The sequence below is a fragment of the Streptomyces sp. NPDC127097 genome (assembly GCF_042724075.1).
Lineage (GTDB): Bacteria > Actinomycetota > Actinomycetes > Streptomycetales > Streptomycetaceae > Streptomyces.
This window is the reverse complement of record NZ_JBHXFI010000041.1, coordinates 1-56527: the sequence shown is the minus strand read 5'-3', so window position 1 is coordinate 56527 and position 56527 is coordinate 1. Positions and strand designations below refer to the sequence as shown.

General features: G+C 72.1%; 51 protein-coding genes. 30 read left to right on the top strand and 21 right to left on the bottom strand.

Annotation, left to right across the window (positions count from 1 at the left end; all coding sequences use genetic code 11):
• Nucleotides 1-15: 15 nt before the first annotated feature.
• The gene (locus tag ACFWJW_RS26695; RefSeq protein WP_387246156.1) at nt 16-438 is read right to left on the bottom strand and encodes a TlpA family protein disulfide reductase; all 423 of its coding nucleotides are present in this window, start codon (nt 436-438) and stop codon (nt 16-18) included.
• A 254-nt stretch (nt 439-692) separates the two neighbouring features.
• Between ACFWJW_RS26695 and ACFWJW_RS26690 the strand changes: the two genes are divergently transcribed.
• Nucleotides 693-1409 carry a lysophospholipid acyltransferase family protein gene (locus tag ACFWJW_RS26690; RefSeq protein WP_387246154.1) on the top strand — a complete coding sequence of 239 codons (717 nt, stop codon included), beginning with the start codon at nt 693-695 and terminating at the stop codon, nt 1407-1409.
• A 94-nt stretch (nt 1410-1503) separates the two neighbouring features.
• Here ACFWJW_RS26690 and ACFWJW_RS26685 read toward each other — a convergent pair whose 3' ends face one another.
• From ACFWJW_RS26685 to ACFWJW_RS26665, 5 genes are all read right to left on the bottom strand, one after another.
• Nucleotides 1504-2229, bottom strand: a complete 726-nt coding sequence (locus ACFWJW_RS26685) for a B3/4 domain-containing protein (RefSeq protein ID WP_387246152.1) — start codon at nt 2227-2229, stop codon at nt 1504-1506.
• Nucleotides 2230-2241: 12 nt separating this feature from the next.
• Nucleotides 2242-2859 carry a transglutaminase domain-containing protein gene (locus tag ACFWJW_RS26680; protein ID WP_387246150.1) on the bottom strand — a complete coding sequence of 206 codons (618 nt, stop codon included), beginning with the start codon at nt 2857-2859 and terminating at the stop codon, nt 2242-2244.
• A gap of 75 nt (nt 2860-2934) precedes the next feature.
• The gene (locus ACFWJW_RS26675; protein ID WP_387246148.1) at nt 2935-4023 is read right to left on the bottom strand and encodes a threonine aldolase family protein; all 1089 of its coding nucleotides are present in this window, start codon (nt 4021-4023) and stop codon (nt 2935-2937) included.
• The gene (locus ACFWJW_RS26670) at nt 4002-4763 is read right to left on the bottom strand and encodes an SDR family NAD(P)-dependent oxidoreductase (protein WP_387246186.1); all 762 of its coding nucleotides are present in this window, start codon (nt 4761-4763) and stop codon (nt 4002-4004) included. Before ACFWJW_RS26670 ends, ACFWJW_RS26675 begins: the two co-directional genes overlap by 22 nt.
• 59 nt (nt 4764-4822) lie before the next feature.
• Nucleotides 4823-6220, bottom strand: a complete 1398-nt coding sequence (locus tag ACFWJW_RS26665; protein ID WP_387246146.1) for a DUF6421 family protein — start codon at nt 6218-6220, stop codon at nt 4823-4825.
• 525 nt (nt 6221-6745) lie between these two features.
• On the opposite strand from ACFWJW_RS26665, the gene ACFWJW_RS26660 reads away from it, so the two are divergent.
• From ACFWJW_RS26660 to ACFWJW_RS26645, 4 genes are all read left to right on the top strand, one after another.
• Nucleotides 6746-7429 carry a glycerophosphodiester phosphodiesterase gene (locus tag ACFWJW_RS26660; RefSeq protein ID WP_387246144.1) on the top strand — a complete coding sequence of 228 codons (684 nt, stop codon included), beginning with the start codon at nt 6746-6748 and terminating at the stop codon, nt 7427-7429.
• 167 nt (nt 7430-7596) lie between these two features.
• The gene (locus ACFWJW_RS26655) at nt 7597-8478 is read left to right on the top strand and encodes an ABC transporter substrate-binding protein (RefSeq protein WP_387246184.1); all 882 of its coding nucleotides are present in this window, start codon (nt 7597-7599) and stop codon (nt 8476-8478) included.
• Nucleotides 8479-8492: 14 nt separating this feature from the next.
• Nucleotides 8493-9377 carry an amino acid ABC transporter permease gene (locus tag ACFWJW_RS26650; RefSeq protein WP_387246142.1) on the top strand — a complete coding sequence of 295 codons (885 nt, stop codon included), beginning with the start codon at nt 8493-8495 and terminating at the stop codon, nt 9375-9377.
• A complete protein-coding gene (locus tag ACFWJW_RS26645) occupies nt 9374-10186 on the top strand; it encodes an amino acid ABC transporter ATP-binding protein (protein WP_387246140.1) in 813 nt (270 codons plus the stop codon). Before ACFWJW_RS26650 ends, ACFWJW_RS26645 begins: the two co-directional genes overlap by 4 nt.
• Before the next feature lie 243 nt (nt 10187-10429).
• On the opposite strand, the gene ACFWJW_RS26640 is transcribed toward ACFWJW_RS26645, so the two are convergent.
• The gene (locus tag ACFWJW_RS26640; RefSeq protein ID WP_387246138.1) at nt 10430-11347 is read right to left on the bottom strand and encodes a LysR family transcriptional regulator; all 918 of its coding nucleotides are present in this window, start codon (nt 11345-11347) and stop codon (nt 10430-10432) included.
• Between the two features lie 121 nt (nt 11348-11468).
• Nucleotides 11469-12017, bottom strand: coding sequence for a GNAT family N-acetyltransferase (locus ACFWJW_RS26635; RefSeq protein ID WP_387246135.1), 549 nt, complete (start codon nt 12015-12017; stop codon nt 11469-11471).
• Between the two features lie 139 nt (nt 12018-12156).
• On the opposite strand from ACFWJW_RS26635, the gene ACFWJW_RS26630 reads away from it, so the two are divergent.
• The 5 genes from ACFWJW_RS26630 (at nt 12157) to ACFWJW_RS26610 (ending at nt 15939) form a co-directional block, all read left to right on the top strand.
• Nucleotides 12157-12543, top strand: coding sequence for a VOC family protein (locus ACFWJW_RS26630; protein ID WP_387246133.1), 387 nt, complete (start codon nt 12157-12159; stop codon nt 12541-12543).
• A gap of 125 nt (nt 12544-12668) precedes the next feature.
• Nucleotides 12669-13268, top strand: a complete 600-nt coding sequence (locus ACFWJW_RS26625; RefSeq protein WP_387246131.1) for a DUF5134 domain-containing protein — start codon at nt 12669-12671, stop codon at nt 13266-13268.
• 138 nt (nt 13269-13406) lie between these two features.
• Nucleotides 13407-14342, top strand: coding sequence for a M56 family metallopeptidase (locus tag ACFWJW_RS26620; RefSeq protein WP_387246129.1), 936 nt, complete (start codon nt 13407-13409; stop codon nt 14340-14342).
• Between the two features lie 158 nt (nt 14343-14500).
• Entirely contained in the window at nt 14501-15244 is a 744-nt protein-coding gene (locus ACFWJW_RS26615; protein ID WP_387246127.1) for a phosphatase PAP2 family protein, read from the top strand.
• On the top strand, nt 15241-15939 hold the full coding sequence (locus ACFWJW_RS26610; RefSeq protein WP_387246126.1) for an HAD family hydrolase: 699 nt from the start codon (nt 15241-15243) through the stop codon (nt 15937-15939). The genes ACFWJW_RS26615 and ACFWJW_RS26610 overlap by 4 nt, the downstream gene beginning before the upstream one ends.
• A 25-nt stretch (nt 15940-15964) precedes the next feature.
• Here the strand turns inward: ACFWJW_RS26610 and ACFWJW_RS26605 are convergent, their stop codons facing one another.
• From ACFWJW_RS26605 to ACFWJW_RS26585, 5 genes are all read right to left on the bottom strand, one after another.
• A complete protein-coding gene (locus ACFWJW_RS26605) occupies nt 15965-16363 on the bottom strand; it encodes a VOC family protein (RefSeq protein WP_387246125.1) in 399 nt (132 codons plus the stop codon).
• Between the two features lie 131 nt (nt 16364-16494).
• On the bottom strand, nt 16495-18714 hold the full coding sequence (locus ACFWJW_RS26600) for an NADP-dependent isocitrate dehydrogenase (protein ID WP_387246124.1): 2220 nt from the start codon (nt 18712-18714) through the stop codon (nt 16495-16497).
• Between the two features lie 162 nt (nt 18715-18876).
• A complete protein-coding gene (locus ACFWJW_RS26595; RefSeq protein WP_387246122.1) occupies nt 18877-19104 on the bottom strand; it encodes a hypothetical protein in 228 nt (75 codons plus the stop codon).
• Between the two features lie 125 nt (nt 19105-19229).
• Complete coding sequence (locus tag ACFWJW_RS26590; RefSeq protein ID WP_387246120.1) at nt 19230-20054, bottom strand: DUF3761 domain-containing protein; 825 nt, start codon at nt 20052-20054, stop codon at nt 19230-19232.
• Nucleotides 20055-20220: 166 nt separating this feature from the next.
• Entirely contained in the window at nt 20221-20811 is a 591-nt protein-coding gene (locus ACFWJW_RS26585; protein WP_387246118.1) for a hypothetical protein, read from the bottom strand.
• A gap of 731 nt (nt 20812-21542) precedes the next feature.
• Between ACFWJW_RS26585 and ACFWJW_RS26580 the strand changes: the two genes are divergently transcribed.
• The 5 genes from ACFWJW_RS26580 (at nt 21543) to ACFWJW_RS26560 (ending at nt 27835) form a co-directional block, all read left to right on the top strand.
• Entirely contained in the window at nt 21543-22484 is a 942-nt protein-coding gene (locus ACFWJW_RS26580; RefSeq protein ID WP_387246116.1) for a hypothetical protein, read from the top strand.
• A 56-nt stretch (nt 22485-22540) separates the two neighbouring features.
• The gene (locus ACFWJW_RS26575; protein WP_387246114.1) at nt 22541-24076 is read left to right on the top strand and encodes an amino acid permease; all 1536 of its coding nucleotides are present in this window, start codon (nt 22541-22543) and stop codon (nt 24074-24076) included.
• 219 nt (nt 24077-24295) lie between these two features.
• Nucleotides 24296-24997 (top strand): response regulator transcription factor, encoded by a 702-nt coding sequence (locus tag ACFWJW_RS26570; RefSeq protein WP_387246112.1) that lies wholly within the window; start codon nt 24296-24298, stop codon nt 24995-24997.
• A gap of 124 nt (nt 24998-25121) precedes the next feature.
• Nucleotides 25122-25778 carry a DUF4255 domain-containing protein gene (locus ACFWJW_RS26565; protein ID WP_387246110.1) on the top strand — a complete coding sequence of 219 codons (657 nt, stop codon included), beginning with the start codon at nt 25122-25124 and terminating at the stop codon, nt 25776-25778.
• Nucleotides 25775-27835, top strand: coding sequence for an ATP-binding protein (locus ACFWJW_RS26560; RefSeq protein WP_387246108.1), 2061 nt, complete (start codon nt 25775-25777; stop codon nt 27833-27835). The genes ACFWJW_RS26565 and ACFWJW_RS26560 overlap by 4 nt, the downstream gene beginning before the upstream one ends.
• A 52-nt stretch (nt 27836-27887) precedes the next feature.
• Here ACFWJW_RS26560 and ACFWJW_RS26555 read toward each other — a convergent pair whose 3' ends face one another.
• Both ACFWJW_RS26555 and ACFWJW_RS26550 read right to left on the bottom strand, forming a co-directional pair.
• Nucleotides 27888-29240 (bottom strand): hydrogenase expression protein, encoded by a 1353-nt coding sequence (locus tag ACFWJW_RS26555; RefSeq protein WP_387246106.1) that lies wholly within the window; start codon nt 29238-29240, stop codon nt 27888-27890.
• 81 nt (nt 29241-29321) lie between these two features.
• Nucleotides 29322-32360, bottom strand: coding sequence for a BTAD domain-containing putative transcriptional regulator (locus tag ACFWJW_RS26550; RefSeq protein WP_387246104.1), 3039 nt, complete (start codon nt 32358-32360; stop codon nt 29322-29324).
• Nucleotides 32361-32691: 331 nt separating this feature from the next.
• Between ACFWJW_RS26550 and ACFWJW_RS26545 the strand changes: the two genes are divergently transcribed.
• The 6 genes from ACFWJW_RS26545 to ACFWJW_RS26520 all read left to right on the top strand — a co-directional run bounded on the left by ACFWJW_RS26545 (nt 32692) and on the right by ACFWJW_RS26520 (nt 38530).
• Nucleotides 32692-33888, top strand: coding sequence for a hypothetical protein (locus ACFWJW_RS26545; RefSeq protein WP_387246102.1), 1197 nt, complete (start codon nt 32692-32694; stop codon nt 33886-33888).
• 135 nt (nt 33889-34023) lie between these two features.
• Nucleotides 34024-35748, top strand: coding sequence for a DUF4157 domain-containing protein (locus ACFWJW_RS26540; protein WP_387246100.1), 1725 nt, complete (start codon nt 34024-34026; stop codon nt 35746-35748).
• A 104-nt stretch (nt 35749-35852) separates the two neighbouring features.
• Entirely contained in the window at nt 35853-37430 is a 1578-nt protein-coding gene (locus tag ACFWJW_RS26535) for a phage tail sheath family protein (RefSeq protein WP_387246098.1), read from the top strand.
• Nucleotides 37431-37518: 88 nt separating this feature from the next.
• A complete protein-coding gene (locus ACFWJW_RS26530; RefSeq protein WP_018087540.1) occupies nt 37519-37962 on the top strand; it encodes a phage tail protein in 444 nt (147 codons plus the stop codon).
• Nucleotides 37962-38375 carry a hypothetical protein gene (locus ACFWJW_RS26525; RefSeq protein WP_362923096.1) on the top strand — a complete coding sequence of 138 codons (414 nt, stop codon included), beginning with the start codon at nt 37962-37964 and terminating at the stop codon, nt 38373-38375. Before ACFWJW_RS26530 ends, ACFWJW_RS26525 begins: the two co-directional genes overlap by 1 nt.
• Complete coding sequence (locus tag ACFWJW_RS26520; RefSeq protein ID WP_085927347.1) at nt 38372-38530, top strand: DUF6760 family protein; 159 nt, start codon at nt 38372-38374, stop codon at nt 38528-38530. Before ACFWJW_RS26525 ends, ACFWJW_RS26520 begins: the two co-directional genes overlap by 4 nt.
• 833 nt (nt 38531-39363) lie before the next feature.
• Here ACFWJW_RS26520 and ACFWJW_RS26515 read toward each other — a convergent pair.
• Nucleotides 39364-39570 (bottom strand): hypothetical protein, encoded by a 207-nt coding sequence (locus tag ACFWJW_RS26515; RefSeq protein WP_387246095.1) that lies wholly within the window; start codon nt 39568-39570, stop codon nt 39364-39366.
• Nucleotides 39571-42112: 2542 nt separating this feature from the next.
• Between ACFWJW_RS26515 and ACFWJW_RS26510 the strand changes: the two genes are divergently transcribed.
• The 7 genes from ACFWJW_RS26510 to ACFWJW_RS26480 are packed head-to-tail and all read left to right on the top strand — an operon-like array spanning nt 42113 to nt 49701.
• Nucleotides 42113-42550, top strand: coding sequence for a phage tail protein (locus ACFWJW_RS26510; protein WP_327227577.1), 438 nt, complete (start codon nt 42113-42115; stop codon nt 42548-42550).
• A gap of 1 nt (nt 42551) precedes the next feature.
• Complete coding sequence (locus tag ACFWJW_RS26505; protein ID WP_387246092.1) at nt 42552-43334, top strand: LysM peptidoglycan-binding domain-containing protein; 783 nt, start codon at nt 42552-42554, stop codon at nt 43332-43334.
• A gap of 16 nt (nt 43335-43350) precedes the next feature.
• Nucleotides 43351-45270: a VgrG-related protein gene (locus ACFWJW_RS26500; RefSeq protein WP_387246090.1), complete on the top strand. Its 1920-nt coding sequence runs from the start codon at nt 43351-43353 to the stop codon at nt 45268-45270.
• A gap of 57 nt (nt 45271-45327) precedes the next feature.
• The gene (locus ACFWJW_RS26495) at nt 45328-45750 is read left to right on the top strand and encodes a GPW/gp25 family protein (protein ID WP_387246088.1); all 423 of its coding nucleotides are present in this window, start codon (nt 45328-45330) and stop codon (nt 45748-45750) included.
• Nucleotides 45750-47759, top strand: a complete 2010-nt coding sequence (locus ACFWJW_RS26490) for a putative baseplate assembly protein (RefSeq protein ID WP_387246086.1) — start codon at nt 45750-45752, stop codon at nt 47757-47759. The genes ACFWJW_RS26495 and ACFWJW_RS26490 overlap by 1 nt, the downstream gene beginning before the upstream one ends.
• The gene (locus ACFWJW_RS26485) at nt 47756-48313 is read left to right on the top strand and encodes a phage tail protein (protein ID WP_387246084.1); all 558 of its coding nucleotides are present in this window, start codon (nt 47756-47758) and stop codon (nt 48311-48313) included. Before ACFWJW_RS26490 ends, ACFWJW_RS26485 begins: the two co-directional genes overlap by 4 nt.
• A gap of 2 nt (nt 48314-48315) precedes the next feature.
• Nucleotides 48316-49701, top strand: a complete 1386-nt coding sequence (locus ACFWJW_RS26480; RefSeq protein WP_387246082.1) for an NADase-type glycan-binding domain-containing protein — start codon at nt 48316-48318, stop codon at nt 49699-49701.
• Nucleotides 49702-49869: 168 nt separating this feature from the next.
• Here ACFWJW_RS26480 and ACFWJW_RS26475 read toward each other — a convergent pair whose 3' ends face one another.
• The 3 genes from ACFWJW_RS26475 to ACFWJW_RS26465 all read right to left on the bottom strand — a co-directional run bounded on the left by ACFWJW_RS26475 (nt 49870) and on the right by ACFWJW_RS26465 (nt 52903).
• Complete coding sequence (locus tag ACFWJW_RS26475; protein ID WP_387246080.1) at nt 49870-51063, bottom strand: acyltransferase family protein; 1194 nt, start codon at nt 51061-51063, stop codon at nt 49870-49872.
• A 221-nt stretch (nt 51064-51284) separates the two neighbouring features.
• Complete coding sequence (locus tag ACFWJW_RS26470; RefSeq protein WP_387246078.1) at nt 51285-52193, bottom strand: PDR/VanB family oxidoreductase; 909 nt, start codon at nt 52191-52193, stop codon at nt 51285-51287.
• An 80-nt stretch (nt 52194-52273) separates the two neighbouring features.
• Nucleotides 52274-52903, bottom strand: coding sequence for an MSMEG_1061 family FMN-dependent PPOX-type flavoprotein (locus tag ACFWJW_RS26465; protein ID WP_387246077.1), 630 nt, complete (start codon nt 52901-52903; stop codon nt 52274-52276).
• A gap of 146 nt (nt 52904-53049) precedes the next feature.
• On the opposite strand from ACFWJW_RS26465, the gene ACFWJW_RS26460 reads away from it, so the two are divergent.
• Nucleotides 53050-53697 carry a TetR/AcrR family transcriptional regulator gene (locus ACFWJW_RS26460; protein ID WP_387246075.1) on the top strand — a complete coding sequence of 216 codons (648 nt, stop codon included), beginning with the start codon at nt 53050-53052 and terminating at the stop codon, nt 53695-53697.
• Between the two features lie 120 nt (nt 53698-53817).
• On the opposite strand, the gene ACFWJW_RS26455 is transcribed toward ACFWJW_RS26460, so the two are convergent.
• Together ACFWJW_RS26455 and ACFWJW_RS26450 are read right to left on the bottom strand one after the other, a co-directional pair.
• Complete coding sequence (locus ACFWJW_RS26455) at nt 53818-54546, bottom strand: FG-GAP repeat domain-containing protein (RefSeq protein ID WP_387246073.1); 729 nt, start codon at nt 54544-54546, stop codon at nt 53818-53820.
• Between the two features lie 72 nt (nt 54547-54618).
• Nucleotides 54619-55485: a LysR family transcriptional regulator gene (locus ACFWJW_RS26450; RefSeq protein ID WP_387246071.1), complete on the bottom strand. Its 867-nt coding sequence runs from the start codon at nt 55483-55485 to the stop codon at nt 54619-54621.
• 102 nt (nt 55486-55587) lie between these two features.
• Here ACFWJW_RS26450 and ACFWJW_RS26445 point away from each other — a divergent pair, with 102 nt between their 5' ends.
• Nucleotides 55588-56313: an SDR family oxidoreductase gene (locus ACFWJW_RS26445; protein ID WP_387246069.1), complete on the top strand. Its 726-nt coding sequence runs from the start codon at nt 55588-55590 to the stop codon at nt 56311-56313.
• The last annotated feature ends 214 nt before the right edge of the window (nt 56314-56527 follow it).

The following is a 56527-nucleotide window of genomic DNA, read 5'->3' as shown; positions in this document are numbered from 1 at the left end:
CCGTCATCTGGGAGATCAATCACGGACGGCCGCGCCGAGGGCCGCGATCACATCCGCCTTCCGGGGCTGTCCGGAGGCGCGCCGCACGACCGCGCCGTCCGCGTCGAGCACCAGCACCGTCGGGGTGCGCAGCACATCGAGCCGCCGTACGAGCGCCAGATGGTCCTCCGCGTCGATCTCGACATGGGCCACGCCGTCGACCATGCCGGCGACCTCGGTGAGGGTGCGCCGGGTGGCCCGGCAGGGCTGGCAGAAGGCGCTGGAGAACTGAAGCAGGGTGGCCCGCTCCCCCAGCGCCGCCCCGATCTCGGCGGCGCCCAGCCGCGCCGTCCCGTCCCGTTCCCGCACCGTCAGCCTCCCCTTCGCGGCGTGGGTGCCACCCGCCGAAGACACTCGCCTGCCGCGAGCGCCGCGAGGGCACACCATGCGTCCCGTCATCGACGGATGCAGCATCCATGAGACCGCAAAGATTCCCGGCGGCGTACTCGGACCGGGGCGCGGGAGGTACCTTCTGCTGCGGAGAACGGCCGGCTGGACGGCCGCCACGTGACAAGAATCTCCCGGTCGGGACGGCCGGCGCGCTGGCCGCCACGGCCGACATCGGGCACGATCTCCCGAAAGCCGCAGTTACGACTGCGTAGGTTTCCGCCGGGAGAACCCTCCCCAGGCGTGGAAAAGGGGTCCTCCGGACAATGGCAGAGCTCGTCTATCCGCCGGTGATCGGCGCCGCCCGCACGCTCTTCAAGGCGCTCGATCTGAAATTCGACATCGCCGGGACGGATCACATTCCGCGCCGCGGCGGGGCGGTGCTGGTGAGCAATCACATCGGGTACCTGGACTTCGTCTTCGCCGGGCTGACGGCGCGGCCGGCCAAGCGGCTGGTGCGCTTCATGGCGAAGGAGTCGGTCTTCCGGCACAAGGTGTCGGGACCGCTGATGCGCGCGATGAAGCACATCCCCGTGGACCGCGGCCAGGGCATGCACGCCTACAAGCACGCGCTGACCGCACTGCGTTCGGGGGAAATCATCGGGGTCTTCCCCGAGGCGACGATCTCCGAGAGCTTCACCCTGAAGAACTTCAAGTCGGGTGCGGCGCGGCTGGCCCAGGAGGCCGGGGTGCCGCTGCTGCCGGTGGCGCTGTGGGGCACCCAGCGGCTGTGGACCAAGGGCCACAAGCGCGATCTGGGCCGTAACCACTTCCCGATAACGATCCGGGTGGGCGAGCCGATGGCGGCCGACCCGGGCGAGCAGGCCGAGAAGATCACCGACCGGCTGCGGACCCGGGTGCAGGATCTGCTGGAGGCGGCCCAGCGCGCCTACCCCGTGCGCCCCAAGGGCCCCGAGGACACCTGGTGGATCCCGGCCCATCTGGGCGGCACCGCCCCCGCGGCGCCCGGCAGCCTCGCGTAACGGCCCCGGCGGCCGGCCGCGACGTCACCTGACCGGCCACGCCGTCACCGGACCGGCCGCGGTCCCGTCCGCCGGCCGGTCCGCACGGCCCGGGTCACGGGGTCCAGATCTCACCGATCTCGATCCGGGCGTCCGGGCAGGCCCGGTGCAGCGCCTCGGCCAGCTCCGCGCCCGCGGCCGCCAGCTCGTCGAGCGTCATGGGAGCCATCCGCTCCAGCAGGAAGAGGGCGCTGACCGAGTCCTCGGTGAGACGGGTACGCACGCCCTGCCGCCAGTTCCAGCGGCGGCAGGTGACGCCCGCGTCATCGCACCAGACCACCTCGCCCGCATCGGGGTGCTCGATGACCTCGGCGCCCCCGGCTGCGGTCACGAACGGCTCGTCGCCGGTGGCCCGTACGAGCCGCATACCGCCCTGGATACGGTCCAGGTCCTCGCCGCCCACGGGGATGAGATGGGCGACGCTGATGGCGTTGTAGAGGTCGACGAGGCGGTTGATGCGCGGCAGGCCGCCGTCCGCGAGCGCGCGCTTGGCCAGTGCCTCGGCGGAGTTGCGGGTGCGGGAGGGCTTGCTGCCGAAGGCGGTGTACGCGGCGCGCCAGGCGGCGATGTGCGGATCGTCCTGCGGGGCACGCCCGTCGAGGCGCGCGGTCAGCCTGCGGGTGGCGTCGTCCAGGAGCGCCGCGCCGGCCTCGTCGCTGGGCCCGTTGGTCAGGCCGTGGGCTTCCACGGCGAGACAGCCGAAGCCGGGCGCCAGGGCGCGCACCTCGTCGGAGACATGCAGGGCGCGGGTGAGGTCGGAGACCTGCGGAGAGCTGGGCATCAGGGCCGTTCCTCAGAGATCGGTGGGGAGCGTCTGCCAGAGGTGAGGCCGGTCGACGGCCTCCCGGAGGCATTGGAGCACGGCCGGGTGCGGTTCAGCAAATAGCACCGGATAGTCCACTTCATTGAACTCCGGTCGTACGGTGAAGGCGAGCTGCTCGCGGTCGAGGCGGAACTGCGCGTCGACACCGGGCTTGTTCCCCCGAGGGTCCTGCCGCACCCAGCGGTCCTCGCCGGGCATCCGGACGGCCACCAGACCGTGGACGACCTCGAATTTCTGGTAGCACAGCGCGGTGGGGATGCCCTCCGCCCGCAGCAGGGCCGCGAGGGCGTGCGCCTTGGCGTAACAGATGCCGGTGCGCTGCGCGAGGACGTCCGAGGCGCGCCAGGTGACCCTCCCCCAGCCTTCGGCCGGGGGGACCCCCATCTCGCTGCGCTCGTCACCGGCGTCCTGGCTGTGCGGAATGGTGTCCCGGACGAAGTCGAAGGCGGCCTTGGCGTATGCGTATGCATCGGGGGCGTCGGCGGAGAGGGTCGCCGCGATGGCCCGGACGCGTGGGTGTTCGTGGTCGATGACCTCGTCAGCGGCCAAGTAGGCAGAGATTTCCGGGGCGTTCTGGATCAGCTCCATGCCCGGGGAGCGTAGCGATGCGCCCGGCCGAGAGTCAATGACTTTTCTGCCGGGCGCATAGCTATGCAGGGGTGGCTAGCGGCCCATCTCCTCGCGGAGTGCGGCGAGGAAGCCGTCGACGTCCTCCACCGCGGTGTCGAAGGCGCACATCCAGCGCACGACACCGTCCGCCTCGTCCCAGAAGTAGAAGCGGTAGCGCTTCTGGAGCCGCTCGCTGACATCGTGCGGCAACCGGGCGAACACCCCGTTGGACTGCACGGGGTAGAGGATCTCCACCCCGCCGATCTCCCGCACCCCGGCCGCCAGCCGCTGCGCCATGGTGTTGGCGTGCCGGGCATTGCGCAGCCACAGGTCCTTGGCCAGCAGCGCCTCCAACTGGACGGAGACGAAGCGCATCTTGGAGGCCAGCTGCATGGACAGCTTCCGCAGATGCTTCATCGCCCGCACCCGGTCGGGGTTGAGCACGACCACGGCCTCACCGAAGACCGCACCGTTCTTCGTGCCGCCGAAGGAGAGGATGTCGACGCCCACGGCGTTGGTGAAGGCCCGCATCGGGACATCCAGCGTGGCCGCGGCGTTGGCTATCCGCGAACCGTCCAGATGCACCACCATGCCGCGCTCATGGGCGTGTTCGCAGATCGCCCGGATCTCGTCGGGCGTGTAGACCGTGCCGAGCTCGGTGCTCTGGGCGATCGAGACGACCTGCGGCATGGCCCGGTGCTCGTCGTCCCAGCCGTACGCCTGGCGGTCGATCAGCTCGGGGGTGAGCTTGCCGTCCTCGGTCGGCACGGTCAGCAGCTTGAGCCCGCCGACCCGCTCGGGCGCACCGCACTCATCGACGTGGATGTGCGCGGACTCGGCGGCGATCACCGCGCCCCAGCGGTCGGTCACGGCCTGGAGGGCGACGACATTGGCACCGGTGCCGTTGAACACCGGGAACGCCTCGGCGCGCTGCCCGAAGTGGCTGCGGAAGACCCGCTGGAGGTGCGCGGTGTACTCGTCCTCGCCATAGGCGACCTGATGGCCGCCGTTGGCAAGGGCGAGCGCGGCGAGCACCTCGGGATGCGCGCCCGCGTAGTTGTCGCTGGCGAAGCCGCGTATCTCGGGATCGTGGTGCCGCCGGGCGTCGGTCTTCGCTCCGGTCACGGCTCGGGGGTCAGCCACAGACGCTGTCCATTCACTTCCTGGGCGGGCCGGCTCCAGACTCCGGCGATGGCCTCGGCCAGCTCCGTGACGTCCGTGAAGCCCGCGAACTTCGCGTTCGGTCGCTCGGCGCGCATCTGGTCGTTGACGAGCGCCTTCACGATCAGGATGGCAGCAGCGGCGCGGGGCCCCTGCTCACCCCCCGCCTTGCGGAAGCCGTCCGCCATGGCCAGCGTCCAGGCTTCGGCTGCGGCCTTGGAGGCGGCATAGGCGGCGTTGCCCCCGGTGGGCTTGCTGGCGCCGGCCGCGCTGGTGAGGAGAAAACGGCCGTTGCCGCTGCGCTCCAGGGCCTCGTAGAAGGCGAGGGAGGTGTGCTGGACGGTGCGGATCAGCAGCTTGTGCAGCACGTCCCAGTCGGTCAGGTCGGTCTCCGCGAAGGTCGACGAGCCGCGCCAGCCGCCGACCAGGTGCACCAGGCCGTCGATCCGGCCGAATTCCTTCTCCGTACGGGCCGCCCATTCACGGGCCTGGTCCAGGTCGAGGAGGTCGACGGTGTCCCCTATCACCGTGGCGCCGCCGTGGGCGTAGCGCGCCGCGTCCACGGCCTCCGCCAGCCGCTCGGGGTTCGAGTCCGAGCCGATCACCACCGCACCCGCTTCGGCCAGCCGCAGCAGGGTCGCGCGGCCGGCCGGCCCGGCCGCGCCCGCCACCGCGATGACCGCACCCTCCAGCGGCCCCTGGCCGCCCGTCGAAGTAACCATCTTCGTCGCCTCCTCGTCCTGCTGCTGGACGGCCTTCGGCCGGGTGTTCCGCTCGGTCCTCATGCCGCCGCCAATGCGTCACTGTGGGCCGTGATGCCCTTGGTAGAGGCGATCACAGCACGCAGCTTCTTGGCGAGCGCTTCGTAGAACATGCTCAGCGGGAATTCGTCGGGGAGCACGTCGTCCACGAGTTTGCGCGGCGGCTGGTCCAGGTCGAGGGCGTCGGGTCCCTTGGCCCAGACCGAGCCCGGGTGCGGGGCGAGGTAGGTCGAGACGAGGTCGTACGCAGCGAACCAGTGGACCAGCTTGGGCCGGTCGATGCCGTCGCGATAGAGCTTTTCGATCTCGCCGCACAGCTGGTTGGTGACCTTGGGCGCCCGCTCCCAGTCGATGTGCAGTGTGTTGTCCGTCCAGCGTACGACGTCGTGCTTGTGCAGGTACGCGAAGAGCAGCTGGCCGCCCAGGCCGTCGTAGTTGCGGACCCGGTCGCCGGTGACCGGGAAGCGGAACATCCGGTCGAAGATCACTGCGAACTGCACATCACGCGCCTGGGCGTACCCCTCGGCCTCCAGCTTCACGGCCTCCTTGAAGGCGGTGAGGTCGCAGCGCAGCTCCTCCAGGCCGTACATCCAGAACGGCTGGCGCTGCTTGATCATGAACGGGTCGAACGGCAGGTCACCGTGGCTGTGGGTGCGGTCGTGCACCATGTCCCACAGGACGAACGCCTCCTGGCAGCGCTCCTGGTCGCCGAGCATCTCGCGGATGTCCTCGGGGAGTTCGACGCCGAGCGTCTCGATGGCGGCCTCGCTGACCCGGCGGAAGCGGGCGGCCTCGCGGTCGCAGAAGATCCCGCCCCAGGTGAACCGCTCGGGGGCCTCGCGCACGGCGATGGTCTCCGGGAAGAGCACGGCGGAGTTGGTGTCGTAGCCGGCCGTGAAGTCCTCGAAGGCGATACCGCAGAAGAGGGGGTTGTCGTAGCGGGTGCGCTCCAGCTCGGCGAGCCAGTCCGGCCAGACCATGCGCAGGACGACGGCCTCGAAGTTGCGGTCCGGGTTGCCGTTCTGGGTGTACATGGGGAACAGCACCAGGTGCTGAAGGCCGTCGGCGCGCTGCTGGGCGGGCTGGAAGGCGAGCAGCGAGTCCAGGAAGTCCGGCACGTCGAAGCCGCTGTCGGCCCAGCGGCGCAGGTCGGCGACGAGCGCCTGGTGGTAGGCGGCGTCGTGCGGCAGCAGCGGGGCGAGCTCGCCGACGGCCGCTATGACGCGGTCGACCTCGGCGCGCACGGCGTCGGCGCTCGGCGCGCCCGCCGCCGCCAGGTCGACCGAACCGTCCTTGGACTGCCAGGGGCGGATGGTCTCGACCGCGTCCTTGAGCACGGACCACGCCGGGTGCGCGACCACACTCTCTGCGGTCGTGGTGGCCTCCTGGACACCCACAGGCGAAAGAATTTCCGTCATGACTGCCCTCCGGCGGTAGATCGTGTTGTCAGCCCACGGTAACCAGCCGAGGATCGCCGTCTCAAGTGGGGTCGGTGAAAATCTTTCTGCCGACACCCGTCGATCACGCCGATTTTTCCTGTGCGTGACGCATTAGGCGACACTTCCTGGGTATGAGGGCAAGGGTTTCAGCGCTTCTTCCAGGGGCTGTTGACGGGCGAACGGCCCCTTCGCGCCTCCTGGAGGGGCGCGGTCCGGCCGCCGGAACATCTACTGTCCGTAGCCGTATGGCATATGACACACCCCGCTCCCCGGCGCCGCGGCGGCCGGGCCCGTCAGCGCGGCGGGGACTCGCCCACGCGAGGGTGAGGGGGTCTGGAAGCGGATATGGCGGGTACCCGTACTGGACACACCGTGGCCGGTCCGGCACCCCTTTTTCCGCCGTACCGTCCCGTTAGGCTGAGCGCCATTTCGTTACGCCGCTGCCGACGGCCGACACCGGGACCGGGCCGGCAGCGGCACCGAGCCGACAGAAGCGAGGCAGCCTTGTCCTTTCTCACCATCGGACACCGCGGGATGATGGGCGTCGAGCCGGAGAACACCCTGCGCTCCTTCGTGCGCGCCGAGCAGGAGGGCCTCGATGTCATCGAGCTCGACCTGCATCTGAGCAAGGACGGCTCGCTCGTGGTGATGCACGACGCGGACGTGGACCGGACCACCGACGGCGCCGGTCCGATCGCCGAGCGCACCCTCGCCGAACTGCGGGAACTCGATGCCGGGCGGGGCGAGCGGATCCCCGTCTTCGAGGAGGTCGTGGCGGCGGTCAAGGCGCCGCTCCAGGCCGAGATCAAGGATGTGGCGGCCGCGCAGGCGCTGGCCGAGGTGCTGCGCTCACGCGATCTGGTCGGCCGGGTCGATGTGATCTCCTTCCACGACGAGGCGCTGGCCGCGATCCGGACCCTGCTGCCCGGCGTCCGTACCGCGCTGGTCGGCAGCCGCTACGGCGCCGATGTCGTCGACCGGGCGCTGGCCGTGGGCGCGACGATGCTCTCGCTGAACATCCGCCGGCTGACCCTGGAACTGGTCGAGCGGGCGCATGCCGCACAGCTGAAGGTCGTGGCCTGGACGGTCAACACCCACGACCAGCTCCGCCTCGCCCGCGGGCTCGGTCTGGACGGCGTGGTGACCGACCTGCCGGAGATCCGGCGGGCGGTCCGCTTCACGGCGTAAGACGGCGGGCGCGGCGCCCCGGCCGGGCGGGGCGCACCGCGTCCCGCGGGCCCCGCCCCGGCATACGAAGAAATCCGCAGTTCACAGCCGTGCAATGTGCTTCCAGCATGCGGATGTTTTCGCCGGTGATCTCGACAGATCACCTCGCGCACTGCCACGCTCCCGCCATGCGCCTCGCCAACCGCCCTCTCCGCCTTGCCGCTTGCGCCACCGTCGCGCTGCTCACCGCGGCCGTCGGCTGTGCCCCGCAGGACGCGTCCCCCGGTGGCCCGGGGGCCGCCGGGCCGGGCAAGCAGGGCTGCGCCCGCGGCCAACTGCCCACCGTGGCCCACGGGACGCTCACGGTCGGCACCGACAAGCCCGCGTACGCGCCGTGGTTCCACGACGACGACCCGGCCAACGGGAAGGGCTTCGAATCCGCGGTCGCGTACGCCGTCGCCCGGCAGCTGGGCTACGACAAGGGCGCGGTGCACTGGCAGACCGTGCCGTTCAACAACGCCTTCGCGCCCGGTGCGAAGAAGTTCGACTTCGACATCAACCAGATCTCCATCAGCGCCACGCGCAAGCGGGCCGTCGCCTTCTCCTCCGGCTACTACGGCGTACGGCAGGCGGTGATCGCGCTCAAGGGCTCCAAGGCGGCGCGCGCCAAGAGCATCGCCGAGCTGCGGCGGGTCAAGCTCGGTGCGCAGGTCGGCAGCACCAGCCTGGACGTCCTCCAGGACACCGTCCGGCCCACCCAGCAGCCGGCCGTCTTCCAGAAGAACGACCTGGCCAAGTCCGCGCTGAAGAACGGCCAGGTCGACGCGATCCTCACCGATCTGCCGACGGCCTTCTACATCACCTCGGCGGAGGTCGAGGACGCCGAGGTGGTCGGGCAGTTCGCGGCCACCGGTGCCGCCGACGAGCAGTTCGGGCTGGTCCTGGACAAGGAGAGCCGGATCACCGGGTGTGTGACGGCCGCGGTGGACACCCTGCGGAAGAACGGCACCCTGGCCCGGCTGGAGAAGAAGTGGCTGACCGACGCCGTTTCGGTTCCGGTGCTCAAGTGACGTACGGAGACGGTGTGTTGAAGACCCGTACGGCACAGGAGACGGCCGACGACGGGTATGTGCCCTCGGCGCGGCGGATCGAGCGGGAGCGGTTCCGGCGGGCCAGGGCCCGGCGGGCGACCGCCGTCGCCGCGCTGAGCACCCTGGTCACCGGCGCGGTCCTCTTCCTGGTCATCACCCGCTCGCCCGGCTGGCCGCGTACCCGCGAGACGTTCTTCAGCATGGAGTACGCGCGGATGGCGCTGCCGAAGGTGCTGGACGGACTGCTGCTGAATCTGCGGCTGCTGGTGGTGTGCGGGGCGGCGGTGCTGGTGCTCGGGCTGCTGCTGGCGGTGGCCCGGACGCTGCGCGGCCCGGTGTTCTTCCCGCTGCGCGCGCTCGCCGCCGCGTACACCGACTTCTTCCGCGGACTGCCGCTGATCATCTGTCTGCTGATGGTGGTCTTCGGGGTGCCGGCGCTGCGGCTGCAAGGCGTGACCACCGATCCGGTGCTGCTCGGCGGGTCCGCGCTGGTGCTGACGTACTCGGCCTATGTCGCCGAGGTCTTCCGGGCCGGCATCGAATCCGTGCACCCCTCGCAGCGGGCCGCGGCCCGGTCGCTGGGGCTCTCCGGCGGACAGGCACTGCGCTTCGTGGTGCTGCCGCAGGCGGTGCGGCGGGTGGTGCCGCCGCTGCTGAACGATCTGGTCTCGCTCCAGAAGGACACCGGTCTGGTGTCCATCGCGGGCGCGGTGGACGCGGTCTACGCGGCGCAGATCATCGCCGGCAAGGACTTCAACTTCACGCCGTATGTCGTGGCCGGGCTCGTCTTCGTCGCGCTGACCATCCCGATGACCCGCTGCACGGACTGGATCACGGCTCGCATGGACCGCAGGCGCGCCCAGGGAGGGCTGGTATGAGCACGACGGACGACGCCCCGCGGCCCGCCGCGGAGACCGCCGGCCCGGCCGCGCCCGGCGAGGGGCCGGTGCTGCGGCTGGAGTCCGTGCGCAAGACCTACGGCCGCGGCACGGTCGTGCTGCGGGATGTGGATCTGGAGGTCCCGCCGCACACCGTGACCGCGCTGATCGGCGCCTCCGGCTCGGGCAAGTCCACCCTGCTGCGCTGCGCGAACCTGCTGGAGGAGATCGACGACGGCGCGATCTTCCTGGACGGCGAGGAGATCACCGACCCACGGGCCGACGTGGACGCGGTCCGCCGCCGGATCGGCGTGGTCTTCCAGGCGTACAACCTCTTCCCGCACATGACCGTGCTGGACAACATCACGCTGGCGCCCCGCCGGGTGCACGGGGTGCCGCGCGCCGAGGCCGAGGAGCGGGCCCGTGAGCTGCTGGAACGGCTCGGGCTCGGCGGGCGGGCCGGGGAGTACCCGGACCGGCTCAGCGGCGGCCAGCAGCAGCGGGTCGCGATCGTCCGCGCGCTGGCCGGGCGGCCCCGGCTGCTGCTGCTCGACGAGATCACGGCGGCGCTCGACCCGGAGCTGGTCGGCGAGGTGCTGGAGGTCGTCCGCGAGCTCAAGACGGAAGGCATGACCATGGTCATCGCCACCCATGAGATGGGCTTCGCGCGGGAGGTCGCCGACCAGGTGTGCTTCCTGGACGGCGGGGTGGTGCTGGAGCGCGGCACCTCCGAGCAGATCTTCGGCGCTCCGCGGCACGACCGCACCCGGCGGTTCCTGCAACGGATCATCCAGGCGGGGCGGCTGTGAGCCGGGGGCCGGCCGGGAGGTGTCTCCTCGTCCAGGACTCGGGCGGCCTGGCTAAGGGCTGTCCCGTAATCCCTGGTGGATCAGCGCACGACGTCAGATGCGGTGCATCGCAAGGCGGAGGGATATCCGGATACTGGGTGTATCCGGATGTTCCGACAACGCGGCGTGGGGGCACCTCCCAGCGTTAGCTGGGGGAGTGCCGTAGCTGTCGTCGTGCGCCCGCCAGGGGTTACGGGACAGCCCTTAGGAATCGGGCGGCTTGGGGATGACGTCGCGCAGGCGGTCGAGGAAAGCCCGGGCCGCGGGGCTCGAAGGACCGCCGGCCTGCCAGGCGAGCGCGATGCGGGCCCGCATCTCGGGCCGGACGATCGGCAGCGTGCGAAGCGGTCCGTCAAAAGGGGTCTCGTCCTCACCGGCGGGGAGTACGGCGATGCCCAGGCCCCGCGCGGCAAGCTGCGAGAGCACATGTGGGGCGGCCGCCTCGAAGGCCACCCGGGGCCGGAACCCCGCCTGCGCACAGCCGCGTTCGAGCGCCGCGCGCACCCCGGTGCCGCGCGGCAGGCAGATCAGTGGCCGGTCGCGCAGCTCGGCGAGCGGGACGTGCGTACCGTCGGCGCGGTCGAGCAGCGGATCACCGGGCGCGACGGCGGCGACCAGCGGGACGTCGATCACCGTCTGGAAGGCCGCTCCGGGCGGGGGCGCCTCCTCCGCCGTGCCGAGGACGGCGATGTCGAGCTCGCCGGCCAGGAGCGCGGCCTGCATCCGCTCCGTGGTGTCCTCGGTGAGTGCCACCTCCACCGAGGGGTGGGCGTCGTGGAAGTCCGCGAGTAAAGCGGCGATGTCGAAGGCGTGGCCGGTGGCGCCGGAGACCAGCCCGAGCGTGACCCGGCCGCGCAGCAGCCCGGTGTACGCATCGACCGTCTGCCGCACCGACTCCGCCGCGGCCAGTGCGGCGCGGGCGTACGGCAGGACCGCCCGGCCCACCTCGGTCAGCGTCACCGACCGGCCGGAGCGGTCGAGCAGGGGCTGCCCCACCTCCTTCTCCAGCTGGCGGATCTGGGCGCTGAGGCCGGGCTGGGCCAGATGCAGCCGGGCGGCGGCCCGGGTGAAACCGCCCTCCTCGACGACACAGACGAAGTAGCGGAGCCGGCGAAGTTCCATAAGCGCTGATTCTAGATCGCGGCAGAACTATCTACTGGCCTTATCGCTCTGCCGGCCACAGCATGAACCCATGCGTATCCGCCTCCTCCTGGGCCTGTCCCTGCTCTCGACTGGCAACCCGTCAAGGAGACACGTCCTGGCCGAGCGGCTTGACCAGGAGCTCGAATTCCAGGTCGGGGCGCTGGGGGATGCCGAACCGCTCGTCGCCGTACGGGAACGGGGTGCGCTCCCCGGTGCGCCGGTAGCCGCGGCGCTCGTACCAGGCGATCAGCTCGGTGCGCTGGCGGATGACCGTCATCCGCATCTCCCGGGCGCCCCAGATGTCCTGCGCGGTCCGCTCCGCCTCCGCGATGATCACCTTGCCGAGGCCGCCGCCCTGGAGCTCCGGGCGCACCGCGAACATCCCGAAGTACGCATGGTCCCCGCGGTGTTCGAGCTGGCAGCAGGCGATCAGCACGCCGTCCCGCTCGGCGATCAGCAGCCGGCCGGTCTCGTTGCGCACCACGGCGGTGACGCCCGCCGGGTCGGTGCGCTGCCCCTCCAGCAGGTCCGCCTCCGTGGTCCAGCCGCTGCGGCTGGTGTCCCCGCGGTAGGCCGACTCGATGAGGTCGACGAGCCCGGGGACATCGGCGTCGAGGGCGGTGCGGAAGGTCGGCTCGCTGGTCGGCATGGTGCGCGGAGTCCTCTCGGGCGGGCGGGTGGTGTCCTGGAGGCTAACAACTGGCAGGTGTGCGATGTCAGGGCCGATTGTCCCGGTCTTCCGGCGGCGGGTGCCCGGCCGCGCGGGGCGGGCGGCGTAGGGTCCGGGCATGGTGCATGTACTGAGCAGCAGGGTGCTGTTGCGGCCGGCCGACCCCGAGCGGTCGCGGGCGTTCTACGGCGAGGCGCTGGGGCTGGAGATCTACCGGGAATTCGGTACCGGCTCCGAGCGCGGCACGGTCTACTTCCTCGGCGGCGGCTTCCTGGAGGTGTCCGGCCGGGCCGCCGGGCCGCCCACGGAGACCCTCAAGCTGTGGCTCCAGGTGGCGGACGCGGCGGCGGCGCACCAGGAGCTGCTGGCGCACGGGGTGGAGGTGCTGCGCGCGCCCGTGCAGGAGCCATGGGGGCTGATCGAGATGTGGATCGCCGACCCGGACGGCCACCGCCTCGTGCTGACCGAGGTCCCGGCGGATCATCCGCTGCGCTATCGGCCCTGAGGCCGTTTTTGCGCCCGGCGGCACTCCACCACCGCGCTCCCCCTTTGCGCCCGTGCGCTCCCGTGTGCCGGACGCCCGGCGGGCATCCTGCCCCCGATGCGTACGGGTACGAGGGGAGGTGCTCCGTGCACGGACCGGTGTGGGTCGGCTGGCTGCTGGTGCTGCTGGGGGCCGCCGCCGGTGCGTACTGCCTGGTGCGGGCGCGCAGCGGACCGGCCGCGCAGCGGGGCGAGGCGCGCGGTGAGGGGCTGATGGCGCTGGGGATGGCGGCGATGGCCTGGCCGGTGGCACCGCCGTCGTGGTCCCCGTGGCTGTTCACCGCGGTTTTCGGGGCGGCGGGCCTGTGGGCACTGGCGCACCGCCATCTGCATCATGCGGTGGGCGCGCTGGCCATGGCGTACATGGCGCTCGCGATGGTCGCCCCGGCGTCCCAACAGGCGGGCCACACAGGGCAGATGGGCCAGATGGCGCAGATGGGCCAGGCGGGCGGGACGGGCCCGGTGGCGCACTCGGTGCCGGGCGGTGTGCCGTTGCTGACGGGGCTGTTGCTCGTCTACTTCACGGGGTATGTCCTCGCGGCCGGGGTGCGGCTGGTGCCGGCGGCGGGCGCGGGGGCTGGTAAGGGGACGGCTGGCGGGGCGGCGGGGGTGGCGGGCGCCGGGGTGCTGCCGGCCTGCCGGGTGGCGATGGGGATCGGCATGCTGGCGATGCTGCTGGCGCTGTGAGCTGCGGCGATGCGCTGCCGCCCGGTTCGGCGCGGGGCGTGCGCCCGTTGACCGTTCACACCTGTTGCCGGGGTGGTATGCATCACTTCCGTCGCGCGGCCGTACCAACGGGTAGTCGTGCGCTCATAGGGTGACGGCATGATGGTCCCTCTCGCGCTGATGATGCTCGGCGTGCTGGCCGCGGCAATGGCGCCACGGCTGATGGCCCGTTCCGACTGGCCCGACCGTGAGCCGGTGCTCGCCCTGTGGGTGTGGCAGTGCGTGGTGGCCGGTGTTCTGCTGTGCTGTCTGCTCGCGATGTCGCTGAGCGGGGCCGCCGCCTGGGAAGCCGTCCGCAGCCCGGTGTTCGGGCTCGCCCCGCGGGTCGTCGTCGAGGCGTACGCGCTCCAGACGCACGGGCCCTGGGCCGGGGTGCTGGCGCTGCTCCTGGCGGGCGGCGGCGCCTGGACGGCCGTCGCACTGACGCGCGAGGTACGGGCGGTACGCGCCCGTCGGCGGCAGCGGCGGGCCGAGCTGCTGCGCCGCGCGCCGTTGTTGCCCGGCGAGGAGCCTTCCGGGGAGCGTCTGGTCGTCCTGGAGGGGGACCGCCCGGAAGCCTGGTGGCTGTCCCACGCCTCGCCCCAACTGGTCATCACCACCTCGGCGTTGCGTCGGCTGAAGGGGCGTCAGCTCGATGCGCTGATCGCCCATGAGCAGGGTCATGCGCGGGCCCGGCACGACCTCCTGCTGTACTGCGCCTCGGCGCTGGCCGCCGGTTTTCCGCAGGTCCCGGTCTTCGCCGCGTTCCGCGACCAGGTGCACCGGCTGGTCGAGCTGGCCGCCGACGATGTGGCCTCGCGCCGCTTCGGCCGCCGGACGATCGCCCTGGCCCTGGTCGAACTCAACGAGGACCGCGGGGTGTTCGGCCCCTGCCCCGCCCAGCTCGCCCAGGTACCGGAGCGGGTGGACCGGCTGCTGGCCCCCGCGCCCCGCTTCACCCCCGGCCGCCGGCTGCGGATGACGGCGGTGGCGGCGCTGGTACCGGCGATTCCGCTGCTGGTGACCTTCATTCCCGGGCTGAGGGCTTTGACCTGACGTCTGGCCGGTGCCGGTGGCCGATGGCTCATGGTCGATGGCTCATGGCCGGTGGCGGTGGCCGGGGCCCGATGGCGGTGGCCGGTGGCCGGGCCCCGATGCCGTTGGCCGGTGGGTCGGCGTGGCTCCGGGCGCCGGGTATCGGCGAAGATCGGGGTATGCCACCGACGCCGCGACCCACCGAACGGTCGTCCGCCGTGGACGACGACCGCCGTCCCGCCCCCGCCTCGCGTGTTCCGGCCCTCCTGTGCGCCGTTCTCTGCGCGCTCGTCTTCGGTCTGCTGCTGACCCTGGTCGCCCTGCGGTGGGAACCCTTGATGGCGGTGGACCGGGCGCTGGCCGGTGCGCTGCACCGGACGGCCGTCGCGGCGCCCGGCTGGACCCGCCTCAACCGGGTGCTCAGCGACTGGCTGTGGGACCCCTGGATGATGCGCGTGGTGCTGGTGGCGGCGGTCGTGCTGCTCGTACGGCGGGGTGAACGGCTGCTCGGCGGCTGGGTGGCGGCCACCGCGCTCGTCGGGACGGGGCTACAGCAGGTGCTGAAGGCGGCGGTCGGCCGGGCCCGCCCGGTCTGGCCGGACCCGGTGGACGCGGCGCACTACGCGGCGTTCCCGTCGGGGCACGCGATGTCCGCCCTGATCGCGGGCGCGCTGGTGCTGTGGTCGCTGTGCCGGTGCGGGGCCCGTTCGCTGTGGCGGTGGACGGCCGGGGCGGTGGCCGTGGTCTCGGTGGTCGGCGTCGGCTTCACCCGGGTCTATCTGGGCGTGCACTGGCTGTCGGATGTCGTCGGGGGCTGGCTGCTGGGCGGGGCACTGGTGGCCGCGGCGGCAGCGGCGTACACCGGATATGCGCACCGCCCGGAGGGGAACGGCGCCGCGCGGTGGGCAGGATGGCGGTCATGACGACGATCAAAGGTGTGCTCTTCGACTTCTCCGGAACCCTGCTGCGGATCGAACCCGCCGAGTCCTGGTTGCGGGCGGCGCTGGCCGCGTGCGGTACGGCCATGACCGACGCCGAGATCGCCCGCCGGGCGGCCGCGCTGGAACGGGCCGGTGCGCTGCCCGGCGCTTCCTCGCCCGTCGAGATCCCCGCCGCGCTGGCCGACTTGTGGGAGATCCGCGACCGCGACGCCCGCGACCACCGCGCGGTGTACACCGGACTGGCCCGCCAAGTACCGCTGCCCGACGCCGAGTTGTACGACGCGCTCTACGACCGCCATATGACGGCGGCGGCCTGGCAGCCGTACCCCGACGCCGCCGAGGTACTGGCGGAACTGCACCGCCGCGGCGCCCGGACCGGCGTGGTGAGCAACATCGGCTGGGATCTGCGACCGGTGCTCCGCGGCCATGGCCTGGACCGCTATCTGGACACCTGTGTGCTGTCCTACGAGCACGGCATCCAGAAGCCCGATCCGCAGCTCTTCGCCCTGGCCTGCCGGGAGTTGGGGCTGGATCCGTCCGCCGTCCTGATGGTGGGCGACGACCGCAGAGCGGACGGCGGCGCCACGGCGCTGGGCTGCTCGTTCCTGCCGGTGGAGCATCTGCCGGTGGACCGGCGCCCGGACGGGCTGCGGCCGGTGCTGGATCTCGTGGGCTGAGCGCCGGGCGGGCCGGGGCGCGGGGTCAGCCGGTGGACCGCAGTGACAGCCATTCCTGGAGCTCGACGAGGTTCCCGTCGGGGTCCTTGAGGTGGGCGACCCGCATCCGGTCCGTCATCGGCGCCGGGCCGTGCGCGAGGACGGCGCCGCGGCCGGTCAGTTCCGCGCAGTAGGCGTCGAGGTCATCGACCCGGAGGACGACCAGCGACCGGTAGCCGTCCGGCGCGCCCGCCAGCTCGCCGAGGACCCGGGCCATCTGGGCGCGCTCCTGGAGCGCGATGCCCGCGGTGCCGTCGTCGCAGGTGAACTTGGCGTACGGCCCGTCCGGGGCCGGGAACTGCGGGGTGAGCCCCAGGGTGTCCTGGTAGAAGCGGTAACAGCCGTGGAAGTCCGAGACCAGCAGGCGGACTTGGGCGAGTTCCATCGATTACCCCCGTGCGGAAAGTGCGGACCCTGCACGGTGACGTTACCCCTCCCCTGGCCGCCGCCGGAGACGGCACCGCCCCGGCCGGTGCGATACCGGCCGGGGCGGAAGGGGCGTGCGCAGCTGTCGGGTCAGCTGAGGTTCGCCAGCGCCTGGTTGAGGGTCTTCGACGGACGCATGACCGCCTCGGCCTTCGCCACGACGGGCTGGTAGTAGCCGCCGATGTCGGCCGGCGAGCCCTGCACCGCGATCAGCTCGTCGACGATGGTCTGCTCCTGCTCGGTCAGCGTCTTGGCGAGGGCCGCGAACGCCTCCGCGAGCTGAGCGTCATCGGTCTGCTTGGCCAGCTCCTGCGCCCAGTAGAGCGCGAGGTAGAAGTGGCTGCCGCGGTTGTCGATGCCGCCGAGCTTGCGGCTGGGCGACTTGTTCTCGTTGAGGAAGGTGCCGGTGGCGCGGTCGAGGGTGTCCGCGAGCACCTGGGCGCGGGCGTTGCCGGTCTTCTGCGCGAGGTGCTCGAAGCTGACCGCGAGGGCCAGGAACTCACCCAGGCTGTCCCAGCGCAGGTAGTTCTCCTTGACCAGCTGCTGGACGTGCTTGGGCGCGGAGCCGCCGGCGCCGGTCTCGAACAGGCCGCCGCCGTTCATCAGCGGGACGACCGAGAGCATCTTGGCGCTGGTGCCCAGCTCCAGGATCGGGAACAGGTCGGTCAGGTAGTCACGCAGCACATTGCCGGTGACCGAGATCGTGTCCTCGCCGCGGCGGATCCGCTCCAGGGAGTAGGTGATCGCGTCGACCGGCGACATGATCTCCAGCTGAAGGCCCTCGGTGTCGTGCTCGGCGAGGTAGGTCTTGACCTTCTCGATGAGCTGGGCGTCGTGCGCACGGCCGGCGTCGAGCCAGAAGACCGCCGGGTTGCCGGTCGCGCGGGCGCGGGTGACGGCGAGCTTGACCCAGTCGCGGATCGGCGCGTCCTTGGTCTGGCACATCCGGAAGATGTCGCCGGCGCCGACGACCTGCTCCAGAACGGCGTTGCCGCTCTCGTCGAGGACCCGGACGGTGCCGGTGACCGGGATCTCGAAGGTCTTGTCGTGGCTGCCGTACTCCTCGGCCTTCTGCGCCATGAGTCCGACGTTCGGGACCGAGCCCATGGTGGACGGGTCGTAGGCGCCGTGGGCGCGGCAGTCGTCGAGGACGGCCTGGTAGATGCCGGCGTAGCTGCTGTCGGGGAGGACGGCGAGGGTGTCGGCCTCGGCGCCGTCCGGGCCCCACATGTGGCCGGAGGTGCGGATCATGGCCGGCATGGAGGCGTCGACGATGACATCGCTCGGCACGTGCAGGTTGCTGATGCCGCGGTCGGAGTCGACCATGGCGAGCTCCGGGCCCTCGGCGAGCTCGGCGTCGAAGGACGCCTTGATCTCGGCGCCGTCGGCCAGCGACTCCAGGCCCTTGTAGATGCCGCCGAGGCCGTCGTTCGGGGTCAGGCCGGCGGCCGCGAGGGACTCGCCGTACTGGGCGAACGTCTTCGGGAAGAAGGCGCGGACCACGTGGCCGAAGATGATCGGGTCGGAGACCTTCATCATCGTGGCCTTGAGGTGCACCGAGAACAGCACGCCCTCGGCCTTGGCACGGGCGACCTGCGCCGTGAGGAACTCGCGCAGCGCGGCCACCCGCATCACGGAGGCGTCGACGACCTCGCCCGCGAGGACCGGTACCGACTCGCGCAGGACGGTGGTGGAGCCGTCGTCGCCCGACAGCTCGATGCGCAGCGTGCCGTCCTGGCCGATGACCGTGGACTTCTCGGTGGAGCGGAAGTCGTCGACGCCCATGGTGGCGACGTTCGTCTTCGAGTCGGCAGTCCAGGCGCCCATGCGGTGCGGGTTGGACTTGGCGTAGTTCTTGACCGAGGCCGGCGCCCGGCGGTCGGAGTTGCCCTCACGCAGGACCGGGTTGACGGCGCTGCCCTTGACCTTGTCGTAGCGGGCGCGGATGTCGCGCTCCTCGTCGGTCTTCGGGTCGTCCGGGTAGGCCGGCAGCGCGTAGCCCTGCTCCTGAAGCTCGGCGATGGCCGCCTTCAGCTGCGGGATCGAGGCCGAGATGTTCGGCAGCTTGATGATGTTCGCCTCGGGAGTCTTCGCCAGCTCACCGAGCTCGGCGAGGGCGTCGTCGATGCGCTGGCCCTCCTCCAGGTACTCGGGGAAGCTCGCGATGATGCGACCGGCCAGGGAGATGTCACGGGTCTCCACACTGACGCCGGCCGTCGACGCGTATGCCTGGATCACCGGCAAGAACGAATACGTCGCCAGGGCCGGGGCCTCGTCAGTGTGGGTGTAAATGATGGTCGAGTCAGTCACCGGGTGCTCCGCTCCACGTCTGCAACATTGCTCGACATCAAGATATCTCGTGAGCCGCCCCGTCTCGACAGGACCCCGCCCCGGGCAAACCGGAGGAAATACTTCCGACCTGCCGCGACCGGTGAAAACCGGTTACCCGCCGGTCCGGAAGAGTGACGGTTGTCAGCCGGCCTTGGTCGTGACGGTGACCGGGACGGCGGGGGCGGGCTTCGCCCCCTCCTTCGTGCCGTCGCCGACGGTGACGGCGAGCGCGAAGACGACGAGGGCGCACCCGGCACCCACCGCGATCTTGAGCCCGGAGTGCTGGGCCACCGGCGGCCGCGCGGCCGGCGGGGACACGAACGGGCGGGGCTGCTGAGCGGAGAGCGCTGGCCGCGGCGAGTACGACATGATCAATCCCCCTGGCATCTGTGATGGTGTCGTGAAGACCGCCCAATGCCGTCGAAGGTTGCACGGCCGGGCGCCCGCGCGGCCCGCGCCCCTTATGCCCGGTCGCTCCCGGACCGACCGCCCGTTCAGGCCGGAAGGCTCCGCAGCCAGACCGCGACCCCGTGGTGGTGGCTGCATGTGCCCCGCCGGTGCCCGCTGTAGCTGTAGGTCCCGTCGTTGCACCGCGCGGAGGCGCCTGCCGGGGCTTGGGCCTGCTCCTCGCCGCCGCTCGTGGAACTGCTGCCGCCGTCGGAGCCGGAGCCGCCGGAGGAGCCGGAGGAACTGGAGGAGCCGCCCCCGTCCGCGCCGGAGGAGCCGGAGGTGCCGGACGAGCCGTAGGTGCCGGAACTGCCGTCACCGGCCGGATCGTCCGTGGGCTCAGGGGCTCCGTCATCGCCCGCGGATCCGGCCGCGTCAGGTGCGTCGCAGCTCTCGCCGGTCTTCACGACGGTGAAGGTCAGCGTTTCGGTGTCCGCCATGTCCGACCCGGCGGCCGGCTCCTGCGCGCACACCTGCCAGTTCCGGTCCCACATCTGGGCGCGGTGGCGGACGGACAGATCGCGGCTCTCCAGCAGGTAGATGCCCCGGCCCTGCGCGTCGTCCTGCGCCTCCTGAAGGTTGCTCCCGGCGTAGTCCGGCACGGTGACGGTGCTGCTCTCGCTGTCGGACGCGTCGCTTCCGCCGGCCGCATCGGACGCATCTGACGCATCGGATGCGGCGGACGGATCCGACGTGTCCGCTGCATCTGTCGCGTCGGAGACCGAGCTACTGGTGGACGGCTTCGAGCCCCCGTCGCCGTCCATCAGGTTGACGCACCCGCCGACCAGCAGCACGAAAACGGCGATGACCGCGCAGCCGAGCCGGGCGTTCTTCTTCTCTTCCGGCGACATCGGCCGTTGGTTCCCGGTCATGTGGCCCCCCTGTCGTGCGACTGCATACTCCCCTGCATGCATGGCCCTGCCCACGGTCGCGAGCCGCCGCCCGGCTGGAACCGGGGAGACAAGTGGTGTCTGCGCGAGGGGGGCCGCGCCGCGCCGCTCTGCGGCTGCGGTACGGCCCGCCCGTCGCGCCAGGCGGTCAGAAGTTGCCGTTGGAGAGGATCTCGCCCTTGACGTCGTAAACGGTGACGAGGCCGTTCTTGGAATCCTTCCAGTCGGCGAAGGCGGAGGCGATCAGCTTGCCTTCGCTCTGGTGCGGGCCCATCAGGCCGCCGGTGAAGTCGGTGTAGATCTCGACCGAGTCGAGGATGTCGTTCAGCTCGTCGGCGCCCTGGACCTTGGTGACGTGCCCGAGGGCGGCCTTCTCGTTCGCGCTTCCGTGCTTCGCGACGAACGCCTTGAACTGGTCGGCCGGTGACTTGGGAGCCGGCTCGGGCTTCTCCTCCGGCTTCTTCTCCGGCTTGGCTTCGGCCGGTGCCGCCTTCTCGTTCGCGCGCTCCGGTGCCGGTGCGGCGGCGGCCTTGGCGGGCTTCTCGGCCGGCGTGCCGGAGTCGCCGCCACCGATCGCGGCGCCGATGACGCCGAGCAGGACGAGGGCACCGAAGGCGCCACCGCAGCCGATGCCGATCTTGGCGCCGGTGCTCATCTTCTTCGGCGGGAGCGGCGCATACATCCCGTACTGGTTCGGCGGCTGTTGTCCGGGCTGGGACGGCGGCTGCTGATAGGTCATGGTTCCCCCCAAGGTGTCTGGAACCGGGAGGGTATCGAGTTGTTGAACATCGAAATAGATGAAGTGAAGAACCTGTGATGATGTCGTGACCGAAACGAGGGGGCGGGCGATCGGGGCGCAAGGCCGGGGCCCTCAACTCGTCCTCGACCACGGGTCGGTGGACACCCGGGCAAGCACCGGCACCCGTACGGCGGCGTTCGGCCGGCGGCTCCATCACATGAGCTTTTATCGCCGAAGCAATGTGCGCAGGCGCGCATCAGTGAATAGTCTTCTTACTCAAGTCAGCACCTCATGACCGAAGTTGACAGTCCGCTTGCGCAGTACATGCATGCCACGTACAGGAGATTGCGGTGATTGCCCCTCACGGTCGTATCGGGCTGTCGCCTGCGCACGAGACTGCCCCGCAGCAGGGGCCGGATCCGGGGCTCGCGGCCCTCGCCCCCGGACCCCCACGATGTCCGGGCAGCCCTCTCACCAGCGGCGCGGAACCGGTGCCACACCGCCTCGCCCGACGCCCTCACCGCCCCGCCCGCCAAGGCCGCCGGGCATACGGGCCCGGCCGGCCCCATGGTCGTTCGCTCAGCGCGACGCGCTCCCCCTACGTCGGCGTCCGTCATGGCGGATGCCCACCCGGAGGCCCGAAAAGTGCCTGTTGATCACCCCCTTGCGCACCGTCCTGCGCAGGGTGAGGAACTGTTCCCCGCACCCGAGAGAACGTCGGCGGGGAAGCCGTGAGACGTCAACCGGCATTCGACCGGCACCCGGCGCGGGACGACACCCGCTTGCGTGCGGTGGTGGAGGACGCCGCGATGGGCAGGTGGGAAGGCGCACGTGAACTGCTGACCGCGACCGGCGCCGACTGGGACCGCCGGATCTTCCGCCTCCAGGTACTCGCCCGCGCGGGGGCCCGGCTCACCTTCGCCGACACCTGGGCCCAGGCCGAACCCCGTTCTCCGCATGCGCTGGCCCTGCTCGCCACCGTTCTGGCGCTGCGCTCGATGGCCGGCCCACGGGGAGCGGGCAGCGGGCCGGACATGGAACAGGCATGGGAGACCTGCCATGCCGCCGGTGATGCGCTGCCGGCCGATCCGACGCCGTATGTCGTCATGCTCGCCCTGCTGCGCTTCCACTCTCCCCCGCGCGACCGGCAGTGGCGGGAGACGGTGCACACCGTGTGGCAGGAGATCGAGGAACGCGACCCGTGGAACCGGGAGGCGCACCACGAGCTGCTCACGTACATGTTCCCCGACCAGCACGGCGTGGCCGGTGAGATGTTCCACTGGGCGCAGGAGCGGTGCGCCCATGTCCCCCGCGGCATGCCGTTGCACGTCCTGCCGCTGGTCGCGCTCGCCGAGTCGCACCGGATGCGGATGAAGAAGGAAGGACACCGGTACGGCCTGACGGTCCACCCGTGGACGGACAACCCGTCGACCCAGCAGGCGTGGGTGAACTGGTGGACGTACCGGGCCCCTTCCATGCCGCACGCCGCCTTCCATGAGGACGCCAACTACCTGGCCCATGCGATGTCCTTCGCGAATCAGCACCGGGCGGCGGCCGAGGTGTTCGACGCCATCGGCCCGTACGCCACGGATGTGCCGTGGAGCTATTGCGGAGATGCCCAGCAGCTCTTCGCCCGGCATCGGAAATGGGCGGTCAAGGGGTCCGCACCCTAGCCCCGGCCGAGGTTGTTCCGTACGTCACCGCGCCACCAACAGGAGAGGACCCAGCCATGCCACTGGAGATTCCAAGCGTCACGCAGACGGAGGAGGAACGCCTCGCCGAACTGGGCATCGCCCAGACACTGGACCGCTCGATGTCCGGGCGGCAGAATTTCGCCGTCTCGTTCACCATCATCAGCATCCTGTCCGGCTGCCTGACCATGTACGGCTTCGGGATGAACACCGGCGGGCCGGCCCTGATCATGTGGGGCTGGGTGCTCGTCGGCCTGATGACCCTCTTCGTGGGCCTGGCCATGGCCGAGGTCTGCTCCTCCTATCCGACCTCCGCCGGCCTCTACTTCTGGGCGCACAAGCTCGCTCCGCAGCGGTCCGCTCCGGCCTGGGCGTGGTTCACCGGCTGGTTCAACACGCTCGGCCAGGTGGCCGTGACCGCGGGCATCGACTTCGGCGCCGCGTCTTTCCTCAACGCCTATCTGAACCTCCAGTTCGACTACGCCGCCACCCCCGGCCACACGATCACGCTCTTCGGCGTGATCCTCCTGCTGCACGCCGTGGTGAACACCTTCCGGGTGCGCGTCGTCGGCTTCTTCAACACCGTCTCGGTGTGGTGGCATCTGATCGGCGTCGTCGTCATCGTCGGCGCCCTGCTGATCATTCCCGACAAGCACCAGTCCCCCGCCTTCGTCTTCACCGAGTTCGTCAACAACACCGGCTGGGGCTCGGCGGTCTATGTCGCGCTCATCGGTCTGCTGATGGCGCAGTACACCTTCACCGGCTATGACGCGTCCGCCCATATGACGGAGGAGACGAAGAACGCCTCGGTGGAGGGGCCGAAGGGCATCGTCCGCTCGATCGTGGTGTCCTGGGCCGCCGGATTCGTGCTGCTCTTCGGGCTGACCTTCGCCATCCAGTCCTACACCGGCGCTCTGGAGTCGGGCACCGGTGTGCCGCCGGCCCAGATCTTCCTCGACGCGCTCGGCGCGACCACCGGCAAGCTGATGCTGCTCGTCATCATCGGCGCCCAGCTGTTCTGCGGGATGGCGTCGGTGACCGCGAACTCCCGCATGATCTACGCCTTCTCCCGCGACGGGGCGCTGCCCTTCTCCACCGTCTGGCACCAGCTCCACCCGGGGACCCGCACCCCGACCAACGCGGTGTGGCTCGCCGCGGGCGGTGCGTTCGTCCTCGGTCTGCCGTACCTGTTCAACACGACCGCGTACGCCGCCGTCACCTCCATCGCGACGATCGGCCTCTACATCGCCTACGTGGTGCCCACCCTGCTGCGGCTGCGCCAGGGGGAGAACTTCCGGCGCGGTCCCTGGCACCTGGGCCGCTGGTCGAAGCCGGTGGGCGTGATCGCGGTCAGCTGGGTCGCGATCATCACCGTGCTGTTCATGCTGCCGCAGCTGAGCCCGGTGACCATGGAGACGTTCAACTACGCGCCCCTCACCGTGGGTGTGGTGCTGGTCTTCGCCGGCACCTGGTGGCTGGTCTCCGCCCGCAAGTGGTTCCTCAACCCGCAGCACCCGCGCAGCAACCCGGCGCAGACCTCGCCGCCGGAGCGAACGGCCTCCACCTCGCACTAGGCGGCCGCCGGCCACGGGGGTGACGCGCGCGCTCGTCGCGCGTTGCCCCCGGCCACGGCAAGCCCCGTTTTCGCCACGGTGATGCGGTGGTCCTCTACCTCTCCTCGTCTCGACGCCGAAGGGTCCGCTTCTGGCGTTGATTGCCCGGTAAACGTTTGTTGATTGCCTTCACGCACTCTTGCGGGTATCGGTAAATCGGGGGCGAGACGAGGAACATAAGTGCCGGATACACGTGTCACGGTGACAGTGCACGCCGCCGACCCGCTCAGCCGGGCCGGAGTCGTCAGTCACCTCCAGCACCAGCCCACCGTCGAGCTCGTCCAGCACCAGACCGGAACGGCGGTCAGGGAGCGGACGGAGCAGGCGGAACGGGGCAGAGCGAAAGACAACGGCGGGGAAGCGGTCGGGACCGTGGCGATCATGCCGATCGACCGGTTCGACGATCTGGCCGCGGCCGAACTGAGACGGCTCGTACGGGGCGGCGAGCAGCGCGTCGTGCTCATCGCCCGGGATCTGCGCGAGCCGGAGCTGATGACGGCCGTGGAGTACGGCGTACGGGCCATCCTGTGGCGTCATCAGGCCACCCCGCAGCGGCTGTTGCGGGCGGTGCAGAGCGCGGCGCGCGGCGAGGGCGACCTGCCGCCGGACCTGATCAGCACGCTGCTCACCCAGGTGGGGCAGCTGCGGCGGTCGGTGGCGACCTCGCCCTCCGTCGGGTTCGTCCCGACGCTCGGGATGGCGCCGCGCGAGGTCGATGTGCTGCGGCTGATCGCCGAGGGGCTGGACACCCGGCAGATCTCCGAGAAGCTCGCCTACTCCGAACGCACCGTCAAGAACATCCTGCACGCCCTGATGACGCGGCTCCAGTTACACAACCGCGCACACGCCGTCGCCTACGCGCTGCGGGAGGGCTACATCTGATGGGGACGGCAGCAAGCACGGATACGGGTGCGGAGGCGGAGACAGGTGCGCGGGCAAGAGCAAGGGGTACAGCGGTGACGGAGTGGGCACAGGGAGCGGCGGGCCGCCGGGCGGGGGAACGCGCATGATGCACGAAGTCGATGAGGCGATCCGGCGGGTGCTGCGCGGCGGGGTGCTGCCGGACGGCACCGGAGACATCGCGTTCGAGGCGCCGACCCGCGACTGGGCGGCGCGGCGCAACGCCCCCACGCTCAATGCGTATCTCTACGACATCCGCGAGGACGTCGCCCGCCGCGAGCGCGGCACGATCGCGGAACGGGACGCCGGCGGAGTGGTCGTGCGCCGGCGTCAGCCGAACCGCTGGTTCCGGCTGTCCTACCTGGTCACGGCATGGACCACCCGCCCGGAGGACGAGCACCGGCTGCTGTCCGCCGCGCTGGGGTGCCTGCTCTCGCACGAGATCCTGCCGGCGGCCGCGTTGCCGGACGCGCTCCGCGGGCTGGCGGTGAGCATTCCGCTCACCGTCGCCGTGCCCCCGCCCGAGTCCCGCTCGATCGCCGACATCTGGTCGGCACTCGGCGGCGAACTCAAGCCGTCCCTGGACGTGGTGGTCACCGTGCCCTTCCCGGTCTCGCCGTCGTACGAGGTGGCGCCGCCGGTCACGGAGGGCGCGGTCACGGTCGTCCGCGGGATCGACGGCGTGCCCGGCGACTCCCAGCCCCGGATGCTCCGGTCCGCTCCGGGTGCCTCGCCCGCGCAGGGCAGCGAGGAGGGACGGTGACGGGCACCACGGCAGGCGACACCCCCGCCGGCGCCCTGCTGACCCGGCTGGCGGGGCTGCGGGAGCGGGTGGCCGGGCTGGTCGAGCGGCGCAGCGTCGACGATCCCACGGCTGCGGACCCGCTGCGCGGCCTGTATGTGACCCCGGAGACGGCCAGACGGCTGGCCGCGCGGCCGCCGGTCGAGGCTCAGCCGGATCCCTTCGCCGCGGGTCAGGGGTTCACGGGCGAACCGGCCGACGGGGCATCGGACCGATCGGCCGCGCTCGCCGGGCGGTTCGGGCTGTCGGCCCTGGACCTCCACATCCTCCTGGCCGCGCTGGCGCCCGATGTGGACCGGGGCTTCGAGCCGCTGTACGGCTACCTCAACGACGATGTGGGGCGGCGCCGGGCCACGGTCGCGCTGGCGCTGGATCTCGCGGGCACCGGCCCGTACGAGCCCGGAGCCCGCGCCCGCTTCCACCCCGCCGCGCCACTGCTGTCCGGTGGGCTGCTCGTCATCGAGGACGAGGACCGGCCGCTGCCGGGGCGGGCGCTGCGGGTGCCGGAGCGGGTGGTGGCCCATCTGCTGGGGGACGACGGTCTCGATCCGGAACTCGACGCCGGTGAGGTGGAGTTGCTGACGGCGGAACAGCCGGCCGCCGGCCGTACGGGACGCGATGCCCGCACCGGGGACGAGACGTTCGCCGGGCGGCTCGCCGTCCTCGCGAGCGAGCGGCCGCTCGCCGTACATCTGCGGGAGCGCCGGCCCGGCACCGCCGCCGGGCCGGTGACCGACGGGCTGCGGCGGGCCGGCCTGCCGGTGCTGCGCTATCGGCCGGACGGCCGCCACGGCGACGGGACGGGCCTCACGGGCGCGCTGTTGCGGGAGGCCCGGCTGCGGCGGGCCGCGTTCGTCGTGGGGCCGCTGCCGGAGCGGCCGGACGGGCTCGTCCGGGCGCTGGCGGGCCGGGACGTGCCGGTGGTCTTCTTCGGGAGCGAGCCGTACGACCCGGGCTGGGCCCCGGATTCCGGGCTGTTCGCGCTGGACGCGCCGGATGCCGGGGCGGCGGCGGGCGAGGTCTGGAGCACCGAACTCGGCGTCGTGGACGAGGGCTTCGACCTGGCCGCGGCCGTGGCGCCGTACCGGCTGGGTGCCGCCCAGATCCGCCGGGCGGCCCGTGCGGCCACCGCTCTCGCCGCCTTCGACGGGACGCCGGTGACCGCCGCCCATGTCCAGCACAGCGCACGTCAGCAGTCCGCGCCGCTGCTGGACCGGCACGCCCGGCGCATCCGGCCCGCCGTCGGCTTCGACGGGCTCGTCCTGCCGCCCGAACCGCTGACGCTGCTGCACGAACTGGTGCAGCGGGCGCGGCACCGGGACAAGGTGCTGGGCGAGTGGCGGCTGCGTACCGGTGGCGGGCGCGGCAGAGGCGTGGTGGCCCTGTTCGCCGGGGAATCCGGTACCGGAAAGACGCTCTCCGCGGAGGTCGTGGCCGGCGAACTGGGCCTGGACCTCTATGTGGTGGAACTGTCCGCGGTGGTGGACAAGTACATCGGGGAGACCGAGAAGAACCTGGAGCGGATCTTCTCCGAGGCCGACCGCACCGACGCCGTGCTGCTCTTCGACGAGGCGGACGCCGTCTTCGGCAAACGCTCGGAGGTCAAGAGCTCACACGACCGGTACGCGAACCTGGAGAGCGCGTATCTGCTCCAGCGGCTGGAGGCGTTCGACGGGATCGCCGTCCTGACCACCAATCTGCGGGCCAACATCGACGAGGCGTTCACCCGGCGGCTGGATCTGGTGGTCGACTTCCCGTTCCCGGACGCCGAGCAGCGGATCGCCCTGTGGCGTTCCTGTCTGGCCGCCACCCCCTGCGCGGACGACCTCGCCCTCGATGTCTGCGCCAAGGAGTACGAGCTGTCCGGCGGGGCGATCCGGTCGGCCGCGGTGACCGCGGGCTATCTCGCGGCGGGGCGCGGCGAGGCGGTGTCGGCCGAGGACATCCGGGCCGGGGCCCGGCGCGAGTACCGCAAGATGGGGCGGCTGGTGCCGGACGCTTCGCCGTTGTGGGACTGAGGGTCCGGGTGCGGCCGGGGCCTGGCGGGGTGCCCGCCGGCCCCGGCCCGTGTCACTGTCCTTCGGCGATCTTCCAGTCCTGCCGGTCGAAGGGCCCGTCGGCGCACTTGAAGGACACCGCGCCCTTGTCGTTCTGCATGTCGGTCAGGCATTCCTCGTTGCTCACGTTGACGATGCGGGTGAGGCCGTTGCCCGCGTCCACCAGCCGCCACTTCTGATGGGGCGGCAGCCGGCCCGAGGCCAGTTGCTCCGGGTCGGCCCTCATGAGCTCGACCTCGTTGGTGCCCGGCTTCAGCTGGGCCACGCCGCCCGGGGCGCTGCCCGGCTCCAGGGAGACCGTGTTGTCCTCGGGGTAGTGGTGGATGGTCCACCACTGGTTGCGGCCGAACTGGTCGTCCGTCCATGTGGCGCTCTGGCCGATCTGCGTGCCGTCCTCCTGACCGCCCCCATTGGCCTGGAGGTACCAGCCACCGTTGGCGCCGGACTTGATGGTCTGTTGCGCCGGTCCCTCGTCCTTCGGTTCGTCGCCGCCGGCGGGCTCCTCGGGCTTCTCCTCCGGCTTCTCCTCGGGCTTCTCCTCCGGCGGCTGGGACGGGGCCGGCGCGGTCGGCTTCTCTTCCTTCTGCGGCAGCTTGTGGGACGCGCCGGCCTTCTCCCGTGCGCTCGTGGTCAGCTTGGGATCGGCTCTGAGCCACAGGGCCACGAAGGCGATCGCCGCCACGAGCAGCAGCGACAGCACCGCCATCGCCCAGCGCGGCAGCACGGACGGCTGGAGGTAGGTGCCGTGCAGCTCGGTCGGCTCCGGAACCCCGGCGCGCTGCGCGGAGACGGTGAACGGGTGCTTGTTGGTCCCGCCGACCCAGCTCACCGTGCCCGGACGGATGGTGAGGCGGGTGAAGGCGGCCCGGCCCGGCGCGATCTGGACCGATGTCGGCTCGGGCTCGACGGTGAGGGCATCACCGTTCTCACGGCCGGAGAGGGACACCGTCAGCGGCTGGTTGCCGAGGTTGTCGACGGCGACCGACGCCTTGGTGCGCCACCGGCCGCGTACGGTCAACGGAACGAGTTCGCAGCGGAGTTCGGAGAACGGCCCCACCGTGACCTGTCCCTCGACGACATCACGGATCTCCGGGTGTTCCGTCGGCTCGACACGGATGCCGAACGGCGTCGGCCCCGCCACGGCGTCCGGCGTACGCGGAGGCGCGAACTCGACCTGCGCCGTGCCCTCGGCGCCGGGATACAGCCGCAGCACATCCGGCTCCACCCGTGTCCAGCCCGCTGCGTCGCCGGCCGGCCGCAGCCGGTACTCCTCCACGGTGTCGCCCGTGTTGCGTACCCGCAGCCTTACCCTCGCGACGGAACCGGGGTCGACGGTGATCGAAGCCGGTTCCAGTGAAGTCCACATGCTCACCAGTGCAGTCAACCGGCTGCGCCGGGTCCGGGTCAGCGTGCGGAAGGGCAGCACCGGGGGCAGAGTCGGATGTCCTTACGGCTCCTTGCCCCGCGACCCGCCCCGCCGGCCACCCCTGGGAGGCCGTGCGGCAGCCGGAGGCCGTTCGCCACCCCGTCCGCGCGGCGCCGGGCCTACACCACCCGCGCCGAGCGCAGGGCGGGGCGGGCCCCGGCCGGGCTCGCCGGGGCCCGGCACCGCACGGTCACGGGCGGCCCGCGCCCGCCACCGGGAGAAGGCACCGCCCAGCTCCCGTTTGATACCGCCCAGCTCCCGTTCGAGGACGAGGGCCTGCGCCGCACACTCCGGAGCCGCCCGCGCCCGGCCGCCCCCGCCCGGTTCGCCACAAGCGCGCCGGGCCCAGGTCAGCGCCTCGCGGCACGGGTGCTGCGCACGACGACAGCGCCGCCGCGCCGGCCGGCGAGCGACCGCCGGCTGCCGCGGGGGCCCGGTGCGCTCCCGGTCCCCCGCCGCGAGCACGAGGGCCAGTTCGTGTGCCTCCTTGGCGCTGAGCAGGGGCGCGGGGACCGGCCGCAGGCGCTCCGGCAGCGCGCGCACCGCCTGTCCGTACGTCCCGGTGCCGGCCCGCGGAACCGGGAGCAGACGCCGGGCACCCGCTGCGGCCACGGCGTCGCCGTGCCGCCGGGCGTTGCCCAGGGCGCGGCGGATCAGCGGTGCGAGCGCGCGGTGGCGCGCGGTGCTCCGGAGCGCGGACGACCATGCGGTGAGGAGCTCGACGAGGTGGCCCAGCTGTCCGGGGGTCGCGTCCAGGGCCCGCTCCACGGCCGCGTACAGCGGCGGGTGCACGGCGTGCAGCCACTCGCGCGCGGCGTCGGCATCGGCGAGCGCGCGACCCGGGCGGTCCGGGTGGTCGGCGCGGTCCGGGAGGCCCGGTCGGCTCAGCGGATCCGGCGGGGCGCCGGGCGGCCCGATCAGCCGCGCCGCGGTCAGGACGGTGGCCCGTATGTGGTCGAAGAAGCGGTGCTGTGCCGCCTCCCGCTCGGCAGGGCTGTCCTGCTCGCCGAGCCGCCGGGCGAACAGCCCGACCAGATCGTGGTAGCGGTAGCCGTCGTCGCCGTGCACCTCCACGAGCCCGGCATCGACCAGCGCCTCGACCGCCGCCTCCGCCGCGTCCTCGGTGGTGTCCAGCAGCGCGGCCGCGGCGGCCCGGCAGAACGTCGGCATACGGCACAGGGCGAGGACCCGGAAGGCGTGGGCGAGGCCGGGGCCGAGCGCCTCGTAGCCGACCCGGAAGGTCGCTGCCACACCCAGGTCGCCCACCCGCAGCTCGTCCAGCCGCCGCTGCTCGCCCAGCCGGGCCACGAGGTCGGCCAGGGACCAGCCCGGCCGGGACGCCAGGCGGGCGGCGGCGATGCGTACCGCGAGCGGCAACCCGCCGCAGGCGGCGACCAGTTCGCGGGCGGCCGCGGGCTCGGCGGCCGCCCGCTCCGCCCCCACGATCGCGCCGAGCAGCCCCAGCGCCTCCGCTTCGTCCATCACCTCCACGTCGACCCGCCCGGCGCCGGGCAGCGCGAGCGTCCGCGCCCGGCCGGTGACCAGCACCGCGCACCCCGGCGCCCCGGGCAGCAGCGGCCGCACCTGTGCGCTGTCCCGGGCGTTGTCGAGGAGTACCAGGACCCTGCGGCCGGCGATCAGCGAGCGGTACAGGGCGGACTTCTGCTCCAGCCCGTCCGGTACGGCGCCCTCCGCGACGCCGAGCGCGCGCAGGAAGTGCGTCAGCACGGCGCCGCTGTCGGCCGGGGCCCGGCCGGTGCCCTGGAGGTCCACATACAGCTGCCCGTCGGGGAAGCGGGCCCGTACGGCATGCGCCACATGCAGCGCCAGCGCGGTCTTGCCGACCCCGCCGAGCCCACTGAGCGTGGCCACCACCGGCGACCGCCCGCCGGCCGCCCCGCGCAGCGCCGAGGCCAGCTGGCCGACGGCCTCCGTCCGCCCCGTGAAATCGGCGATGTCGGGCGGGAGCTGAGCCGGTACGGGCGAGGGCGGGGCGCTGTACGCGGCGTTCGGGGTGGGGCGGGGTGGAGGGGGCCAGTGGTCACGGGTGTCGTCGGGGCGGGCGCGGTCAGGGTAAGTGCGGTCGGGACGGGCCCGGTCAGGGCCGGGGCGGTCAGGGCGGGCGCGCTCGCTGTCGGGGCCGGAAACACGCCCGGTCCCAGGGCCGGTCCCGGTCCCGGCCGCACGCCCATAGCCCTTCGGCCGCCCACGCAACTCCTCGTACCGCGCCCGGAGTTCGGCCCCCGGACCGGTGCCGAGTTCGGTGTCGAGGGTGCGGCGGGTGGCCGCGTAGACCGCGAGGGCCTCCGCCCGGCGGCCCGCGCGGTGCAGGGCCAGCATCAGCAGGGCCTGGGTGCGTTCCCGTAGGGGATGCTCGGCGGCGAAGGCCCGCAGTCCGGCGATCGAGACGCCCGGCGGACCGGCTTGCCCGCCCAACTCCAGCCCGCAGTCGAAGAGTTCCTCCTGGGCGGTGACGCACAGTTCGGTGAGCCGGTCGCGCTGCCGCTGTGCGTACGGTCCGGGCAGTCCGGCCAGCGCCACCCCCTCCGGGAGCGCCAGCGCGCGCCTCAGCTGCTCGTAGGCGCCCGCGGTGTCGCCCGCGCCCCGCAACCGGCGCGCCCTGACCAGCCGCTCCTCAAAGCCGGCCGCGTCCATCGCCTCGCCGGGGACCCGTAGCGCGTAGCCGCCGCCCGACGACACCAGCAGCTGTGCCTGCTGCCTGGGGGCACGCTCCGGCTCCAACAGGCCGCGCAGCCGGGAGATATACGTCCGGACGGTGCCCACCGCCCGCGGCGGCGGCCGCTCGTCCCACAGCGCGTCCACCAGCTGCGGTACGGACACCGGCCGTCCGGCGTGCAGCAGCAGCATCGCCAGGACGGCGCGCTGCTGCGGCGGGCCGAGCGGCAGCGGGCGGTCCCCGCGCCAGGCCCGCACCGGGCCGAGCACCTGGAACCGCAGCCGGACTGCCCGGGCCGGGCCGTCCGCCCGCTCCGCGCAGGACGGCTCGTTCGCGTCGCAGTGCACCGCCAGCCCGCTCCCCTGCCCCTGTCGACCTGCCACGCCACCCCTTCGGACCAGCGCTGATGTACCGGCCGTACCAAACGTAGCCCAGCATGCGGACACCGATTCCAGGGAAACGTCTGATATTGACCCAACGCCCATTCCCCCCTTTTTCTCCGGCCACGGGGGCTTCTGACCGGTGCTCACCAGCGTTCCCACTGCACATCGATGTCCGGCAGGGCAAGCGTGTTGCCCCTTCGGCTCCCCTTCCGCCTCTGGAGGCGACCGGCGCTGCGGCTGAAAATCGGCGGGGGGCCACCTGGGCCGGGCCACGGGCCCCTCAGGACGGCCCACGGACCAACGAATCGCCGGCCGCCAGAACGGAGCCCTCGTGCACGCACACGAACGGCGGGCCACGGGAGGGGAATCGGCGCCACGCACCGCGACCCGCGGACCCGAGCGCCCCCGCACCCCCGCCTCGCCCCTGTCCACCCATGGGCCGGATGCGCTGCGCACCCTCCAACGGACCGCGGGCAATGCGGCGGTCGCCCGCGCGCTGGCCCCGGAGCAGGCAAGAGCGCCCCAGCAGGTGCAGCGGTACGTGGAGGGAGAGGCTGCGCACGGCTTCGACAAGGTCTCCACGCAGGGCGGTATCGCCCTCCGGGGCCGGCAGGAGGCTTACGCCGACGCGGACATGATCGCCGCCGCCGCGCACAGCCTCGACGCCCAGGACCGGGTGCCGATCACCCTGGAGCGCGGGGCGGCGGTGCAGGTCGGTGAGCGCACCCTGTACCGGGTGCTGCCCGTCTACAAGGACGCGGCCAGGGCGGAGGCCGCCGTACGGGCCGCCGGCCGCAATCCGGAGGGGGCCGGTCACGAGCCCGTACGCGGGGACACCGGGGCCCAGCGCGACGACAAGCGTGCGGCCTACCTGCGGTCCCTGACCGACCCCCCGGAAGTCCGGCAGCTGGTCGCCCTCACCCGGCGCATCGTGGAAGCGCGCCAGGCGCGGGGCGAACCGCGCAGCTCCACCGTCGACGGCCTGCGGGCCGAGGCCATGAAGCTGGCGGTGGCCACGATGGGTGGTGGCTGGGTCGCCGCGCACTTCCCCTACCCGGAGCGCGCGGGCCGGGAGGGGCTGACCGACCTCGCGGTCCTCATGCCGGGCCTGACCTCCGAGTTCCTCGCCGGCCTGCCCGCCGTCGAGAACCAGGAGGCCCAGGTGCAGGAGCTGCTCATCACGCTCCCCAATGACTGCCAAGGAGCGGCGGCCCAGCTCATCGGCCGGCCGGCGGACGGCGGGCTCAGCGTGCGGCGGGACGCCCCCGCCGTCGGCGAGAACCACTTCGTCGATCTGACCGGCGCGGCCCCGGACGGCTGGGCGAACCACTTCGCCGCCGTCATCCTCCGCGACGGCTCCGACACCCTCACGTACGAGGCCGCCGCCGACCGCACCAGCGCACTTCAGCACGGCAAGTCCCTGGGCTACTTCGCGCTGTACGGCCGGGCCGGCGGCGACCAGTCCTTCGACACCGTCATCCGCGCCCAGAACCTGGCGTACGCAGCACGGACGGCGCCGCCCACGTGACCGAACGGGCAGTGCGCTCTGCCCCCGACGGCGCCCGTTCGTCTCTACAGCCGGGGCCGCCCGTCCGCCAGGGTTGAAAACGTAGGGCGCAGAGACGGCCCGCAGTGGTCAGCAGGGTGATGGGGGAGGAACGACGTGCGGGCACAGGATCGGCAGCCGGGCCCGGGGAACACACGCCCGGGGGCGGCGCAGCCCGCCCGTACAACGCCCTCCCCGGCTTCCGACGCGGCCCGCCAGACGGCGGCCGGCGAGGCGGAGCGGCTCACCCCGGAGGCGGCCGCCGCCCTCCAACGGGCCGTGGGCAACGCGGCGTTCTCGGCCGCTCTGGCAGGCCAGGAGCAGCACCGGCACGGCCCCGGCTGCGGACACAACGCGCCCCCGACCGTGCAGCGCTCGGCCGTTCACGATGTCCTGCGCGCACCGGGCCGACCCCTCGACGAGCCGGTCCGTGCCGACATGGAGACCCGCCTGGGCGCGGACTTCTCCGACGTGCGGGTGCACACCGACGCCTCCGCCCATGAGTCGGCCGAGGCCGTCCAGGCCCATGCGTACACCTCCGGTTCGCACATCGTCTTCCAGCGCGGCCGCTACGACACCTCCTCCGCGTCGGGCCGCCACATGCTGGCGCACGAACTGACCCACGTCATCCAGCAGCGCAACGGCCCGGTCGCGGGCACCGACCGCGGCGACGGGACGAAGGTGAGCGACCCGTCCGACCGGTTCGAGCGGGAGGCGGAGGCCACCGCGAGCCGGGTGCTGTCGGCAGAGGTGCAGCGGACGGCCGACCCCGCGCCCGCCCCGGGCCACGGCACCGCGGGCGGGCGTCCTCCCGTGCAGCGGACGTTCAAAATCGCGAACAAGACCGTCCAGACCGCTGACGACGTCCTTCCCGTCGAATCGCTGATCGCCAAGGGCAAGGCGCGCCATGCCCGCTGGGACGACGACTTCAAAACCAAGGTCCGGAACGAGCTCGTCAAGATGGCGGGCGAGGAGCAGGATTTCGGGCGGTACGGCTCGTACGAGGATCTCCTGGACTTCGCCGAGAAGCGGGTCCGCGCGGCAGCGGCGGCCCACCTTGCTCCGGTGGTCCCCACCGCCATCAAGACCGGTGCGTCGAATCCGGAGCACACAGGGGCGAAGATCTCCGAGACCGAGCAGATCCACCGCCTCGCCGAGGTCCGCCGACGGCTGTCGCTGCGCGGGACGGAACAGGACCTCGACGGGTTCCGCGACCGCCAGAAGATGGTGAACCCGTTCAAGCACAAGCCGACCGGAAACGCCTACTCCATCGGCCATACCGGAAACTTCGTCCTGGGCGGCCCCCAGGAAGGCGAGTACGACGCGCTCTTCGCACGCGCCGCGAACAGCAGTGGGCTGTCCGACAAGGAACTCGCCAAGCATTTCATCCGGGCCCTGACCGAGCCGGGATATGACTTCGACGGTATGAGCGAGGACGGCCGCAAATACTGCACCAAGGTGGTCGCCATCATCCAGGGCGCCGAATTCCGCCGGGCCGCCGCCAACCCGACCGTGGCGATCGCCGCCTTCAACCAGGTCGTCACCGGCGAGGCCGGAACGCTGCACGAGGCCCTCAACCGGTACGCCATCTTCGCCAAGGCCAAGGGGAACTCCGCCACCGGCGGCTCCAAGGACTCGCAATTCCACCGCGATACGGACGTGGACCAGGACGACGGGGACTTCAAGAAGCGGGCGATCAACGAATACCAGGCACTCGCTCAGCTGGTCTCCGCCAACGACTTCGACCCGAACGACGCGGAAGAGTTCTACAAGGGGTGCGACAAGATCGCCGCCACTTCGATGAGCTCCTTCACCGCCACCTTCGAGTACGCGATGCCCTGACCTCATCGCCCGCACTTCCTTTCATCGTCAGCACACCGCACGTCAGCACACCGCACGAGAAGCAATCGAACCGGCCGGTTCGCCTATCCAGGGAGTAACAGAAGATGCCCACCTACCTGTCCCCCGGCGTCTACGTCGAGGAAGTCGCCAGCGGATCGCGGCCCATTGAAGGGGTCGGGACATCGGTGGCGGCCTTTGTCGGCCTCGCTCCCACCGGTCCGCTCAATGAGCCGACCCTGGTGACGAACTGGTCCCAGTACGTGGCCGCCTTCGGGGAGTTCACGGACGGGTACTACCTCGCGCACTCCGTCTACGGTTTCTTCAACAACGGCGGCACGGCGGCCTATGTCGTACGGGTCGGCGGGTCCGACGACGGAGCGCAGCAGGCCGCCGCGGCCCCGGAGGCGCCCAGGGCGCTGACCGCCGGTGAGCCGAGCGCGCTCGGGGCCTTCAAGGTCTCGGCGATCGCGGCCGGTTCCGCCAACGGCGGGGCGCTCACCGTCGAGGTGCAGGACGTCGAGGGCGAGGGCGGCGCCGACCGGTTCAAGCTGAACGTCAAGGACGGCGACAAGGTCGTCGAGAGCTTCGACGTCAGCGCGAAGAAGAGCTCGCGGAACTATGTCGTCACGCAGGTGAAGCAGCGTTCCAAGACGATCGTCATCGAGGAGGCCGCCCCGGCCGCGCAGCTGACGAAGCCGGACGCGCAGCAGGTCACGCTGGCTCCGCCCACCGCCGCGCCCGCGGCGCCCGCCGGGAACGGCACGGTCGAGCGGCTCGCCTCCGGCCAGTTCATCGGCGACTCCGCCGACCGCACCGGCTTCGGCGGCCTGGAGGCGCTCGACGAGGTCAACATGGTGGCCGTGCCCGACCTGATGGCCGCCTACCAGCAGGGCCTGATCGACCTGGAGCAGGTCAAGGCCGTCCAGCTGGGCCTGATCGCCCACTGCGAGCTGATGGGTGACCGGATGGCGGTCCTGGACCCGCCGCCGGCCCTCAACGCCCGCGACATCCGTAAGTGGCGCCAGGAGATCGCGGGCTACGACTCCCGCTACGCCGCGCTCTACTACCCGTGGATCAAGGCGTTCGACCCGGCCACCGGCCAGACCCGCACCATCCCGCCGTCGGGCCACATGGCCGGTGTGTGGGCCCGTAACGACTCCGAGCGCGGCGTCCACAAGGCCCCGGCCAACGAGATCGTCCGCGGCGCCGTCGACCTGGAGCTCCAAATCACCCGCGGCGAGCAGGATCTGCTCAACCCGGTCGGCGTGAACTGCATCCGGGCCTTCCCCGGCCGCGGCATCCGGGTCTGGGGCGCGCGGACCATGGCCTCCGACCCGGCCTGGCGCTACCTGAACGTGCGGCGCTACTTCAACTACCTGGAGGAGTCGATTCTCATCGGCACCCAGTGGGTGGTGTTCGAGCCGAACGACGCGGCACTGTGGGCCCGTATCCGGCGCAACATCTCGGCGTTCCTGGTGAATGAGTGGCGCTCGGGCGCACTGTTCGGGCAGCGCCCCGAGGACGCGTTCTATGTGAAGTGTGACGCGGAGACCAACCCCGTCGAGTCCGTCGACCTGGGCCGGGTCGTGTGCGAGATCGGCATCGCGCCGGTCAAGCCCGCCGAATTCGTGGTCTTCCGGCTGGCCCAGTTCTCGGGCGGCGGCGGGGAGCTGGAGGAGTAAGCACACACCGAATCCGGGCCCGGCGCCCCTCCCCTCCTCATCCCCTTTCCCCGTCACCACTTTCTTCTCACCACAGGAGTGAACCACCTTGTCCCTTCAGCCCGGTGATGCCCTCACCTCACACAACTTCGGCCTCCAGATCGACGGCGTGATGGTCGAATACCTTCAGGAGGTCAGCGGACTGACCATGGAGCAGGACGTCATCGAATACCAGCAGGTCTCGGCGGACGGCAAGCCCGTCGTGAAGAAGATGCCCGGCACGAAGAAGGCCGGCGAATGCACGGTGACCCGCGGTATGACGCAGAGCGGCGCGTTCAGCGAGTGGATCAACAAGTCCATCGCGGGCGACATGGGTTCGGCCCGTAAGAACGCCACCATCATGATGATGGACTACCAGAACAACCCCGTGAAGCGTTACAACATGCGCAATGCCTGGTGCAGCAAGGTCGAGACCAGCGGGGTCAAGGCGGGCGACGCCGCCGCGCTGACCGAGCAGGTCACCATCGTCTTCGAAGAGCTGGTCATCGAGTAATGCGGCGCGAAGGCCCGGCGGGGGCGCAACAGCAACGCGAGCCGTTGCGTACGGAATTCGAGTTCGAGCTGCCACGCGGATTCGTGGACGAGTCCGGGACCGTGCACCGGAACGGTGCGATGCGGCTCGCGACGGCACGGGACGAACTGATCCCGCTGCGGGATGTGCGGGTGCGCGAGAACCCGGCATATCTGTCGGTCGTGCTGCTGGGCCGGGTCATCACCCGGCTCGGGACGCTGGCATCCGTGCACGACGGGACGGTGGAGAACATGTTCGCCTCCGACCTGGCCTTTCTTCAGGACTTCTACCGGCAGATCAATGCGGAGGGGCACACCCGCGCCGCGGTGTCCTGCCCGCACTGCGAGGAGCCCTTCGAAGTGGAGCTGGCCGGGAGCCGCCTGGGGGAATCGTGACGTACGCGACCGGGCGTATCGAAGAGGAAGTCGCCTATCTCGCCTACCACTTCCACTGGGGCATCGACGACATCCTCGACCTCGAACACGCCGACCGGCGCGCGTACGTGTCACAGATCGCCGCCCTGGTGGAGCGGGCTGAAGGGAAGCAGTGACGGAGGATGGGGTTGTTCAGGTGGCGGCGGAGGTCGCAGGGTGCCCAGGGTGCGCAGCCTGCACAAGGGCCTGAGGCCGGGGCGGCGGCTGCGGAAGCCACTGCCGGGAACGCGGACGCCGGCGGCGCCGGCGGCTGGGCCGCCGTGCCCCCCATCCAGCGGGTCCTGGGCACGCCGCGCCCGGTCGCGGAACCCGGCTTCGCCGCATCGCTGAGCGCGCACCGCAACCCCTCCTTCGGAGGGGAACTGGGACATGACGTCCACGCCACCGCCCCCGGTGGCGTGCTGCGCGACGCCCTGATGCCGGTCACCGGCCGCCCCGCCGACCTCGCGCTCCCGGTCCTGCGACTTCCGGTCGCGGGGCGGGGAGATGAGGCGCCGGACGGAAGCGAGGGTGCTGGACTGCTGGGCGTCGGGGGGCGTTTCGGGGTGCAGGGCGGGCTTCCGGGCGGGGGTGCGGCGCGGGCGGAGACGTCGACTGCGGCGCGTACGGAGGGCCGGGGTTCGGCACGATCGGAGGGCCGGGATTCGGCGCGGACCGAGGCCCGGGATTCGGCGCGGACCGAGGCCCGGGATTCGGCGCGGGCCGGGGCCCGGGATTCGGCGCGGACCGAGGCCCGGGATTCGGCGCGGACCGAGGCCCGGGATTCGGCGCGGACCGGGGCTCGGGGTGAGGCCGCTGTGCAGCGGGTGGCGGCGTCGGGGGCGCCGGGGGCGTCGCGTACCGAAGTCCGGGATGGAGCACGCGCCGGGGCTCGGGGGCCGGCCGCCGTACAGCGGGCGGCGGCGCCGGGGGCGGAACGTAGACCGACGGCTGCCGCGCGCGCCCTTCGTCAACCGGCTTCGGGGGGCGAGAGCGCGTCCGCGAACAGCTCGCGGAACGATGCGCCGAACGCAGCGCCGAACGCAGCGCCGGCCATATCGCCGGGCACGGCTCCGGTCGCCCCGGCGGGCGGGCCGTCCGCCAGGCCGTCCGTCGCTCCGTCCAACTCCCCGGCCGTCACGCCGTCCACCACGCCGTCCGTAGCTCCGACTGCCATGCCGTCGGGCGGTCTGCGGAGTGCGCAGAGGTCGGCGGTGGCCAAGCCGTCGTCCAGCGGTGATGGCGGGGCGCGCAGGGGTGGCACGGTCGCGCCGGGTGCCGAGGTCGCGCCCAGTGCCGAAGTCGCGCCCGGTTCCACGGCCGTGCCCAGTGACGAGGCTGCGCCCGGAGGCGGTGGTGAGGCCGCTCGCTCCGCATCGCGTGGGGCGAGGTCTGCCGGCCTCCCCTCAGCCATGCCGGTAGCCAGGCCCGTACGGAAGGCCGTGGGCGCACGGTCCCCGCTCACCTCGGCCGGCAAGGTCGCGATGCCGCCGCGCCGGCTGCGGCCGGCCACCTCGTCGCACGCGGGGAGCAGCGGCACTGCCCCCTCCCCCACCCACACGCCCTTCCAGCACACTGAAAAGGCAGCGCCGCCGGCCACCACGCCTCCGGAAGCGGCGCCCCCTGTCTCTCCGCCCTCCCGCACCGCTGCCGCCGAACCGGCGAGCGAGGGTGCGGCACCGGCCCCCGCCGCTGTACGACCTGACACCCCCCACCGGGTCGTCCAGCGGCGGGCGGCCGGCCCACGCAAGCCGATCGCCCCGAACCGGAGCAGCGCGCCGAAGACCGCCCCGGCCACGGACGCCGTACCGGGTCCCGGCCCGGCGCCGAGTACGGACGCGACCCCGCCGGCTCCAGGCACCGCACCAGGCGCGAGCCCTGCCACGAGCCCGGCCACGAACCCGCGACCGGTTTCGCGTACGTCCTCGCCCAAGAGCACGCCCCCGCACGCGGACGCCGGCGCCAGTGATCACGCAGCACCGAGCGCGGCGCCGAACCCCGCCGCGCGCCCGGCCGCGAACCCGGCGGCGAGCCCGGCCGCGGGCGACGGCGACCGAACGCGCCAGCCGGTCCAGCGAGCCGTGGAGCAAGCCGCCCAGCGGCCCGCGCGGAAGTCCGCGGCAACAGGCCGCCAGCGCCTGGGACTTGGCGCTCCGCTGCTCCCGAGCGCGGAGACCGACACCCCGGCCAAGGACGTTGCGGCCGACGCCCGGCCGGCCCAGCCATCGGCCGATGACGGTCACACGCCGGACCGCGGGCAGCCCTCGCCACCCGCGATCCAGCGAAAGCCACTGATCGGCGCACCTACGGAGTCCACCGCGGTCCGTCGCGAGGGCGCTGCACCGACGCCTACGCCGACACGGACACCGACACCGGCACCCCAAGCGCCGCCGGCCCAATCAACAATCCCGACGCCGACCTCGTCCCAAACACCGATCCTCACCCCGGGATCAACCCCGACCCCGTCCCCGACCCCGGCCCCGACCCCGACCCCGACCCCATTGCAGCGCTCCGCAAGGGGCCCCGAACGCCCCACCCCCGTAGTCCCGTTGCCGACCACGCACACTCCGGAAAGCCGTACGCCAGAGCGCCATGCTCCGGAATCCCGTAAGCCACAGCCCCACCCACGGGAATCCCACCCGCCGGCTTCCGGTACCCCGCAATCCCGCACGCCCGAACCCCGCACGCCGCAAGCTCACCCACAGGACTCCCCTGCACCGACGAACCAAGCACTGACGAACCAACCACTGACAACCAGCACCCCCCGCCCTCCCATCGCCCGTCGCGCGCCCCTCGCGTCCGCGCGTGCGCTGGATCCAGGTGCCCGGCAACGGGCCACCGGCCACGGGGCGGAGGCCGCCGGACCGGCACCGGTGCAGCGCTCCAGCGTGCAGGCCCCACCCGCCATCCCCCTTCGCCCCGCGACGAGCGCGGCGAGCCCGGAGAACCCCGCCGGCGCAGCGGGACCGGCGTCCCGGCGAGCGGCAGCTGTCCCAGCCGTCGCCCTACAGAAGCCGGTATCCGCGCCGACACCCCCACGGACACCGAGCCCCGCACGCACGGTCCGCACCGCGCCCGCCGCCCTCGGCATGCCCATGGTGCAGCCCGCGCCCACCGCCCCCGGTGCCCCGGCCTCCGCACGGCCCCCGAGCCCCTCACTCACTCCGTCTCGCACGGTCCGCACGGCCCCCGCCGCCCCCGCCATGCCCGTAGTGCAGCGCGCACCCACCGCTCCCGGAACCCCGGCGCCGACCCCCACCCCGGCCCCCCAGCCGCTCACCTCACCCACCCCACCCACACGCCAACGGTCAGCCACACCAGCCACACCCCCCAGCCCCACCTCGCCAACAACCTCCCGCCCCATCCAACGCACCCCCAACACCCCCAACACCCCCAACACCCCTAACACCCCCACAGAAGCCACCTCGAAAAGCACCCCAACCACCTCCACCGAACCCACCACCCCCACCGACCCCGCCGCCCTCGACGCCCTCGCCCGGCGGCTGGTGACGCCGCTCTCGCGGCTGCTCCGAGCCGAGTTGCGCGGGGATCGCGAACGCATCGGCCGACTGCGCGACGGCCGCTGACCCCGCACACCCGGCCCCATCCCCGTCCCGACCCGAATCCCGCCCCCGTCCAGCCCCCATGCCGACCCCCGGCCCGACCCCCACCCCCCTCCAGCCCGACCACCGCCACCTCACCCGAAAGAACCACCGACCATGCCTCAGGCCCAGGACCCCGGTTCCACCGTCTTCTTCAAGCTGACCATCGACGGCCAGGACCTCGGCCTGTTCAACGGCTGTGACGGCCTGGCCTCCGAGGTGGAGGTGGAGCAGCGGCAGGAGGGCGGCAACAACGGCTTCGTCTGGCAGTTGCCCACCCGCGTGACGTTCTCCACGATCCGGCTGACCCGCCCGCTCACCGCCGACACCTCGCGGGTGGCCGCGTGGATCTCGTCGCTCGCCACCGGCATCAGCCGGCCCACCGCGCAGATCGCCGCGCTGCGCGCCGACGGCTCGATCGTCGCGCAGTGGGGGCTGGTGGAGGTGCTTCCGGTGCGCTGGCAGGGGCCGAGCCTGGACCCGGCCAGCCCGGGGGTGGCGACCGAGACGCTGGAGATCGCGCACCACGGGTTCACCGACGCGGGAGGTGCCTGAGGTGGCCGCACCGACCGGCGGGAAGGCGGGCGCGAGCCTCGTACGGGCCGCCCTCGCGATCCATCAGCCGCCCACCGACCTCGGCGGTTCCATCGGCGGGCGCATCGGTGAGGTGGAGTTCCAGTTCAATCCGACCCAGTTGCAGCTCGGGCGGGAGGCGGAGTGGCACACCCAGGCAGCGGTCGCCTATATGCGGGGCGCGCCGCCCAAGTTCACCGGCACCCGGCCCGCCACGCTCCAGCTGGAGGTGTTCCTGGACGCCTCCGGCACCCCGAATTCCGGGAAGGTGCAGAAGCAGATCGAGCTGCTGCTGTCCTGCTGCGAGGTGACGGCGCAGAGCGTCAACTCCAAGCGCCCTTCGCCGCCTTGGGTGCGGTTTTCGTGGGGGTCGTTCAACACGGTGCAGTTCGTGGCGTATGTGACGAGCGTCAGCGCCACGTACACCCTCTTCAACCCGACCGGCGAACCGATCCGCGCCACCTGCACGCTGTCCCTGACCGAGGTGGCCATGCCCACCAAGGGGCAGAACCCCACCTCCGGCGCGCTGTCCGCACGCCGTATCCACCGCACGGTCGCCGGGGACTCGCTCGCGTCGCTTGCCTGGCGGGAGTACGGGGACGCGACCCGCTGGCGGCTGATCGCGGAGGCCAACGAGATCGACGACCCGATGCGGCTGCGGCCGGGCACCGAGCTGCTGCTGCCCGCCGCCGACGAAGACCCTCCCGAAGACGGCAGCCGAAGCCCTTCGGCGCACCGTCCCCCTGCCCACGAAACCGCCCGATGACCAGCGAGAGCATCCGATGAGTGAGAAGACGTACACCAGCGTCCTGCATGCCGTGATCGGCGGCTCGCCGCTGCCCGACAAGCTCGCCGCCCTGCTCATCGCGGGCTGGGTGGATGCGAGCGTCAATGTGCCGTCCGCCTTCGAGCTCACCTTCAGTGACTCGGGGTCGGACATCCTCAAGACGTTCCCGCAGATCAAGGTGGGCGCGAAGGCGGTGCTGTCGCCCTTCACGGACGGGCAGCGCGGCACGCCCATGGTCACCGGCGAGGTCACCGCTCTCGAAGTGGACGCGGACGCCAGCGGCAAGTACCTGGTCGTGCGGGGCTATGACCCGGGGCACCGGCTGCTGCGCAATCGCCGCGTCGCGGGCTACCCCAATATGACCGCGAGCGACATCGTGCGCCGGATCGCCGGCCTCAACAAGCTCTCCCTCGGCAAGGTGGAGGCCACCCGCACCGTCTACGAGCTGGCCACCCAGCCGAATATCACCGACTGGGACTTCCTGACCCGCCTCGCCCAGGAGAACGACGTCCATCTCTCCTTCGACCCGCAGGGCAAGCTCCAGTTCGGCAAGCTCACCCCGGCGGCGTCCGCGCCCGCCGACAGCACACCGGCCGCGCAGAGCCCGTACGTCCTGGAGTTCGGCCACAACGCGCTGCACAGCCGGATCGCGGTCACCGCCGCCGGGCAGGTCGACAAGGCGGGCGCGCGCGGCTGGGACATGCGGGCCAAGCGTGCGCTGTCCGCCCAGTCCCCGGCCACCACGAGCAAGGACATCGTGGCGGACATCGCCCCCTCGGCGCTCAGCAAGCCGTTCGGGAAGGCCGAACTGACCGCGACCGACACGCCGTTCACCACCCAGGCCCAGGTCACCCATGCCGCGCGTGCCCTCGCCGACGATGTGGCGGGCTCGTTCGCGGAGCTGGAGGTGGCGGTCACCGGGAATCCGAAGCTGAAGCCGGGGCAGCCCGTCGCGCTGAAGGGCGCGGGTTTCCCCTTCGAGGGGAAGTACACGGCCACCGGCGTCCGCCATGTCTTCGAGTCCGGGCGGCAGTTCACCACCTGGCTGACCGTCTCGGGGCGGCAGTTCCGTTCGCTGTACGGGCTCGCGTCCGGCGGTGCGGACGCCGCGCCGCCCATGCCGGGCGTGGCCATGGCGCTGGTCAGCAATGCCAAGGACCCGCTGAAGCTGGGCCGGGTCAGGCTGCGCTTCCCCTGGCTGTCGGACACCTACGAGAGCGACTGGTGCCGGGTCGCGCAGCTGGGCGGGGTGCGGGGCGGCGGACTGATCCTGCCGGAGGTCGGCGACGAGGTGCTGTGCGCCTTCGACCGCGGCTCGCTGGAGCATCCGTACGTCCTCGCCGGGCTGTACAACGGCCGCGACAAGCCGACGCCCAACACGGACGGGCTCCAGCCGGTGGATCCGACCAGCGGCCGGATCAACTGGCGCTCCCTCGCCTCGCGCAGCGGTCACACCGTGGAGCTCGTCGACGCCAAGTCCCGGATGAAGAGCGGCATCCGGCTCCAGACCGGCAACGGCAGGCTCACCGTCCACATGGACGAGACGCGCACCCAGGTCACCATCCGCAGCGACGGTTCCGTCTCCATCACCGGGACCCGGAACGTGAGCATCAAGGCGGGCGGCAACCTGTCGCTGATCGCGGGCGGCTCGCTGACGATGAGCGCCGGCGGGGCGGTCGACATCAAGGCGGGCGCGAAGTTCGGTGTCGCGGCGGGCGCCGTGGCGGACATCAACGCGACCGGCGCCATCAGCCTCAAGTCGGCCGGCGCGGTGGCCGTCAACTCGGTCGGCGCGGTCTCCGTCAGCGCGGTCGGCGCGGTGGCCGTCAACGCGGGTGCCGCGGCGGCCATCAACTCGCCGGCCACGGTCACGCTGAACGCACCGGCCGTCCTGCGCAACGGCATCCCGTTCTAGGGGCTTGAGGAAGTGGGAGGAAGTTGAGGGACATGCGTCTCAAGGGGGGCACCGGACATGAGTGAACAGTTCGTCGGTGCGGGCTGGACCTTCCCGCTGCGCACCGACGCGGGCGGCGGGATCGCACTGGCCCGCCGGGAGCGGGAGATCGAGGAGTCCATCCGGCTCGTCCTGGCCACCGCGCCCGGCGAGCGGCCGATGCGGCCGGAATTCGGCTGTGCCGTGCACGACATGGTCTTCGCGCCGGTCAACGAGGCGACGGCCGGCCGTATCCGCTACGAGGTGCGGTACTCGCTCGACCGCTGGGAGCCGCGCATCGAGGTCCAGGACGTCGAGGTGACCCCGGCGCCCGACGAGCCGTCCGTGCTGTTCATCGATGTGCGCTACAGCGTGCGCGGCACCAACAATCCGCGCAGCCTCGTCTTCCCCTTCTACGTGATCCCGTCCACGGAGTCACCGTCCACCGAAAGCGAAGCCTGATGGCCCTGCCCGCACCCCATCTCGACGACCGCCGCTTTCAGCAGTTCGTCGACGACGCCAAGCGCTATATCCAGCAGCGCTGCCCCGAGTGGACCGACCACAATGTCTCGGACCCGGGCGTGACCCTCATCGAGGCCGTCGCGCACATGGCCGACCAGATCGTCTACCGGCTCAACCGGGTGCCGGAGAAGAACCATCTGGCCTTTCTCGACCTGCTGGGCGTCACCCTCTTCCCGCCCTCCGCCGCCCGCGCCGATGTCACCTTCTGGCTCTCCGCCCCGCAGCCCGAGCCGGTCGTGCTGCCCGCGGGGACGGAGGTGGCCACCGGCCGGACCGAGACCGAGGAGGCGGTGGTCTTCGCCACCGAGGACGATCTGACCGTCGTGCCCTGCGAACTGGCCGCCGTACTGCGGCAGGAGGTCGGGACCACCCCCGAGGACTGTGGCCAGGACATCTTCGGCGGCAACGATGTGTCCGTCTTCTCGGCGGCCCCGCAGCCGGGCGACACCCTCCTGTTCGGGCTGTCGGCGGCGGTGCCGCGCTGCGCGGCCGTATTGCAGCTGGACAGCCGGGTGGACGGGGTCGGCGTCGACCCGCGTCAGCCGCCGCTGCTCTGGGAGGCATGGACGGCCGACGGATGGACGGAGTGCGAGGTCGCGGAGGACTCCACCGGCGGCCTCAACCGGCCCGGCGAGGTCGTCCTGCTCATCCCCGCCGGGCACACCGGTACCCGCGTCGGCCGGACGGATGCCGCGTGGCTGCGCTGCCGGGTCGTCGAAGCCGCGCCCGGCCAGCCGTTCTACAGCGCCTCACCGACCGTACGGTCCGCCTCCGCGTTCACCATCGGGGGCACGACGACGGCGGCGCACGCCGTCGTGGTGCAGGACGAGCTGCTCGGCGAGTCCACGGGCGTGCCCGGCCAGCGGATGCGCCTGGTCCACGCCCCCGTCGTCGCCGACCGCCCGCCGCTGCGGCTGGAGGTCTCGGACGGTGACGGCTGGCAGGAGTGGCAGGTCGTGTCCGACTTCGCGGCCTCCGGCCCGCACGACCGGCACATCACGCTGGAGGAGGCCACCGGCGAGATCGCCTTCGGCCCTTCGGTACGCGAACCGGACGGTTCCATACGGCAGTTCGGGGCCGTACCTGCCAAGGGCTCGGTGATCCGGGTCCCGTCCTACCGCACCGGCGGCGGCCGGACCGGCAATGTGGCGCGCGGTGCGATCCAGGCGCTGCGCAGCTCCATCCCGTACGTGGCGCGGGTGGAGAACCGGGAGGCGGCGCGCGGCGGGGTCGACGGCGAGACGGTGCAGGAGGCGAAGGTCCGCGCGCCGATCACGCTGCGCGCGCAGGAGCGGGCCGTGACGGCCCGCGACTACGAGGAACTGGCCCGGCGGGCGGCCCCCGAGGCCGCCCGGATCGCCTGTCTCGCGGTCGATCCGGCCGAGCCCACGACGGCCGCCGCGAGCGCGCAGGCTCCCGAGGCCGGCCAGACGGGCCGGACCGGCGAGAACGCCGTCCGGGTCCTGGTCGTCCCGCAGGCCGTCCCCGACCGCGGCGGCCGGCTCCGCTTCGAGCAGCTGGTGCCGGGGAAGGAACTCCTGGGCCGGGTCACCCAGTTCCTCGACGAGCGCCGCCCGGTGGGCACCCGCCTCGCGGTCGGCCCGCCCTTCTACCAAGGCGTCACGGTCGTCGCCACGCTGCACTCCTTCCGGGCGGCGCGGGCCGACCGCGTACGCGCCGAGGCCCTGGACGCGCTCTACGCCTATCTCGACCCGCTGACCGGCGGCGCCCACGGCGACGGCTGGCCCTTCGGCCGCCCGCTGCGCTCCGGGGAGATCTTCGCGGCCCTTCAGCGCGTCCCGGGTGTGGAACTCGTCGACGAGGTCCTGCTGCACCCCGCCGACCCGCTCACCGGCCGCCGCGGCGACGCCACCGACCGCATCGAACTCGCCCGCTCCGCTCTCCTGTTCCCCTTCGACCACCGCGTCCGCGTGATCGAGGCCCGATGAGGGGCACCACGGCGGGGATGACGTCCCCGCATCCACTGGGCGGGCAACTCCCCGCCGTCTACGCCGACGACGACTTCGCCCAGCGCTTCGTCGAGGGCCTCGATGTCGTCCTCGCCCCCCTCTTCAACGTCCTGGACTGCCTGGAGAGCTACTTCACGCCCGCGCTCGCCCCCGAGGACTTCGTCGACTGGCTGACCACCTGGGTCGGCACCGAACTCGACGGGACGGAACCGCTGGCCACCCGCCGCCGCGCGGTGGCCACGGCCGTCTCGCTGCACCGGGTACGCGGCACCCGGCGCGGCCTGTCGGACGCCGTCCAGCTGGCCTTCGGAGTACGCCCGGAGATCATCGAGAGCGGCGGCGCGACCTGGTCCGCACGGCCTCTCGGTGCCTTCCCGGGCTCGCCGCACCCCGGCCTGCGGGTGACCCTGCGGGTCCGCGACCCCGCCGCCGTCGACCCGCACCGTCTGCACGCCGTCGTCGCAGCGGCCTGTCCCGCACACCTCCCCTTCGCGGCCGAGGTGACCCACCTGCCCACCCCTGAAGGAACCTGACCATGCCCAGCGACCACACCACCTGCCCCGACTGCGGCTCCCCCGCACCCCAGACGGACCAGTCCTTCTGCGACTCCTGCGGAGCCTTCCTGCGCTGGGACCGGCCGGCGTCCACGGCGGACCGGGGGCATCCGGCCGCCGCGGCCCCTCCGGCGCCCGGAACCCCCGCCCCGAACGTCCCGGCCGCCGCCGACGGCACGGGCACCCCGGCCCCCACCGGCCGGCCCGCCGGCACCACGCCTCCCACGACACCCCCCGCTGCCGCTCCGGCACCCGCGCCCGCCACCGGGCACACCGGCGGCACCGGCCCGGCCGCCGCCCCGAAGCCGGACGCCAGCGGCGAACCGACCACCCCGCTCCCGTCCGCCGCCCCGCACCAAGCAGACACGGGCGGGTCCCGGTCCGGCGCGGACGGCGGGGACAGCCGGGGTGGTCAGGCCGGTCAGACGGGTCACGCCGGTCAGACGGGGCAAGCCGGCCACGACAGCGGGGAAGGCCGGCCCGGCCCGGCCGCCCCCCACCCCACCGGTGAACAAGGCATCTCCGAAACCGGAATCCGCGCCCTCCTCGTCCCCGTACCGGGCGCCTCCGCCACGCCGGCCCCCGAGGCGCCCGGCAGCGTGCTGCCCGGCCGTCCGGACGCGGCCCGGCCCCGGGTCCGTACTCCGGAAGCGGCTCCCCCGCCCGAGAACGGCGCACCGTGCCGGAGCTGCGGAGTGCTCAACGCGCCGGGCCGGCACTTCTGCCGGAGCTGCGCCATCCCCCTCGTCGAGCCCACCCGCGAGACCGCCGAAGGCCCGTACGCCGGGCAGCGGCCGCGCCTGGACCGCGGCCGCGCCAAGTGGATCGCCCGGGCGGTGGTGGCGGCGGTGATCGCGGGCGTCGTGGTCGGCGGGATCATCGGCGGACCGCCGGCCGCGCAGGCCGTGCAGGACCGCTTCGCCAAGCGCGTCCCGGTGCCCGCCACCACCTGGAAGGCGTCGCACTCCGGCCCCGGCCACGACGCGAAGCTCGCCTTCGACGGCTACTCCAACACCTGGTGGGGCACCGGCTATGCGGGCAACTCGGGCGGCCAGTACGTGGAGGCCGCCTTCGGCCAGCCCACCGATCTGCTCAACATCCTGATCACGCCCGGCGCCTCCGCACGCACCCCGCAGGCCGCGGACCCGGCCCGTCCGCACGAGTTCGATCTGATCGTGACCGACTCCGCGGGCAAGCGGCACCTCTCGCACGCCCGGATCAATGACGGCGGGGTGCAGAGAATCGATGTGGCGGTACGGAACGCGACGACCGTACGGCTGGTGCTGCGCTCCGCATACGGCGTCGCGGAGGACAAGCAAGTAGCCATCGCCGCCCTGGAGTTCTTCGGCCGGTCGATGAACAGCTGAGGCGGGGACGGGCCTGAGGGCTTCGGCTGCTGCGGGTGGGCGTGCTCAGCGCCCCCGCAGCAGCCGGCCGGGCGAGCGGGCGACCAGGCGGGGCCTCAACCGACAGCGGATCGGCCGATCCTCGCGCCACCTGGTCGGCATCCTGCTCGGTCCGGCCCTCGGGCCGGGTCAGCCGGGTGGCACCCTGGCCGACTCGTAGGTGCGGGCGGGGGGCTTCGTCCGCTCGTTCTGCACCGTGTCGGACACCCTGAGCGGATGCGGCGTGGAACGCCGGCCGGGCCTGCGGTGCGGTGGGACATGCCGGCGGACATCGTCGATGCCCCGGCGCATGGTGGTGCGGAGCCACCTTCCCAGGGGACGTTCGACGAAGCGGTGGATGAGCCAGGCGAGGGCCACCATGAGCGCGGTCACCGCGGCCACCAGGGCCGGGGCGGGGACGCGTCCCCGGAAGTGATGGATGAGGGTCATGCCGATATTGAGGTGGATCAGGTAGAGGGGGTAGGTGAGCGCTCCCGCGGTGGTGAGCCACCTCCCCTGGATCCGGTCGCAGGCGCCGAGCGCGATAGCGCCGATGAGGGCGAAGGCGGCCACGATGACGAGGCGGGCCGGCCAGGTGGGCAGGGCGCCCGCGGCTGCCGCGCCGAGATTGACGGCCAGCCGGTCGTCGATATAGCGCTGGGCGAGCAGCAGTTGCAGGATCACGACCGCCCACAGGACCGCGTTGGGCCGGTGGCGGCACATGAGGGAGAAGGCGATGCCCGCGATGAAGAACGGTGCGTACTGCGGCATCGCGAACTCGGTGATCAAGGGGGTCTTCAGGACCGGCGCGAGGGCGGCGGCCGCGGTCCACACCCCGCACAGGATCAGGAGGTTGCGATAGGTGACGCCGAACAGCATGACCACAGCCGTGATCAGGTAGAACTTGAGCTCCACGAAGAGCGTCCAGTACACCGGATCGACGTCGGGGGTGTCGTTCCCGCCCTGGAGCATGGTCAGGTTGGTGATCACGGTGTCCCAGCCGCGCAGTGCGGCGACCTCCGGCCAGGTCTTGACGACCACCACGGTGAGCAGGATGCCGGCCCAATAGGCGGGGAACAGCCGCGCGACCCGGGAGACGGCGAACTCCCCCACCGTGCGGCCCCACACGCTCCGGCAGATGACGAAGCCGCTGATCAGGAAGAAGACCTCCACCCCGAGCCACCCGTACTGGGCCACCTGGTGTGCGGCGGGGAAGAGCGTGTCCGTGGCCCGGCCCCACGGCCGGGCGAGGGCGACGTAGTGGTAGAAGACCACCATCAGCGCGGCCAGCAGCCGCAGCCCGTCGAGTGCGGCGAGCCGGTGCCCCGAGCGGCGCTCGGCCATCGTGCAACCCCCCAAGCGCTCGGGTCAGGAACGCTCCGTGTCGGAAGAGGCTCGCAGGCTGCGAGGAACCCGTGAGTACGTCGTACGCCCGTGGTACCACCCGCGGCTGTGCAGCGGCCCGTGCGGCGTCGCGATGCACTCAGTCGGTATCGCCGGCGGACCTCGGCATCACGGTCCGCACACAACCATGTGCCCCAACGGGCGTTCCGGTGCTCGTCCCGTCAGAGGTCCAGGACGAGGCGCGGGGTCAGGGCGCGGGAGACGCAGGCGTACATCCGGCCCGCACGGGCACCGATGTCGTCGCGGTGCTCGGGTTCGCCGTCGAGGACGGTGAGTTCGCAGCTTCCGCAGACGCCCTCCCGGCATCCCGACGGGAGCGGGTGCCCGGCGTGTGCCAGGGCGTCGAGCAGGGTCTCGTCGGCCGGCACCCGGACCGTACGCGCCGACCGCGCGCACACCGCCTCGAACTCCGTTGTGGGGCCGAACGTCCTGGGCACCGGGCGGAACCGTTCCGCGCGCAGCCGTTCGGCCGGAAACGCGACCTCCGCCGCGGCGAGCATCGAGGCGGGTCCGCAGCAGTAGACCAGCGCACCGGAGGCAAGCCCCGCTGACAGGGCCGCGAGGTCCGGCCTGCCCTGCTTCTCGGTGGCGACGATCCGGACCCGCTCGCCGTATGAGGCCCGCAGTTCCTCGGCGAACGGCATGGTCGCGGCCGACCGCCCCACGTACACGAGGGAGGCCGGGACGCCTGCCCCGGCCGCCGCGCGCAGCATCGGCAGGACGGCGGTGATACCGATGCCGCCCGCGAGGAAGAGGTAGCCGGGCGCGGGGACAAGCGGGAAGTGGTTGCGCGGGAGGGACACCTCAAGGGTGCGGCCCCTGCGCAGGAACCGGTGGACATACTCCGAGCCGCCCCGGCTGAGGCGTTCGTGGCGTACGGCGACGCGGTAGGACTCCCGGTCGGCCGGCTCGCCGCACAGCGAGTACTGCCGGGTGAGCCAGTTCGGCAGCGCCAGGTCGATATGGGCTCCGGGCTCCCAGGGAGCGAGCGGCCCCGTGGTGGCGCGCAGGAGGAGGGCGACGGTGTCTTCGGCGACCGGGTCGATGCGGTCGACGACGGTTTGTTGCATGGCACGTCCTAGGGGAAGTCCTGTTGCAGGCCGGGGTGGTGGGGGCAGACCGGATGGTGGGGGCAGGCCGGTCGTCGGGGTCAGTAGAGCTTGCGGTATGCCTCGTCGAGGGCGCTGTCGATGACGGCCGGGGAGATGTCGAGACCGGCCTGAGCCGTGACCATCTCGCCGGGCGACGGGATCTCGTCGGCCAGGGCCTGACTCGCGGGGTCCCAGAGCCGGGAACGGAGGAGCGCCCGCCCGCAGTGGAAGTACACCTCGGCGACCTCCACGACGAGGGCGAGCTCCGGCTCGCGTGCCTCGGTCCGCATCCGGGCGAGTACGTCGGGTTCGTCGGTGGGGTAGGCGCGGCCGTTGACGCGGAGCATCTCGGGCAGCCCGGGGATCAGGAAGACCAGCCCTATCCCGTCGTTCTCGGCGAGGTTGCGGAAGGAGTCGGCGATCTTGTTGCCGGGCCGGTCGGGGATGGCGAGCGTGTGCGCGTCCAGGACCTTCACGAACCCCGGATAGTCGCCGCGGGGCGAGCAGTCGGCGCGGCCCGCCGCGTCCGCCGTGGCCATCGTCAGGAAGGGGGAGTGGGCGATGAAGCGGTGGAAGTGCTCATCTATACGGTCGAGGATCTTGGCTTTGATCATCTCCTCGGGCTCACCGAGCCGGGCACGGACATCGGCGGGCGAGACCCGCCGGGGGCGTGTGCCGGTCTGCGTCACGGGGGCTCCTTTCCGGATCACAAGGACGGGCAGGGCGACCGCGCAGCGGAGCACGGCGTACCGCTTCGCCGCAGGTCATGACACTATTGTGAGCAATTGCTCAGGTCTTGCGCTACTCGCATTCGCAGCGCTGTCAAGGAGGTTCCATGACGTCGGGACGCGGCGGACTCCGGCCACGTAAACAGCCCCGTCAGGCTCGGGCCGAGCTCACCCGGCAGCGGATTCTCGCGGCCGCTGCTCACGTTTTCGCGGAGTACGGCTATGCCGCCGGGACCACCAACCGGATCGCCGAGCAGGCACGGATCTCCATCGGCTCGCTGTACCAGTACTACCCGAACAAGGACGCGATCCTGGTGGAGCTGCTGACCCGGCATCTGGACGCGGGAATGGCCGCCACCGCGTGCCAACCGGACGAGGGGCCGCTCCGCCCTCTCGAAGAAGTCATCCGTGGTTATGTGCGTCTCTCGATCGCGAACCACCTGGACGACCCGCAGCTCCTCCGCGTCATGATGGAACAGGCGCCCCGCTCCCCGGAGTTGCTGGAGAAGACGTCCCGCTACCAGCAGTCGCGCACCGCCCATGTCCGCGAGCTGATCGAGAACCATCCGGAGAGCCGGGTCGACGACCTGTACGTCGCCGCGCGGCTCGTCGTCTCCACGGTCGAACTCCTCGTCCACCAACTCATCGCGGCGCCCGACCCTCTGGACCCCGCCCGCTTGGAGAACGAGCTGGTCACCATGGTCACCCGCTACCTCACGGGCGGACCGCGGGGGCAGGGAACCGCAGCCCCGTAGGCGCGTGAAGAAGGAGCCGCTCTCCTCGTGATCGAGGAGAGCGGCCGGTCCGGCTCAGCGCGGCCTGCGGTCAGCCGTCTGCGGTCCGGTATCCGGAGGACCGTCGGCGCCCAGTCGCGGTCAGGAGCAGGGCTTGTAGAAGTGCTTCCAGCCGTCGGCGGGCATGGACGGCGGCTCCGGCGTGGTCCCGAACTCGCCGTACTTCACCTGGAGTTCGTAGTCATAGCTCATCGGACCGCTGCCCGGCTTCGTCAGGCGCACATCCCGGTCCAGCCCCCCGTCACCGGAGTTGTTGAGGATCGCGAGGTCCGGGTACGCGTCGCCGCCGTAGTGGGCGATCCGCAGCTGCTGCGCCTCACCGTGGTCACCGATGTCGGAGTGCCGGGCCTTGGCGGAGCTCAGATTCGACCGCTTGAGCGGCCCGGGGCGGTACTCCGCGACCCGCGCCGTCGAGGGGTCGTCCCCGTCGGCCGGCGTGACGAGGTTGACGACCATGTCCAGTTTGCCGTCCCGCTGGAAGTCGGCGACCGCGGCGGTCGCGACCTCCCCCTTCTTCGCGCCGAGAAGGGCGCTGACGGCGTGCTTGGTGCCGAAGGAGCCGTTCGCGGTCCCCCACTGGACCGTCATCTTGGTACCGGTGAGGCTGGGGTTGCTGATCTTGTCCCGGCGCCCGTCGCCGTCGAGGTCGCCGATCAGCGTGGTGGCATCGGCCAGGCACGGGGCCGTCGTCGCGGCCGCCTTGCCGGACGGTGCCGCGCCGGCCGCATGGGCCGGGAAACCGGCGACGGTCAGAGGCAGGGCGACGGCCGCGACCGGCACGGCGATCAGACGTAAACGCTTGTGCAGCATCTTCAACTCCTCTTGTTTGCCGCGAGGTGAGATGCCGTCAGCGCCCGGCACGTTGATGCCCGGATCGCTGTATTACACAACCGTGACGTGCGCACGGGCGGTCGCCGCCCGGACGAGCCCCGCGACGGCGCGGGACCGGCTGTGCGGCGGCCAGGCGATCACTGTCGTGACCGGCGGCGCGTCCAGCACGGGCACGGCGGCGAGATCCTCGCGCAGTTGGGTCCGGCACGACTCCGGTGCGATCCAGCAAGTACGGCCGAGCGCGATCAGCTGGAACAACTGCGCATGGTCCCGGGCCTGCGGACCGGGACCGTCCGGGTAGGTGCCGTCGCGGCCGGGCCAGCGCGGCAACGGCAGGTCGGGCAGCCCGGTGACGTCGGCCGTCCGCACCTGGGCCCGGCCGGCGAGGGGGTGCCCGGCCGGCAGAATCACCACCTGTCGCTCCGTGCAGAGCTCTTCGGTGTCGAAGCCGGCAATTCCGTCGAACGGCAGATGCAGCAGAGCCACGTCGGCCCGGCCGTCGCGCAGCATGCGTTCCTGTTCGCCGATGCCGCACAGGAGCAGATCGACGGTTTCCGCATCGGGTTCGGCGGCGTAGACGGCGAGAAGCTCCGCCAGCAGGTCGCTGGACGCGCCGGCCTTCGTGGCCAGGACCACGCCGGGCCGGCCGGTCGCGGCGAGCGCAGCGCGGCGGGTGCGGCGTTCGGCGGCCTCGACCGCATCGAGCGCCGCCCTGGCCTCCCGCAGGAGCACCGCCCCGGCCGCCGTCAGGGTGACCGCGCGGCTGGTGCGCTCCAGCAGCGCCGCTCCGAGCCGCCGTTCGAGCTGGTGGATCGCCCGCGACAGCGGAGGCTGCGCGATCCCGAGCCGCTGCGCGGCCCGCCCGAAGTGCAGCTCCTCGGCGACGGCGACGAAGTACCGCAGCTCTCTTGTCTCCACGCCGTCAGGGTACTGCTGCCACCTGGATCGATACCCACGCGGTATCGCTGCCCACCCGATCGGTGTTGGCCAGTTGCCGCCAGGCCCGGACAGGATCGCCGTATGAGCGAACAGACCATCGCGCTGGTGACCGGCGCGAACAAGGGAATTGGGTACGAGATCGCGGCCGGTCTGGGCACCTTGGGCTGGCGGATCGGGGTCGGCGCCCGGGACGCGGAGCGGCGCGAGACCGCCGTGGCGAAGCTGCGGGCGGGCGGTGTCGACGCGTTCGGCGTACCGCTCGACGTGACCGACGACGCGAGCGTGGCCGACGCCGCCGGGCTGATCGAGGAGAGCGCCGGACGACTCGACGTGCTGGTCAACAACGCCGGCATCACCGGCGATCCGGCGCAGCTGCCCACCACGGTCGATGTGACGACGGTGCGGGCGGCCGTGGAGACCAACGTGATCGGCGTCATCCGCGTCACCAACGCGATGCTGCCGTTGCTGCGCCGCTCGTCGTCCCCACGGATCGTGAACATGTCCAGCGGCGTCGGCTCCCTCACCCGGCAGACCACTCCCGGCACCGACACCGGCCCGATCTCGGGCGCGTACGCACCGTCGAAGACCTTCCTCAACGCCGTCACCGTCCAGTACGCCAAGGAACTCGGCGACACGAACATCCTGATCAACGCCGCCTGCCCCGGCTACTGCGCGACCGACCTCAACGGCTTCCGCGGCTTCCGCACCCCGGAACAGGGCGCGGCGATCGCGCTGCGACTCGCGACCCTGCCCGACGACGGCCCGACCGGCAGCTTCTTCGACGACGAGGGAGAGGTGCCCTGGTGAGCGGGAGGGGTGCCCTGGTGACCCGCATGCCGGTGCCTGATATCAACGTCAACACACCATCGAACGTCAGGGGTTGGGCCTGCGGACCTTAGTGACGACAGCGGTGGGGGGCGGTGTGGCGGTACCGCCGACCCGGCGGCCCCCCCCCCGGGGGGCCCCCCCAGCGGGGTTTTTGCCCGGGAGGTCTGAGGGGGGGGGGGGGGGTGGGTTTAGG

Excerpts from the sequence above, each read along its gene's own strand:
- ACFWJW_RS26695 (WP_387246156.1), bottom strand. The coding sequence starts at position 438 with ATGACGGGACGCATGGTGTGCCCTCGCGGCGCTCGCGGCAGGCGAGTG.
- ACFWJW_RS26690 (WP_387246154.1), top strand. The coding sequence starts at position 693 with ATGGCAGAGCTCGTCTATCCGCCGGTGATCGGCGCCGCCCGCACGCTC.
- ACFWJW_RS26685 (WP_387246152.1), bottom strand. The coding sequence starts at position 2,229 with ATGCCCAGCTCTCCGCAGGTCTCCGACCTCACCCGCGCCCTGCATGTC.
- ACFWJW_RS26680 (WP_387246150.1), bottom strand. The coding sequence starts at position 2,859 with ATGGAGCTGATCCAGAACGCCCCGGAAATCTCTGCCTACTTGGCCGCT.
- ACFWJW_RS26670 (WP_387246186.1), bottom strand. The coding sequence starts at position 4,763 with ATGGTTACTTCGACGGGCGGCCAGGGGCCGCTGGAGGGTGCGGTCATC.
- ACFWJW_RS26665 (WP_387246146.1), bottom strand. The coding sequence starts at position 6,220 with ATGACGGAAATTCTTTCGCCTGTGGGTGTCCAGGAGGCCACCACGACC.
- ACFWJW_RS26655 (WP_387246184.1), top strand. The coding sequence starts at position 7,597 with ATGCGCCTCGCCAACCGCCCTCTCCGCCTTGCCGCTTGCGCCACCGTC.
- ACFWJW_RS26645 (WP_387246140.1), top strand. The coding sequence starts at position 9,374 with ATGAGCACGACGGACGACGCCCCGCGGCCCGCCGCGGAGACCGCCGGC.
- ACFWJW_RS26640 (WP_387246138.1), bottom strand. The coding sequence starts at position 11,347 with ATGGAACTTCGCCGGCTCCGCTACTTCGTCTGTGTCGTCGAGGAGGGC.
- ACFWJW_RS26635 (WP_387246135.1), bottom strand. The coding sequence starts at position 12,017 with ATGCCGACCAGCGAGCCGACCTTCCGCACCGCCCTCGACGCCGATGTC.
- ACFWJW_RS26630 (WP_387246133.1), top strand. The coding sequence starts at position 12,157 with ATGGTGCATGTACTGAGCAGCAGGGTGCTGTTGCGGCCGGCCGACCCC.
- ACFWJW_RS26620 (WP_387246129.1), top strand. The coding sequence starts at position 13,407 with ATGATGGTCCCTCTCGCGCTGATGATGCTCGGCGTGCTGGCCGCGGCA.
- ACFWJW_RS26615 (WP_387246127.1), top strand. The coding sequence starts at position 14,501 with ATGCCACCGACGCCGCGACCCACCGAACGGTCGTCCGCCGTGGACGAC.
- ACFWJW_RS26610 (WP_387246126.1), top strand. The coding sequence starts at position 15,241 with ATGACGACGATCAAAGGTGTGCTCTTCGACTTCTCCGGAACCCTGCTG.
- ACFWJW_RS26605 (WP_387246125.1), bottom strand. The coding sequence starts at position 16,363 with ATGGAACTCGCCCAAGTCCGCCTGCTGGTCTCGGACTTCCACGGCTGT.
- ACFWJW_RS26595 (WP_387246122.1), bottom strand. The coding sequence starts at position 19,104 with ATGTCGTACTCGCCGCGGCCAGCGCTCTCCGCTCAGCAGCCCCGCCCG.
- ACFWJW_RS26590 (WP_387246120.1), bottom strand. The coding sequence starts at position 20,054 with ATGACCGGGAACCAACGGCCGATGTCGCCGGAAGAGAAGAAGAACGCC.
- ACFWJW_RS26585 (WP_387246118.1), bottom strand. The coding sequence starts at position 20,811 with ATGACCTATCAGCAGCCGCCGTCCCAGCCCGGACAACAGCCGCCGAAC.
- ACFWJW_RS26575 (WP_387246114.1), top strand. The coding sequence starts at position 22,541 with ATGCCACTGGAGATTCCAAGCGTCACGCAGACGGAGGAGGAACGCCTC.
- ACFWJW_RS26565 (WP_387246110.1), top strand. The coding sequence starts at position 25,122 with ATGATGCACGAAGTCGATGAGGCGATCCGGCGGGTGCTGCGCGGCGGG.
- ACFWJW_RS26555 (WP_387246106.1), bottom strand. The coding sequence starts at position 29,240 with ATGTGGACTTCACTGGAACCGGCTTCGATCACCGTCGACCCCGGTTCC.
- ACFWJW_RS26535 (WP_387246098.1), top strand. The coding sequence starts at position 35,853 with ATGCCCACCTACCTGTCCCCCGGCGTCTACGTCGAGGAAGTCGCCAGC.
- ACFWJW_RS26525 (WP_362923096.1), top strand. The coding sequence starts at position 37,962 with ATGCGGCGCGAAGGCCCGGCGGGGGCGCAACAGCAACGCGAGCCGTTG.
- ACFWJW_RS26515 (WP_387246095.1), bottom strand. The coding sequence starts at position 39,570 with ATGGCAGTCGGAGCTACGGACGGCGTGGTGGACGGCGTGACGGCCGGG.
- ACFWJW_RS26510 (WP_327227577.1), top strand. The coding sequence starts at position 42,113 with ATGCCTCAGGCCCAGGACCCCGGTTCCACCGTCTTCTTCAAGCTGACC.
- ACFWJW_RS26500 (WP_387246090.1), top strand. The coding sequence starts at position 43,351 with ATGAGTGAGAAGACGTACACCAGCGTCCTGCATGCCGTGATCGGCGGC.
- ACFWJW_RS26495 (WP_387246088.1), top strand. The coding sequence starts at position 45,328 with ATGAGTGAACAGTTCGTCGGTGCGGGCTGGACCTTCCCGCTGCGCACC.
- ACFWJW_RS26490 (WP_387246086.1), top strand. The coding sequence starts at position 45,750 with ATGGCCCTGCCCGCACCCCATCTCGACGACCGCCGCTTTCAGCAGTTC.
- ACFWJW_RS26485 (WP_387246084.1), top strand. The coding sequence starts at position 47,756 with ATGAGGGGCACCACGGCGGGGATGACGTCCCCGCATCCACTGGGCGGG.
- ACFWJW_RS26480 (WP_387246082.1), top strand. The coding sequence starts at position 48,316 with ATGCCCAGCGACCACACCACCTGCCCCGACTGCGGCTCCCCCGCACCC.
- ACFWJW_RS26475 (WP_387246080.1), bottom strand. The coding sequence starts at position 51,063 with ATGGCCGAGCGCCGCTCGGGGCACCGGCTCGCCGCACTCGACGGGCTG.
- ACFWJW_RS26470 (WP_387246078.1), bottom strand. The coding sequence starts at position 52,193 with ATGCAACAAACCGTCGTCGACCGCATCGACCCGGTCGCCGAAGACACC.
- ACFWJW_RS26460 (WP_387246075.1), top strand. The coding sequence starts at position 53,050 with ATGACGTCGGGACGCGGCGGACTCCGGCCACGTAAACAGCCCCGTCAG.
- ACFWJW_RS26455 (WP_387246073.1), bottom strand. The coding sequence starts at position 54,546 with ATGCTGCACAAGCGTTTACGTCTGATCGCCGTGCCGGTCGCGGCCGTC.
- ACFWJW_RS26445 (WP_387246069.1), top strand. The coding sequence starts at position 55,588 with ATGAGCGAACAGACCATCGCGCTGGTGACCGGCGCGAACAAGGGAATT.